The following is a 55,627-nucleotide window of genomic DNA, read 5'->3' as shown; positions in this document are numbered from 1 at the left end:
CCGATGTTCACGGCCACGTCGTGCCGCATCTCCGTCATTGTGCCCTGCATCCAGCCCGTGTGCTCGACTAACGCAGCGCGTGTCTGGCCCTGGACCGCCTCCGATCGCTCCAGCCGTGCCCCAAGCTGGTCCGTGAGCGTGGTGATCTGGCTTCCGAGCCGGGCCAGCGCGGTCATGATGCCGTCCGCCTTGTCGTTCATCTTGTATGCGCCCTTCGGCACCTGTTGCGTTCTCCAGGCGATAATATCGGAACGATCGTGACGACAACCTTCAGGCATGGTAACTACATACTTCTTGGGGATGGCTTTTTCTTGAGCACGGCAGTTCTTGACCCTGCCCATGGGTTGCCGCAATGCTTTGGGCCACGGCACCGGACGATAGCGCGCCTCCTTCATGTATAACATCAACACGGGAGCTATCCGTCCGCCCGGCTCGGCCATGCCGGCCGACACCGAGTATGTCGCCGCACCCTATGCACATGCGCCGTATTCCGCGCCTCGCTATGCCGAGCGCGAGCCGGAGCCGCCGGCGCCGCCCCCGGCCATCGCTACGCGGCCGCGCCGCCGCCTTTCACCGGCCCTCATCCTCAGGGTGGCGAAGTGGACCCTGATGGTGACCGTCTGGGGCGGCCTTGCCGTCGCCCTGCTGATGCTGTGGTTCACCTGGGACATGCCGCGCCCATCCTCGGGCATTGCCACGCTCCGCCGCCCATCCCTCGTGCTGACCGATGAATACGGCCGCACCTTCACCCATTTCGGCGATCTCTCGGGCTCGATCCTGACGCTGCGAACCGTCCCGGCGACCCTTCCGGAGGCCGTCGTCGCGGTCGAGGACCGGCGCTTCTGGCAGCACGGCGGGCTCGACCTTCTCGGCATGGCGCGGGCGACCGTCGTCGACCTCGTATCGGGGCGGATCGTGCAGGGCGGCTCGACGCTGACCCAGCAGGTGGCGAAGACGCTTTTCCTGAGCAACGCCCGGACCTTCCGCCGCAAGGTGCAGGAGTTGCTGCTCACGCTGTGGCTCACCCACCACTTCACGCCCGCCGAAATCCTCGAAATCTACCTCAACCGCGTCTATCTCGGCGCCGGCGCCTGGGGCATGGACGCGGCCGCCCAAACTTATTTCGGCTTGCCCGCCCGCGACCTGAACCTCTGGCAAGCGGCGATGCTGGCCGGGCTGCCGCGCGCGCCGTCGCGGTTCAACCCGCTGGCCGACCCATCGGCCGCGACCGCCCGAACTAAGGAAGTGCTCGCCGCCATGGTGCGGTCGAACTACATCACCCAGGCGCAGTCGGATGCCGCCGTCGCCGCGATCAGCTTCTCGCCTCGGCCCGTTGGCGGCAACTACTGGTTCTCCTCCTGGGCGGCGCAGCAGGCCGGACCGCTGATCCCGGAGAACACAGACTCGCGACTGGCCACCACCTTCGACCCGCGGCTGCAGTCGGCGGCGCAGACCGATCTTGCCGAAATTCTCGCCGGACCAGGAGCCGCCGCGAATGCCCATCAAGGCGCGGTGGTGGTGATGGATGCCTACACCGGCGCCGTGCGGGCCCTCGTCGGCGGATCGCAGGCCGGACACAGCTTCTTCAACCGCGCCATTCTGGCGCAGCGACAGGCGGGCTCCTCCTTCAAGCCCTTCGTATGGCTTGGAGCGCTGATGCAGGGCATGACGCCGAATGACAGGGTGCTCGACGCGCCCATCGCCATCGGCGGCTGGCATCCCGAGGATGACGACCATCGTTTCCGCGGACCGGTGACGCTGTCGGAGGGGCTCGCGCTGTCGCTCAACACCGTGTCGGTTCGCCTGCTGATGCGGGCTGGCGGACCGCGCGTGGTCGCAGGCATCGCCCGGAAGCTCGGCGTGATGGCACCGATGCCGGACGACGACACGATAGCGCTGGGATCGGCCGATGTCAGGCTGCTGGAGATGACGGGCGCCTACGCCACCTTTTTCAATGGCGGACGACGCGTCACGCCGCATGGGATCACGGCGCTGATGGCGGACGGGCGCGACCTCATCGCGCCGCCGCTTCGCGCGGAGCCAGTCATTAGCCCTGCCCTCGCCGCCGAGATGCGGCAAATGATGGGCGCCGTGGTGTCCTACGGCACCGGCACCGCCGCCGCCATCCCCGGCTATTTCGTCGCAGGCAAGACGGGAACGACCCAGAACAGCCGCGACGCCTGGTTCATCGGCGGCGTCGACGGCCGCATCATCGGGGTGTGGATCGGCAACGACGACGACAGCCCGATGTCCAAGGCCACATCCGGCGGAACGCTGCCGGCGGCACTGTTTCACCGCATCGCCCTCGCGGTCGTCCGCGAATGATGGGCGATAGCGCGATCGGCCGGCGGCTCCTGCTGGGAGGCCCGCTGCTCGGCAGCCTGGCCGCGCTTGCCGCTCAACCGGCAAGGGCGGACGAGAGTGCGGGTTTCATCGCAAGCAGCCACTACTTCACCACCAGTGACGGCGTTCATCTTCACTACATCGATGCACAGCCTGCCCGGGGCGGCGCGCCCGGACATGTGCTGGTCCTCATCCCCGGCTGGACGATGCCCGCCTGGATCTTCGGACCGCAGATCACCGTCTTCTCCCGCTTCTGCCGTGTTATCGCCTTCGACCCCCGCGGCCAGGGAGATTCCGAAGTTCCCGCCTCCGGCTACACGGCCGAGCGTCGCGGGCAGGACATCGCCGAGCTGCTGGACGCCATCCGCGCCCCCAAGGTGGTGCTGCTCGGCTGGTCGCTTGGCGTGCTCGACAGCCTCGCCTTCATCGAGTCGCACGGCGCCGAACGATTGTCCGCGCTCGTGCTCATCGACAACTCGATCGGCGAGAATCCGCCTCCCAATCCGGAGAAGCCGCCCCGCTTCAACCGCCTGCCCCGGCGGCCGAGCTATCCCGCGACCATGGCCGCTTTCGTGCGCGGCATGTTCCGCACGCCGCAGCCGCAAGCCTACCTCAACCGCCTGACAGCGACCTGCCTGATAACGCCGGAACTCGCCGCGCGCGCCCTGCTCGACTATCGGGTGCCACGCACGGTCTGGCGGGATGCGGTGTATTCGGCCGCCGTCCCGATCCTCTACTGCGTGCGCCCGCATCTCGCAGGACAGGCCGCGAATTTGGCGCGCAACGACACCCAGGCCGAGATCGTCATATTCCGGAATGCCGGCCACGCGCTGTTCGTGGACGACGCGCAGGAGTTCAACGCCGTGCTTGCCAACTTCCTCCGCGAGAGGGTGTGGATGTGACCAGCCTGCTGCCCCTGCTTCTCGTCTCGCTCGCCTCTACGGGCATCGAGATCGCGCTGACGCGGTACTTCGCCGTCTCGTCGTGGTCCGAATACGGCTACTGGGTCATCTCGATCGTCATGGCCGGCTTCGCGCTGAGCGGCGTGTTCGTGGCCCTCGCCCGCGACTGGCTGGAACGGCATAGCGCGCGGCTGTTCGCCTTCCTGCCGGCGGCACTCATCCTTACTGCCGCGGGCGGCTATGCGCTCGCCATCCGCAACCCCTTCAATCCGCTGCAATTGCAGAACCCGGTGACGATCGCGCCGCAGATCGCCTTCATCGGGCTCTACTATATCGAGCTGTTGCCCTTCTTCTTCCTCACCGGCGTCTTCATCAGCCTCTGCTTCGTGACCCGCCCGGCGATCACTACACGCGTCTATGCCTACGATCTCGGCGGCGCGGGTCTCGGCGCCCTGCTTGTCCTGGCGCTGATGGTGGTGCTGCATCCCTTCCGGCTACTACCCGCCTTGCTGCTGCCGCTGGCCGCCATCGCGCTGTTCGTGCCGCGCGGGCGCAGCCGGTTGCCCGCAATGGCCGCCGCCGCGCTCTGCCTGCTCGCCAGCGAGGCCCTTCTCATCGGCGGCGATGTCGCGGCGTTCAACCAGTTCAAGCCGATCTACGCACCCCTCCATACACCCGGCGCGGTAGTGGAGCGGCAGACGCTCTCGCCGCGCGGCGTCTTCACCCTGCTCGACGACTTCACCGAGCGTGTGGATACCGATCTCTCCAATGACAGCGCGATGATGAATTTGACTGGGCCGCCGCGCACGCTCGGCCTCTATCGGGATGGATCGCGCATCGCCGCCATTCCGCGGCCAGGCGCTTTGGATGCCCGCTACGCACCGGGGACGCTGGGAGCCGCGCCTTACCTGCTGCTGACCAAGCCGCGCGTGCTGCTCATCGGCGATGCGGGCGGATGGGCCGCCGCCCAGGCGCGCACGTTGGGCGCCGGACCAATTACCGCCGACGAACCGGAGCCTGAACTTCGCGAGGCGCTCGCGGCGCAACCGGGTGTCCGCGTGGTGGGCGAAAGCCCGCTCGCTTTGACGGAGACCGGAGCGCCCGGGCGCTTCGACCTCATCGAACTGTCCGACGGCTTTCTGGCCGCCGACCCCGCCAACGCCACCGCCTTCACCACCGGCGCCATCGCCGCCTACATGCGTGCGGTAAGCGCTGACGGCATCATCTCGATTCCGGTCTCGATCCGCGACTTTCCTGTCTATGCCCTCCGCATGATGGCGACCATCCGGGCCGGGCTGCTGCGCGCCGGCGTCGCCGACCCCGCCCTCCACGTCCTCGCCTACCGCTCGGCCTGGAACGTGCGACTGCTGATCTCGCCGCAGCCCTGGAGCGCGGCGCGCATCAGGGCCGTGCGCAAGTTCTGCGACGACCGCTCCTTCGATGTGTCCTACTACCCCGGCATCGACGTGGCCGCTCTGAAAGCCGACATCTACAATGACCTGCCGGCCATATCCTTCTCGAAGGGCGAGGTGGAGTCCAGCGGCGACGCCGACGACTCGATCGCGGACGAGGCGGTCGCCGTGATGAACGGCCAGCCGACCGACTCGGGGCGCGAATTCGATCTGCGGCCGGCGACGCTGGACCGTCCGATGTTCTTCGACATCCTCCGGCTCGATCATCTCGGCACGATCCTGGCGCGGCTTGAGATCCTGCCGCAGCAGGAACTGGGGCCGCTCATCAATCTTGCCGTGCTGGCTCAGGCGTTGCTCATCGCAATTGTCGTGCTGCTGTTGCCGCTGGTCGCCCCCCGGCGGATCGGCACGAAGGGCGCGCCCGTAGGCCGTGCCGTGCTCTACTTTCCGGCGCTCGGGCTGGGCTATCTCTTCATCGAGATCGCGCTGATCGGCGAGGCGAGCCTTTACCTGGACGACGTGACCACAGCCTTCGCACTGGTCCTGAGCGGGATGCTCATTTTCTCCGGCCTCGGCAGCATGGCGGCGAACCGGCTCCGGCTGAGGATTGCCTGGCCGGTGATCCTTAGCGTTCTTGGCCTTTGCCTGGTGCTCCTTCCGGTCACCATCCTGGCGACGATCGGATGGCCCCTGCCGGTCCGGCTGGCTTTGCTGGTGGTCCTGCTCGCGCCGTTGTCGTTCGCGCTCGGGATGCCCTTCTCGATGGGTCTCGCCGAAGCCAGCAAGAAGGGGCATGGCTTCCTGCCGTGGGCCTGGGCGCTCAATGGCGCCTTCTCCGTCATCGCGACGCCGATGGCGAACCTCATCGCGACGGAACTCGGCGTCCGTTTCCTGCTTGGAATGGCCGCTTGTCTTTACGGGCTCGCCTGGATCACCTTCCCGGCGATGGCGCCTGTCCGTCAGCGGTTGAAAGTCTTCCGATCCCTCTCAACCAAAAAAGAACCGGTGCCTTTCTAGTCCCCGGGCAGCGGCTTGCCCTTGGTCTCGGGCATCAGCGCCATCGCGATCACGCCCAGCACTCCCGACACGATCATGTACCAGGCGGGAGCCAGCGGATCGTGACTGACATGGATCAGCCAGGTGAGCACGAACTGCGTCGTGCCGCCGAACACCGTGACCGCGAAGGCGTAGGCGGTCGAGAGACCCGAGGCACGCACGCTTTCGGGGAGCGACTCCGGCACCGCGACGATGACGGCGGCGGCGCTGAGCGACCCCAACGCCGACATCAGCCCGGTCGTCATGAGCAGGGTCACCAGCGAGGCGTGCCCGTTCAGGAAGAGAAACGCCGGGTAGATGGCGAGCACGAGGACGATGCGCGGCAGCAGCATCACCACGCGGCGGCCATAGCGATCGGCGAGCCATCCGCCCGCGAGTGCAAAGACGATCGTGGTGAGCCCGCCGATGAGCGGGGCCGTGATGGCCGTGGGCGTATGCAGGTGCAGCGCCGTCTCGGCGTAGGTCGTCATGTAGAGTCCGACATAGGTCGAGATCGTGCTGGCCATGATCGCGACCAGCGCCAGGAGCAACGGCATCGGATGTCCGGTCAGCAGCCGGCCTAGCACGCGCAAGGCGCTCTGCCGCTGGCGCTCGTGGGTAATGTGCGCCGTCTCGGGCAGACGCTGCCGGATGTAGATGCCGCCCGGGACGATGGTGAGGCCCAGCAGGAGGGCGATCCGCCATCCCCACAGCGTCATCGCGTGGGGCTGCAGAAGATGCGCGAGCGTGAAGCCGACGATGCCGGCCGTCAGCAGCGCCGCGCCCTGGCTCGCAATCTGCCAACTGGCGAGCCTGCCGCGACGGTCGTCGGGCGCGATCTCGACAAGGTAGGAGGTTGCGGGTCCGACCTCGCCGCCCAATGCGAAGCCTTGCAGCAAGCGCGCGCCCACGACGATGACCGGCGCGGCATAACCGATGGAGGCGAAGGGCGGGGTCAGCGCGAGCAGCAGCATGCCGAGGGCCATGAGGGCGATCGTCAGCATCATCGCGGGCTTTCGCCCGGCATGGTCGGCGAAGGCGCCGATGACCAACCCGCCGAGCGGACGCGTGAAGAAGCCGACGCCGAAGGTCGCGACCGAAATCAGCAGACTGACCACCGGATCATGATTGGGAAAGAAAGTCTTCCCGATCTCCACGGCGAAAAATGTATAGGTCGTGAAGTCGTAAAACTCGAGCGCGTTACCCAGCACGCAGGCGAACACGATGCCGATTTCAGGCGCGCGCGCGTTCGGATCGGCCGGGCGTTCTTGATCGGGGTTCCGCGCGAGGAATGCCGTCATCAATGCGGTCTCCAGGGCAGCTCGCGGAGCTCACCTCGAGTCCCACACGGCCTCGTCACGTGGCGTGCTGGATGCCATCGGCAAGAGCGACCGCGGAATCGCGGGAGCCCGCCCAAGATATGGTCGGGCTGATGTTGAATGTGCCCATCATCTGGTAGGAATTCTGAAAAATCGTTGACCTTTCCCTGGCTGGGCAGTAGCCGTCGAGTGTGACAACCGTTTCTCGCGCCCGTCCAAATCTTCGTGTCCGCGGCCGGTCCTTCATGGCCTTCGTGCTGTCGCCCGACGCGCCCCTGCGCGACTGGCTTGCGGAACTCGACGCGCAAATCGAGCGTTCGGCGAGCTTCTTCGCCGGCCGTCCGATCGTTGTTGATCTGTCCTCGGTGCCGAAGAGCGACCCCGATCTCGGCACGCTGTTCGACGACCTCCAGGCCCGCGGCATACGCGTGATCGGCGCCGAGGGCACGGACGGGCTGACACCCGCGATCCAGGATGTCGGCGGCCCGCTGATCGGCGGCAAACCGCTAGGCCTCTACGAAGTTCCCGAGGATCTCCCGGAGGAACCGCCGCCACCGGAACCGACATCGATGGTGCTCGATGCGCCGGTGCGATCCGGCCAGACCATCCTGTTCCCGCCAGGCGACCTCACGATCAACGGCTCGGTGGCGTCGGGCGCGGAGATCATGGCCGGCGGCTCGATCCATGTTTACGGCGTGCTGCGCGGACGGGCGATCGCCGGGGTCACCGGCAACCAGCATGCCCGGATCTTCTGCACGAAATTAGACGCCGAGCTTATCTCGATCGATGGGCTCTATATGACCGCCGAGGATATGGACAAGTTTCGCGGCAAGGCGATCCATGCACGGCTCGAGGGTTCGTCGATCATCATCACAGAGATCAAGTAAGAGCGGCGACGCATGAACGACGCTGATAGGGGTTGAGAATGGCCAAGGTTCTGGTGGTGACTTCCGGCAAAGGCGGCGTCGGGAAGACGACCTCCACCGCGGCGCTGGGCGCGGCGCTGGCAAAGGCCGGCAAAAATGTCGTCGTCGTCGATTTCGACGTTGGGCTGCGCAACCTCGACATCGTCATGGGCGCGGAACGCCGTGTCGTCTTCGACATGATCAACGTGATCCAGGGCGACGCCAAGCTCTCCCAGGCGCTGATCCGGGACAAGCGTATCGAAACGCTGTCGATCCTGCCGGCGTCGCAGACGCGGGACAAGGATGCGCTCACCAGCGAGGGCGTTGCCAAGGTCATCGCGGAACTCCGGGAGAAGTTCGACTGGGTGATCTGCGACAGTCCGGCCGGCATCGAACGGGGCGCCTCGCTCGCGATGCATCATGCCGATGTGGCGGTGATCGTCACCAACCCTGAAGTCTCGTCGGTGCGCGACAGCGACCGCATCATCGGGCTGCTCGACAGCAAGACGGAGATGGCGGCGCGGGGCGAACGGATCGAAAAGCACCTGCTGCTGACGCGCTACGACCCGGTGCGGGCGGCACGCGGCGATATGCTCAAGACCGAGGACGTGCTGGAAATCCTGTCCATCCCGCTGCTCGGCATCATTCCTGAAAGCTCGGAGGTACTTCGTGCCTCGAACATCGGCACCCCGGTGGTGTTGAGCAATCCGGACGCCGCACCAGCGCGCGCCTACATGGACGCGGCGCGGCGGCTGTTGGGCGAAAAACTGCCTATGGTGATTCCCGGCGAAAAGAGGAGCTTCATCACCAAGCTCTTCGGACGGAGGGTTGCATGAGCTTTCTGAACTTCTTCAGCCGCAAACCGACGGCGCCGGTGGCGCGCGATCGGCTGCAGATCCTGCTGGCGCATGAACGGGCCTCCTTCGGCAGCAACGCTGATCTGATCAAGGTGTTGCAGGAGGAAATCCTCGCCGTGATCGCGAAGCATGTATCGGTGGATCGCGACAAGGTGCAGGTGAAGCTGGACCGGGGCGATAGCTTCTCGACGCTCGAAATCGGGGTCGAGATCCCCCCCGCCGCGATCGAAAAGCAGGCTGCGCTGAACAGAGCCGCCGCGCTTCGCGCATCCTGAGAGAGGTTTGCCCGAATGAGCGTCCTGCACGAAACCGATGCAGGAGCGCCGCCGCCGATCACGACGTTCGGGCCTGATTTTCCGTTCGCCTACGACAACTGGATTTCGCACCCGTCGGGCCTCGGTCGCCTGCCCGCCGAGGCTTTCGGCCGGGAGGTCGCCGTCATCGGGGCCGGGCTCTCAGGCATCATCGCGGCGCATGAGCTGATGAAGCTCGGACTCCGTCCGGTGGTCTACGAGGCCGACCGGATGGGTGGCCGTTTGCGCTCGGAGCCGTTTCAGGGCGCGGAGGGCGTCTTCGCCGAACTCGGCGGGATGCGGTTCCCGGTGTCCTCGACCGCCCTCTACCATTACATCGCGCAGGTCGGCATCGAGACGCGGCCCTTCCCCAATCCGCTGGACGAAGCGACGCTCTCGACGATCGTCGATCTGGAAGGCGAGCAGGTCTATGTCGAGGGCGCGGGCCACGGCACCTTGCCGCCGCTGCTTCAGGAGGTGGCCGACGCATGGAAGGCGGCGCTCGAAAGTGGGGCGGAGTTCTCCGCGCTGCAATCCGCCGTCCGCCGGCGGGACGTGCAGGCGCTCAAGGAGATCTGGAACCGGCTGGTGCCGTTCTGGGACGAGCGGACCTTCTATGACTTCATCGCCTCCTCGCCCGCCTTCTCCGCGAAATCCTTCCGCCACCGGGAGGTGTTCGGCCAGGTCGGCTTCGGCACGGGAGGCTGGGACAGCGACTTCCCGAACTCGATGCTGGAGATCCTGCGCGTCGTCGTGACCGCCCAGGACGACCACCAACGCATGATGGTAGACGGGGCCGAACAGCTGCCGCGCCGGCTTTGGCGCCTCGCGCCGACGACCCTCGCGCACTGGCCGGCCGGCACCTCGCTCGCCTCGCTGCATGGCGGGGCGCCGCGTGCGGGTGTCGCCCGCATCGCCCGTGGTGAGGATGGACGCCTCGCGATCACCGACCGCTGGGGCGACCTCCGCCGCTATGACGCCGCGATCGTCACCTGCCACTCCTGGCTGCTGACGACGCAGATCGACTGCGACGAGCGGCTGTTCTCGCAGAAGCTTTGGATGGCGCTGGACCGCACCCGCTACATGCAGTCCTCGAAGACCTTCGTGATGGTGGACCGCCCGTTCTGGACCGAGCGCGATCCGGCGACGGGCCGCTACCGGATGAGCATGACGCTCACCGACCGCATCACGCGCGGCACCTATCTGTTCGACAACGGGCCGGACAAGCCGGCGGTGATCTGCCTGTCCTATTCCTGGATGACGGACGCCATGAAGGTGCTGCCGATGGATGCGGAGAAACGCGTCCGGCTGATGCTCAGGGCCTTGCGGGAGATCTATCCCGGCCTCGACATCGCGAGCCATATCATCGGCGACCCGATCACCGTCTCCTGGGAAAACGACCCCAATTTCCTCGGCGCCTTCAAGGGCGCCCTGCCCGGGCATTACCGCTACAACCGGCGCATGTTCTGCCAGTTCATGCAGGCCGACATGCCGCCCGACCAGCGTGGCCTGTTCCTCGCGGGCGATGGGATTTCCTTCACCCCGGCCTGGGCGGAGGGCGCGGTGCAGACGGCGCTCAATGCGGTTTGGGGCGTGCTGCGCCAGCTGGGCGGGGAAACGCCGCCCGATAACCCGGGCCCTGGCGATCTGTTCGACACGATCGCGCCCATCGAGCTGCCCGACTAGTTTCGCGCGCTCCTGAGAGACCGGTGGACGAGGCGACAATAAGACCTTAGCCACTCGGTGAAGTTCGGGTAAGATCGATCCGCATTCGGAAAGCTAATGAAATGGATCAAGGCTTCCTGCCGCCCGGCGAACACCAGCCCTCCTCCCCGCTCGGCCCCATGGAGGGCCGCGATCTGCGGCGGGTCGGCGCCCATCCCAACCATTGGTATCCGCTCGCCTGGTCGCGCGAAGTCAAAGCGGGGAAGATGTTCGCGGCGCGCTTCGCCGGAGAGCCGATCGTGCTCGTCCGCCCGAAGGACCCCGCCGCGCCTGTGTTCGCGCTGGCGGATCGCTGCGCGCATCGCCAGGTGCCGCTGAGCAACGGCATGGTCGAGGGTTGCGCCATCCGCTGCGGCTACCACGGCTGGGCCTACAACGCCGCCGGCAACTGCACCGACGTTCCCTACCTGGGCAAGGACAAGCTGCCCAACGGCGTGCGCTCCTATCCCTGCCGCGAAGTCAGCGGGCTGATCCTGGTCTTCCCGGGCGATCCGGCGCTGGCCGACGTCGTGCCCTTGCCTGCCCTCGGCTCGGTCGAGAACCCGGCCTACAAGACCCGGCGTTTCGGGCGGATGGTCGGCTGCCACTACAGCTTCATGCATGAGAACCTGATGGACATGAACCATCAGTTCCTGCACCGGAAGCAGATGGGGCAGATGCGGCCCCGGTTCCTGGGTCAGGCGCGCGGAGAGGATTGGGTGGAGGCGCGCTACAGCTTCGCGCGCACAGGCGGCAAGCAGCCCTGGGGCGAGGCAGCGATTTTCGGCCAGATGCGTGGCACGGAGCGGGAGAACGCCGACCAGGACGTGATGACGATCCGGACCGAGTATCCGTACCAGACGCTGCGCATCCGCACCAAGGACGCGACGCCGGTGATGGACCTCTGGATCGTTTACGTGCCGCAGGATCGCGAGCAGCGGACCATTCGCACCTTCGGCCTGCTCTCGATCCAGAGGCCCAAGCTGCCGGGCATTCTGGAAGCGGCATGGCCGCTGCTCGTTCTGTTCACCGAGCGCATCTTCAAGGAAGACCGCGAGATCGTGGAGATGGAACAGGCAGCGCATGACGCGCAAGGGGAGGACTGGAACCAGGAGGTCTTTCCCGTCATCCGCAACCTGCGCTCTCTGCTGATGGAGCGCGGCACGCCCGAGGATGTGCCACGCGCCGTGGCTCGATCAGCCGAACGGGTTGTCGAATAGCGCGTAGGTGCCGCCGCCGTCGTGCTGGGCGCGGTTTGGCATGTCGCTCCGGTGGTTGACGCCCGAGTAGTGGGTGATGAGCGACCGGCGCGGCATGTTCGGCACCGCGGGCTTCGATCCGCAATGCATCAACCGGCCGTGCCAAATGAGAACGTCGCCCTTCCGGCCAAGGAACTTGCGCGAGGGCAGCCCCGACTCGGCGATCTGGCGTTCGACCGCCGGCGTGACAAAGCGCTCGGCGTGCTTCTCCCACTGATTGTGACCGGTCATCGGTTCCACCCGGGTCAGCTCGTCATCGGTCAGGAAGGTCTGCACGCGGTCCCGCCGCAGCAGGCCCCAGCGGTGTGAGCCAGGAAGATACTCGAACGGCCCGCTGTCGGGGTGGATGTCGTCCAGCGCGATCCAGACGGCGGCGTACCAACTCGCGACGAAAGGCGGGTTGAGGTAGTCGTCCTGGTGCCAGGCGCGCTCCGAACTCACCCAGCCGGTCAGCGCCAGATGCAGCATCATCGGCTCGCTGAGGAGGCTCTCCATGACCGCCATCAGCGGCGGGTAGAGCGCGAGGTCGGCCAGCGTCGGCTCTCGCAAATAGGGCGTCGGGTCGAGCCAGCCGAGCGGCCCGATCTCGGAGCGCCGGGCGATATAGGCGTCGCAGAGGGCATCGGGCAGGAAGCCCCGCAGCTCCACCACGCCGTCCCGCCGCCAGCTGAGTTGTTCGGGGGTCAGCCGCGTCTCGTCGATGTCAGGGCGGTCGAGCGGCGGAAGGAGGTTCGGGTCGAGTTGCTCGGACAGGTCGTCGAAGGTGATCGGCTGGCCATCGGGGCGCGGGGCGGCGCGCGGCACGCGGCGAACAGGCGTCGGGTCTGGCGGCGGCGGCACCGGGCGCAGGCCCGAGATATTCAGCAGGTGGCGGACACCGGACCGCAATGCGGACATGGTGAGGTTTCCTCTCCAATCTTTGGGCCACCTATAGGCCGTTCCAACGCGGCATCAACGGGGGAGAGCCGCTGCACCGCCCAGTGGGCGGCCTCGGCGAGAACCGGATCGGGCTCATCCGCCAGCCGGCGGACCTCCGGCAGCAGAGTTGGGTCGGTGCTGTTGCCGATGGCGATGGCGACGTTGCGAAGGAAGCGGTTGCGGCCAATCCGCTTGACGGGCGAGCCTGCAAAAAGCGCCCGGAAACCCGCATCGTCGAGGCGCGACAATGCCGCCAAAGCGGGGGCTTCCAGATCAGCGCGCGCGGCAAGCTTGGCCTCGCGCCCGGCTTGCGCGAACCGGTTCCAGGGACATACGGCGAGGCAATCGTCGCAGCCGTAGATGCGGTTGCCCATCGGCGCGCGGAGTTCCTCCGGGATCGGACCGGCATGCTCGATGGTGAGGTAGCTGATGCAGCGCGTGGCCTCCAGCCGGTACGGCGTCGGGATAGCAGCCGTTGGGCAGGCCGCCATGCAGCGCGTGCAGCTGCCGCAGCGGTCGGCATGCGGAGGGTCCGGCGGTAGTTCAAGTGTTGTGAATATTTCGCCAAGGAAGAGCCACGAGCCATGCGTGCGGGAAACGAGGTTGGTGTGTTTCCCCTGCCAGCCGAGCCCGGCGCTTTGCGCCAGAGGCTTCTCCATGACCGGCGCCGTGTCGACGAAAACCTTCACCTCGGTCTGAGCCCGCGAGACGATGAACTGCGCCAGATGCTTGAGGCGGCCCTTGATGACATCGTGGTAGTCGCGATTGCGGGCATAGACGGAGATGTTGCCGCGATCCGGGAGCCCGACTGTCGCCAGCGCGTCCCCCTCGGGAGCGTAGCTCATGCCGAGCGCGATGACGCTGCGAACCTCTGGCCAGAGCTTATGGGGATCGGCACGCTGATCGGCCCGCGCCTCGAGCCAGCCCATCTCGCCATGATGTCCGGCGTCGAGGAACTCCTGCAGCCGCGCGCCCGTCTCGGGCCCGAGTTCAGCGCGGGCGAAACCAACCGCATCGAAGCCAAGGGCCTCCGCGCGGGTTCGGATCTCGGCGGCAGTGTTCATCCCCGGCCGCGATACGTCGGCACACCCTGGTCGGGCAGGAAGACGCCGGCCGGCGGCGCGCCGGTCTGCCAGAACACGTCGATCGGGATGCCACCACGCGGATACCAATAGGCGCCGATGCGGAGCCAGCGTGGGCCGAGCAGGTCGATCAGCCGCTGCGCGATCATCATGGTGCAGCCCTCGTGGAAGGCGCCGTGGTTGCGGAAGCTGGTAAGGAACAGCTTCAGCGACTTGCTCTCCACCAGCCATTCACCGGGGATGTAGTCGATCACGATATGAGCGAAATCCGGCTGGCCCGTCATCGGGCAGAGCGAAGTGAATTCCGGCGCCGTAAAGCGCACCACGTAATCCTGGCCCTGTGCGGGGGCGGGCACACGCTCCAGCACCGCATCCTCGGGCCTATCGGCAGGACGCGCTTCATGACCGAGCTGCGTCAAGCCCGCGTAGGATGTATCGCTCATCGAAGGTCTCCTTCAGCCCAGGCCGCGCGGACCGCCGCGCTGTAGGCCGCGAGCCGGCCCTCCAGGATCGCGGTGCGGGCACCCGCCACCACCGACTGGTAATAGGTGAGATTGTGCCAGGTCAGCAGCATCGGCCCGAGCATCTCTTCCGCGCGAAAAAGATGATGCAGGTAGCCGCGCACGTGGCGGCGACAGCCGAGGCAAGTGCAGCCCGGATCGAGCGGCCCGTCCTCGTTCGCGAAGCGGGCGTTGCGCAGGTTGAGCACGCCGCGGGAGGTGTAGGCGCGGCCGGTGCGCCCGGCGCGCGTCGGCATGACGCAGTCGAACATGTCGATGCCGCGCGCGATGGAGCCGAGCAGATCGTCCGGCGTGCCGACGCCCATGAGGTAGCGGGGCTTGTCGGCGGGCATGAGGTCGCCCGTCGCCTCGATCATGGCATACATCGTCGCCTGTCCCTCGCCGACGGCGAGGCCGCCGAGTGCGTAACCCTCGAAGCCGATCGCCATCAGCGCTTCGATCGAGCGGCGGCGGAGGTCCGGGAAGACGCTGCCCTGCACGATGCCGAAGAGGCCGTAACCCTCGCGGGGGACGAAGGCTTCGCGGGAGAGCGCCGCCCAGCGCATCGACATCTCCATCGACGCCAGCGCCTGCTCCTCCGTCACCGGGAACGGCGGGCATTCGTCGAGCACCATCGTGATGGTGGCGTCGAGCTTGTGCTGGATGCCGACCGAGATCGCGGGCGTCAGCCGGTGGCGGCTGCCGTCGAGATGGGACTGGAAGGTGACGCCATCGGCATCGAGCTTCCGCAGGCCCGCCAGCGACATGACCTGAAAGCCGCCGCTGTCGGTGAGAATAGGCCCCGGCCAGTCCATCAGCCGGTGCAGCCCGCCGAAGGCCGCGACGCGGTCGGCACCCGGCCTCAGCATGAGATGGTAGGTATTGCCGAGCACGATGCCCGCGCCCGTTGCCCGGACAGCCTCCGCCGTCATGGCCTTGACCGTGGCGGCCGTGCCGACCGGCATGAAGGTCGGCGTCGGCACTGAACCATGCGCGGTGTGCAGCTTGCCGGCTCGGGCCGCGCCGTCGGTCGCCGCGAGCGTCCAGCCGAGGCTCACTCCGCGCGCTCCAGCAGGGAGGCGTCGCCGTAGGAGAAGAAGCGGTAGCCGGTGGCGATGGCGTGAGCGTAGGCCTCCCGCATGCGGTCGAGCCCGGCGAAGGCCGCGACCAGCATGAACAGCGTGGAGCGCGGGAGGTGGAAATTGGTCATCAGGCGGTCGACGATCCGGAAGCGATGGCCGGGCAGGATGAAGATGTTCGTGTCGCCCGCGAACGCATGCAGCACGCCGGAGGCATCGGCCGCCGTTTCCAGCAGGCGCAGGCTGGTCGTGCCGACCGCGACCACTCGCCCACCGGCGGCGCGGGCGCGGTTGATGGCGGCCGCCGCTTCCGGGGAGATGATACCGCGTTCGGCATGCATGCGATGCTCGGCAACGTCGTCTACCCGCACGGGCAGGAAGGTGCCGACGCCGACATGCAGGGTTACCGTGGCCCGCGCGACACCGCGGGCATCGAGCGCCGCCAGCAGTTCGGGCGTGAAATGGAGCCCCGCCGTGGGAGCCGCGACCGCGCCCTCGGCCTCCGCGAAGATCGTCTGATAATCAGCTGCATCCTCGGTCGTGGGACCCTCCGGCCGTTCAATATAGGGCGGCAGGGCAAGTGCGCCGGCCTGCTCGAGAGCCGCCGCGAAGGCCGCACCATCGCGGTTGAAGCGCAGGGCGACGCTGCCGTCGGGCCGGCGATGCTCGACAGTCGCCGAAAGCTCCGCGCCCTCGAAGGCCAGCACGTCGCCGGGATGAAGCCGCTTCGCGTTCCGTGCGAGCGCCTGCCACGAGCCGTCGGCCAGAGGGCGGTCGAGCGTGATGCCGATCCGGGCCTCCCCACGCCGGGCCTGGAGTTGAGCCGGGATCACGCGGGTGTCGTTGGAGACGAGGATATCGCCGGGCGCGAGCAGATCGGGAAGGTCGCGGACAACGCGGTCATCGAGCCGGTCGGCGGCCACGTGCAGGAGCCGGGCAGCGTCCCGCGGGCGGGCAGGATGCTGCGCGATGGCCTCGGGCGGGAGGTCGAAGTCGAAGTCGGCGAGACGCAACGTCGCGGTCAGTCTTCGAGGTAGGAGGACAACTCGATGAGGTTGCCATCCGGATCGCGGCAGTAGACCGAACTCATCGGACCAAGGGCGCCGAGCCGGCTGACCGGGCCTTTCTCGACCGAGACGCCGCAGGTTGTGAGGTGTGTCACAATGTCCTGCGTGCCGACCGCGGTGACGAAGCAGATGGTGGCCGTGCCGGGGCCAGCCGAGGCGCCGGTCAGCGTGAGGTCCTCGTCCGCCGTGTATAGGTTTATTTTCTGGCCGCCGAACTTCAGCGCCGTCCGCCCGTCGACGCCGAACTCCTCCCGATCCATGCCGAGCACGCGCTGAAACCACGATGCGGTAGTTTCGATGTCGCCGCAGGTGAGGGAGATGTGATCGATCCGGTCGACGGTGAAGCGCATAGCTCAGCCCTTTGATGGCGATGCAGGCGAGGCGTCAAAGGGTTGGCAATACCTTAGTTGTGACTGTTGGGGAAATAGCGCCGGAACGTGCGGCTATTCCTTGGGCGGCGTGCGGCGGCGGAATGCATCCAGACTGACCACCTGCGGCGCCTCCGGCGTCTCGGCAGCTTCGGACGCCGGAGGGCTTTCGAGCACCGCCGCTTCCTCGGGCGCATCCTCGTCCAGCGCCGACGGCTGCATGCGTAATCCGAAGCGCGCATGCGGATCGGCGAAGCCGATGATGGCGCCTATGGGGATCACCAGCGTCGAGGGAATGCCGGAGAACGACAGGCCGACGGTGAGCACGTGGTCCTCATCGACTTTCAGGTCCCAGAACTGGTGCTGAAGCACGATGGTCATCTCTTCCGGATACTGGGCCAGAAGCCGCGCAGGAATATGCACGCCGGCATAATCCGTGCGGAAGGTCAGATAGAAGTGGTGGCCGCCGGGCAGCCCCTGTTCTCCCGCAAAGGTGAGGGCGCGCACCACGACCTGCCGCTGCGCCTCTTCGAGCCAGCCCTCGTAGGGTATCAGGCTTGGGGGAGGGTCGCTCGGCTCTTCTGTCACTGACGCTTCTCCATCTCGACCGTCCGAATGACCGGCGCGGGCGCCGGCTGAAGGTCATAACCTGGGCATAAAGAGCCTCCCGCGTAAGGCAAGAGCTTTCCGACGACCAGATCCGGCCCGTTTGTGGATCAAATAGTAGGGGGCTTCTGTTGCCCGGTGCCCCCCGAACCGCGCTTGTCACTGCTTACGCAGCGACAGCGAATGCCTCATGATTGTCATTGGCATTTGTAAAACGACCCGATAACGGCGGAATCATGCCGGGCAAAAGGTGTACCTTTACCACGCGTGTCGAGCCTGTGTCGCCCCCGTAAGCCCCTCGGCAAAATCCGCCGAGATATCTGGTGGAGGCGCCGGGTACTGCCCCCGGGTCCACTACGTTTATTCCGAACACCGTTTATCGCCATAGCCGGCAAGCCAGCGAATGCCATATAGCCCCCATGGACGTTGAAGAGAAGAGGCATGGCGTGAGCCTGAGCGAAGACCAGACCATCACTATCCCCGCGGCTCCCGAAACGGTCTACAAAACCCTCCGGGCGACGGTACCGGCACTCGAGGCGAAACTCTATGAAGCGGTGCCGCTGCTGGACCACGGCTTCGTCCGCGTCATCGACTACATGGGCGACGATCATGCCATCGTGCAGGCGGCGCGCGTCTCCTATGGCCGCGGCACCCGCAAGGTCAGCGAGGATGCCGGCCTCATCCGCTACCTCATGCGCCACCGGCACACGACGCCGTTCGAGATGTGCGAGATCAAGTTCCACGTGAAGCTGCCGATCTTCATCGCCCGGCAGTGGATCCGGCATCGGATGGCAAGCGTGAACGAGTATTCCGCGCGCTACTCGGTCATGGACCGGGAGTTCTACATCCCCGACCCTGCCCAGCTCGCCGCGCAATCGACCGTCAACAGGCAGGGTCGGGAGGCGGTGCTGGAAGGCGATGAAGCGGCTCGCGTGCTGGCGCTGCTGCGCACCGATGCAGAACGCTCCTACGACCACTACGCCTGGCTGCTGAACGAGGAGAGCGCGGAGAAGCCCGCAGACCCGGACCGGCAGGGGCTGGCGCGCGAACTGGCGCGGATGAACCTCACGCTCAATACCTACACGCAGTGGTACTGGAAGACCGACCTACACAACCTCTTCCACTTCCTGTCACTGCGCGCCGACAGCCACGCCCAGTACGAGATCCGCGTCTATGCCGAGGCGATGCTGGAGATCGTCGAGGCCTGGGTGCCGATTGCGGCACAGGCGTACCGCGATTACCGGCTCGGCGCCCACAGCTTCTCGGCGCCGATGCTCTCCGTGCTCCGCCGCATGCTGGCGGGCGAAAAGGTCGAGCAGCCGGAGAGCGGACTGTCGGCGCGGGAGTGGCGCGAGATGATGGCGACGCTGGAACAGCCCGCCTGACGAACCCGCTGTACTCCCTGCGGCATCGTTGACCCGGAACGAGCTTTGCATCATGCACCGCTCGAACCGCGACGGAGGCCACCTTGGCCAGCAGAGATGAAATGACGGGCTTTGCCCAAGGTGAAGATCAAGCGACGGGGCTTGCCCTGGGACGCCGCCAATGGCTCGCGGCGGCCGGCATGGCGCTGGCGCTGCCCGCTTTGCCCGCGTACGCGACCGAAACCGAGGGCCAGCCCTGGACGCTCGCCCGCTACACGCAGGCCATGGCCTCCTCGGGACGCCCGACGACGATCTCGCAGGAAGAGTTCGACGCCATCCAGGCCCGCAAGCCGGCAGCCATCGCGCTGATCGACAGTTACCTCAAGGCGCATTTTGGAGCGGCCGACCCCGCCGTGCTTGGCGCCTTCGAGCAGGTGCCCCGCGAGTACTTCCATTACATGTATGAGGGCCACGTCGCCGCGCCGTCCGAAGCCTATGAAACCAAGCCGAAGCCCTGGGCGATCGGCTACGGCTCGGCCCTCTCCGACTATCTGGGCCAAGCCTACATGACCCAGCTGCTGCGCCCGAAGCCCGGCATGGTGTCGCTGGAAGTCGGCACCGGCAGCGGCTTTCAAAGCTCCCTGCTGTCGCGCATCGTCAAGCAGGCGTATTCGATCGAGATCATCGAGCCGCTCGGCCACGCCGTCTCCCACATCTTCCGTCCGCTCGGCTACGACAACATCGCGACCCGTGTCGGTGACGGTTATTACGGCTGGCCCGAGGTGACCGAGGGTTTCGACGTCATCATCGTGACCTGCGCCGCCGAGTTCGCGCCGCCGAACCTGTTCAAACAGCTGAAGCCGGGCGGCCGGATGATCATTCCCATCGGCCAGCCCTTCAAGCGCGGCCAGGTGCTCTACGTCTACACCAAGGATGCGAACGGCAAGATCCATTCCCGACGTGACGTCGGCGTTTTCTTCATTCCAATGACGGGCGCCATTCAGAAGCAGGCCAAACCGGCGTAGCCCGCGATCCTCGGCAGACTGCGCCGGCCTGCTATTATCGCTGCTGAAATCATTCCGACCATCGACCCGGATCGCGTTGTCAGGCAGGCTCCACGCCGGAAGCCAGCCTGACCAAGCCCGCCCGCTCGCGAGGAAGAGCCCGCCCCATGTCGATCCACGCCGCCCTGACCCATCGAACCAGCTACCGCTACGATCGCCCGGTCAGCCTCGGCCCGCAGACCATCCGGCTGCGCCCGGCGCCTCATGCACGCACGCCGATCCTCTCCTACTCGCTGAAGGTCACGCCCGAGCCGCACTTCCTCAACTGGCAGCAGGACCCGCAGGGCAACTTCCAGGCCCGCGTGGTCTTCCCCGAGAAGGTTTCGGAGTTCAACGTCACCGTCGATCTCGTTGCCGACATGGCGACCATCAACCCGTTCGACTTCTTCCTCGAGCCCGAGGCGGAATCGTTTCCGTTCACCTACGATCCGATCCTCGAGGAGGAGCTGGCGCCGTTCCGCCGCGCAACGGTGCCGGGACCGGAGCTTCTGAACCTGCTCGCGGCGATCCCGCCCAAGGCCGAAAAGACCGTCGATCTGCTGGTCGAGATCAACCGCATGCTGGCCGCGCGCATCGCCTATATCGTGCGGCTCGAGCCCGGCATCTGGTCGCCCGAGGAAACGCTGGCGAAGGCGACGGGCTCCTGCCGCGATAGCGCCTGGGTGCTGGTCAACCTGCTGCGCCACCTGGGCTTCGCCGCCCGTTTCGTCTCCGGCTACCTGATCCAGCTCGTCGCGGACCAGAAGCCGGTCGAAGGCCCGTCAGGCCCCACCAGCGACTTCACCGACCTGCACGCCTGGGCCGAGGTCTATCTGCCCGGCGCCGGCTGGATCGGCTTCGACGCGACATCCGGTCTCATGGCCGGCGAAGGCCATATCCCGCTCGCCGCGAGCCCCGATCCGATCTCTGCCGCGCCGATTTCGGGCCTTGTCGAGAAGTGCGAAACGACCTTCGACTTCGCGATGGGCGTGACCCGCATCAGCGAGACGCCGCGAACGACCAAGCCATATACCGACGCCGCCTGGCAGGACATTCTGCGCGCCGGCGCCCGCGTCGACCGGGCTTTGACGGCGGGCGACGTGCGCCTCTCGATGGGCGGCGAACCCACCTTCGTGTCGGCGTCCGACATGGAGGCCGGCGAATGGACGACCGAGGCGCTCGGCCCCTCCAAGCGCCGCATGGCCGGTCGTCTGCTGCGCCGGCTGGTGCCGCTGTGGTCGCCGGGGGCCGCGCTGCAGTACGGCGTCGGCAAGCATTATCCGGGCGAGCAGCTGCCGCGCTGGGCGCTGCATGCCCATTGGCGACGTGATGGCGAGCCGGTCTGGACCAACCCTGAGCTGCTCGCAACCGACGACGACCACGATACGGCGACGGTGGCCGACGCCGCCCGCTTCGCCGCCGTCCTCGCCGAGCGCCTGCAGATCGATCCGCAGCTGGTCATCCAGGCCTACGAGGACGTCCACTATTTCCTGTGGCGGGAAAGCCGTCTGCCGGCGAATGTCGTCACCGAGGATGCCAAGCTCCGCGACCCATTGGAGCGTGCGCGTATGGCCCGAGTGTTCGGCCATGGACTGGGCTCGACGGTCGGCAGCGTACTCCCGTTGCGGCGCGTCGAGGATGGCGATGGCCGTCGCTGGCAGAGCGGCAAGTGGTTCTTGCGCGAAGGGCCGATGTTCCTGGTGCCGGGCGACAGCCCCGTTGGGTTCCGCCTGCCGCTGGAGAGCCTGCCCTGGGCCGATCCGTCCCATATCCCCTATCAGACCGAGCGTGATCCGTTCTCGACGCGCCCGGCGCTGCCGCCGCATCTGAACGACGGCCGGCAGGACCGGCTGCGCGTCGGCCCAAGCCCGATATCACCCCGGGCGTGGGAGCGGCCGAAGCCCGGCCAGGAGGAGCCCGATCTCATCCGCACCGCCATGGCCGTCGAAGCCCGCAACGGCCACATCCATGTTTTCTTCCCGCCGCTCTACGAGGCCGAGGACTGGATCGACCTCGCCGCAGCCATCGAGGCGACGGCGCAGGAGATGGGCCGCAAGATTTTCCTCGAAGGCTATCCGCCGCCGTCCGACGAGCGTCTGCTGAGCTTCTCGGTCACTCCCGACCCCGGCGTCATCGAGGTCAACGTCCACCCGGCGACAAGCTGGGCACAGCAGGTCGAGCGCACCGAGCAGCTCTATGAGGTCGCCCGCGAGGAAGGCCTCGCCACCGAGAAGTTCATGCTCGACGGCCGCCACATCGGCACCGGCGGCGGCAACCATGTGGTGATGGGCGGGATCGAGGTCCCGGACAGCCCGTTCCTGCGCCGCCCCGACCTGCTCAAGTCGCTGCTGGGCTTCTGGCAGAACCACCCGAGCCTCTCCTACCTCTTCAGCGGCTTGTTCATCGGCCCGTCCTCGCAGCATCCGCGCATCGACGAGGCGCGCCAGGACAGTCTCAACGAACTCGACATCGCGTTCAGCCAGATCAGCCCGTTCAAGGAGACGCCGCCCTGGCTGACCGACCGGCTGTTCCGCAACATCCTCGCCGACATGACGGGCAACACGCACCGCACCGAATTCTCGATCGACAAGATGTATGCGCCCGACGCCATCGGCGGGCGGCGGGGCCTCGTCGAGTTCCGCGCCTTCGAGATGCCGCCGCATGCGCAGATGTCGCTCGCGCAGACGCTGCTGATGCGATCCGCCGTCGCCGCCTTCTGGCAGAAGCCTTACGAGCGCCGGCTCGTGCGCTGGGGCGCGCGCCTGCACGACGAATTCATGCTGCGACATTACGTCGAGCGGGACCTTGAGGACGCGCTTGCCACGCTTGCGGAGTTCGGCTTTCCGGTGCCGGCCGAGTGGTTCGCGCCGCATCTGGAGTTCCGCTTCCCCGCCATCGGCTCCGTCGCCGCGCATGGCGCGCAACTGGAGCTGACCCATGCGCTTGAGCCTTGGCACGTGCTTGGGGAGGATCCGGCCGCAGGCGGCACCGTCCGCTATGTCGATAGCTCGGTCGAGCGCCTGCAGGCGAAGGTCCAAGGCTGGGTGGAGGAGCGCTTCATCCTCGCCTGCAACGGCGTTGCCGTGCCGCTGCAACCGACGGACAACCTCGGCGAGTATGTCGGCGGCATCCGCTACAAGGCATGGAACCCACCCAGCGCCCTGCACCCGACGATCAAAGCGCAATCGCCCCTCGTCTTCGACATCTATGACCGCTGGAGTGGTCGCTCCCTGGGCGGCATCAGCTACCACGTCTCGCATCCGGGCGGCCTCAGCTATGACCGTTTCCCGGTCAATGCCAATGAGGCCGAGGCCCGGCGGAGGTCGCGCTTCTCGATCAACCGCCACACGGCGGGGGCCATGCAGGAGCCGCGCGGATCGGCGGGTCCGGAACACCCGCGCAGTCTCGATTTGCGCCGCTTCGCATGATCGGACCATGATGCGCGCCGTATCATGACACGAATGAAATGACTTTGCTGGCCGGTGAGGGCGTCGATGAGATGGTGGATGGCACGCGCCATATCCGCCCTCATTGGCGTGGCGTGCTCGGTGGGCTCTCCATGCTCACGGACAGTCTCGCCAGCCGGCAAAGGCGCCTTGACCAGGCCTTCGAGGATGAAGGCGTCCGCAGCATCCTGCCCCATGCTTTAAGTTTAGGGGCACAGGTCGAGTCGGATACCGATGGCCTCTGGCGCTGCGACCCGATCCCGCTGCCGATCGCGGCCTCCGAGTTCGCCGATCTGGAGGCGGGGCTCGCCCAGCGCGCGGCCCTCATGGGGGCGTTGCTCGACGATCTCTACGGCCGGCAGGATGTGCTCGCTCAAGGCCTGCTGCCGCCTGCCCTCGTCTTCAACAATCCTGCGTTCCTGCGCGCCTGCCACACGACAGCGCCCTCCTTCCACCCCCGCCTGAGCTTTTACGCCGCCGACCTCATCCGCGGGCCGGACGGCCGCTGGCGGGTGCTCAGCGACCGGACCTCAGGCGCGGCCGGCGCAGGCCATGCCCGCGAGAACCGGCGCATCCTCTCCCGCGTGGTGCCGGAGATGTTCCGCTCGGTGCAGATCCGACCGCTCCGGCCCTTCTTCGACCTCTGGCAGGATGCCCTGACCCAGGCGGCAGCGCCCGACCGCCCACATCCCAACATCGCACTGCTGACCCCGGGCCCCGGCAGCCCGCAATGGCTGGAGCACATGTTCCTGGCGCGGGAACTCTCATGCAGCCTCGTGGAAGGCGGCGACCTCACCATCCGCGGCGGCATCGTCTATCTCAAGATGCTGAACGGCCTGCACCGGATCGACGTGATCCTGCGCCGCCTGGAAGGCCGCATGGTCGACCCGCTGGAGCTAAGTTCCGGCAGCCTGCTCGGTGTGCCGGGCCTCATGGATGCCGTCCGCAGCGGCACCGTCCGCGTCGTCAACGACCCCGGCACCGGTCTTGCCGAAGCGCCCGCACTCGCGGCTTTCCTGCCCGCGCTCTGTGACAATCTTCTCGGCGAGCGGTTGCGTCTGCCGAGCGTCGAAACCGTCTGGCTCGGCGACGCGCGGTCGCGGGCGCTGGTCATGGAAGATAGCGCACGCTGGCTGATCCGCTCCGCCACCGACGGCAACGGCCAGCCGCAGGCGACAGCGGACCTCGACCCCGTGGCACGCGCAAGGCTCTTCGAGCAGATCGCCGCCCGGCCAAGTGAGTTCTCGGCGACCGTCGGCGTCGCCCCATCGGTCGCGCCCTGCGCCCGCGGTGCCGAACTGGTGCCGCAGGCGATCGTGCTGCGGATGTTCCTGGTGCGAAACGCCGGTGCATGGCATGCGATGCCGGGCGGCCTCGCGCGGCATCTGGAGCCCGGGCAGTTGACCGGTCAGCTGCCCCCGCGTGGCATGTCCAAGGATGTCTGGATCATCGCCGAGGGCAGTGAGCATATCGTGGGGCCTGCCGCACTGGCGCAGGCGCCGCTGCCGGTCCGCCGCACCTTCGGCGAACTCCCCAGCCGCACTGCCGACAACATGTTCTGGCTCGGCCGCTACATCGAACGGCTGGAGGCGACGGCTCGGTTGACCCGCGCCATTATCCTCCGCCTCGGCCGCAGCACGCCTATGCCGCGCGAGCATCTGGAACTGCAGCTTCTGGACGGGTGTCTGGCGGCGTCGCACCTCAACGACCCCGAGACCCGGGCCAACGGCACGCCGATGATCGCCGCTATCGCCGCCTCGACCCGCGAGGGCGGCACCATCACGCGCCTTCTCGGCCATGTCGGGAGGCTGACCGAACTGGTCCGCGACCGGCTGACCGGGGAGATGTATGCCTCCTTTACCCACATGCTCCGCGCCGCTTCCGACGAGGCCGTCGCCAGCCATTCCAATCTTGACGCGCTCGCCCATACGATGGCGAGCATCCAGCGCTTTTCGACCGTGGTCGCGGGGCTCGCCGCCGAAAACATGGTGCGCGGCGGCAGCTGGCTCTTTCTCGATATGGGCCGGAGGGTGGAGCGCGCCGCGCTGACCCTCGACCATCTGGCCGTCGTGCTCGACCAGCCCGAGCCGAGATGGGAACTGGGATTGCGGCTCGCCCTCGAGATATGCGACTCCTCGATCACCTATCGCAGCCGCTATTTCACGACGCTCCAGGCAGGGCCAGTGCTCGACCTCGTCATCGCCGACGACAGCAACCCGCGCGCGGTTGCCTTCCAACTGATGACGCTGAGGGGGCTGCTCAGCAACATCGGCGGCGGCGGAGACGATCGGCTGACGGCTGAGGCGGATCAGCTGTTGAACACGGCGCTATCGATCGTGAGCAACCTCCTGGCTCAGCATGAAGCAGCCGCGGCGCTCGAGGCGGTGCCGCCGCGCCTGGTGGCCCTGGCGGAAGGCGTGCGTGCCCTGTCGGACCTGCTGTTCCGGCGCTACTTCGCCCTTCTGCCGATGCCTCGTGCCGTCGGTGTGGAGCAGGAAGACGAGCCGCCGGCGCTGCGCGGCGCGGCCTGACGAAGGCGGCCCATGCGCTTCAAGCTCCGGCACATCACCTCCTACGACTATGCCGACCAAGTCGATCTGGCGAGCCATATGCTGCACCTCGCTCCGCGGCCGCTGCCCTGGCAAAGCGTCCGCGGCGTGCGCATCCTGTGCGACCCGGAACCGGCCCGCGTCAGCCACGCGATCGACCATTTCGGCAACCCGGTGAACTGGCTGTTCATCGACCAGCCGCATTCCCACCTGCGCGTGACCGCTGAATCGGAGATAGAGGTCGCGTTCCCGTCCACGCCGGACCCGGAGGAGACGCCGCCCTGGGAGGCGGTCGCCGCCCAGGCGCGAGCCGCCGGTCCCCTGGCCTGGGAGGCGTCGGAGTTCATCTTCGCGGGCCCGATGGTGCCGAACGACCAAGGCGCCGGGCCTTACGTGGCCGAGTCTTTTCCGCCCGGACGTCCGATCCTGGCCGGACTGATCGACGTCAATGCGCGCATAAAACGGGACTTCGCCTTCCGGCCGCTGAGCACCACCATCACCACGTCGGTCGCGCGTGTGCTCGCCCAGAGGGCCGGGGTGTGTCAGGATTTCGCTCATCTGATGATCGCCGGACTGCGCAGCCTCGGCATACCGGCCCGCTACACCTCGGGCTATATCCGCACATACTCTGCGCCGGGCAGGCCGCGCAGGGTCGGCGCGGACGTCTCCCACGCCTGGATCGGCGCCTGGATCGGCGAAGCTCATGGATGGGTGGATCTCGACCCGACCAACAACCTCGTCGTCCGCGAGGAACATGTGGTGCTCGGCTGGGGGCGGGAGTTCGGCGATGTTTCGCCCCTGCGCGGCATCATCCTCGGCGGTGGCGATCATAGCCTCGCGGTTTCGGTCGATCTCGAGCCGCTCGGCGACTGATGGCTACGGCGCATGAGCTTTCACTATGCGAGGCTGGCGCCAGCCGCGCCGGCACGGCATTCTGCCTCATGGCTCCTGCACGACCCTCGTCTTGCGTCGACGTCCTGGACTGCGGGGGAGACCGCCTGGTCTATCGCGTCACGTTGCCGCCTGAGGCGATGCCCCCTGTCCCCACGCGCGACCTCGAGCGCGCCTGGGACGCCGCCCGCGCCGCTGCGTTGTCATCCTCCCGCGCCGCGCACCGGCAGTTCAGCTTTCGCGGCGCCGATGGCCGGATCGCCACCTTCGATCTTGAGGACCGTGACGCACGGTTGTGGGCCGGGGCCGTGGACCATGTTTCCGGCCTCGCCACCCTCGGCGGGATCTCGCTCTGCCTGCGGCTGCTGGCCCTCATCGATCTTATGGCCAGGTCGCCTTGGGCCTTTGGCTTTATGACCAATAAGCGGGACGGCGCGCGACTTGACCGCGCTCTTCTCAAAGCGGCGGCGCGGGCCGATTTAACCGAGGAGGCCCGCTTCGATGAGGCCTCTCTGCGTCGCAATTTGCCTGAACGACCAGCCAACCGGGCTGGCGGGCGGCCTTTCACCGGAGTCTCCGCATGAGCGTCCCGCCCCCACTGCGTCGCCACATGGCGCTGGTTCTACCGAAGGCGCTGCGGTCGATGACGCCGCGTCTGGCGGCGCTGACCCTGCCGCTGGTTCTGCTCGCCGCCTGCGCCGAGGCGCCGCAACAATCCCGCAGCGAACAATCCTCATATGACGCATGCCATCGCCAGGCGGATCAGATCGTCGAGCACGAAAACGTAAATGCTTTAACGGAGACTCAGGCGGACCCGATCAGCTCGCCCTATTCGACGACCTCGATCCTCACCAACTCCACCGACAACCTCTCGGTCGAGCATGAGCGCGAGGATGTCATGAACGATTGCCTGCGGCACTACGATTCGTCGGCGCCCAATACGGGGAGCGTGACAGCGACCCCGGCGGCAGCCGTGCCCGAGGCGCCGGTTGCACCGCCCCCGCCCAACCTGGCGGGCCCGACGGGCAGCGACTTGACCAAGCCGCCGATCCTGCCTGCCGGGCAGTAAAACCGGCTCGCCTGCTGAAGGCTCGTTACCGGGCGGCCGGCAGCGGCTGGCTCTGGATGGGTGCATCCAGGGGCACCGGCGCCGCACCCGGCGAAGGTTGAACAGGCGGTGGTGGTGGGGCGTAGCTTGAGGCACTCTCGAGCGGACGCGGCGGCGGCATCCCGTCGTCCGCTGCCGAGGGCAGTACCGAGCCACCGCCAGGAGGGGCTGCCACGCCTGGCGAATGGGCCCAGACCGGATCACCGAGATTGACCGTTGAAGAGGTGGTGTTGGTGGCCGTGAGGGCACCCGCTCCCGCACCGACTGCTGCGCCGACGACAACGCCGATCGGGCCGCCAATGAGACCGATGACCGCACCCGTGCCGGCGCCGGTCGCCATGCCGCCGGAGGTGCGGCCGGGCTCGCTACTTCCGCAGCCTGCGAGCATCATGGCCAAAGCGCCTGAAACAATCACATGCTTGCGAATCGTCACCTCCTGTGTGTGGCGTTGCATACTCCCATCGGAGATTGCGACCCCATTGTCCAGGACCGCCATCTGGAACAGGCTGCGGGTGTTTGGCGCTGACGCCCACAGGAGAAATAAGAATGGTCCAGTTGAACCTCACGAAGCTGCCGCCGCGCCCCACCTGGCTTCAAGAATTCCAATCGTTCATCATGCGCGGCAATGTCATCGACCTCGCCGTCGGCATCATTATCGGCGCTGCCTTCACAACGATTGTCAGTAGTCTCGTCAAGGACATCATCACCCCGATCCTCGGGCTGATCGTCGGCGGCATCGACTTCAGCAATATTTTCCTGACCCTCAAGGGGCCGCATGCGGCGACCCTCGCCGACGCGCAGAAAGCCGGGGCCGTCACGGTCAACGTCGGCGTCTTCCTCAACGCCGTCATCAACTTCCTGATCGTAAGCTTTGCGATCTTCTGGCTCGTGAAGGGGGTGACCAAGATCTACCGCAAGCCGGACCCGGCTCCGCTCGCACCGTCGCCGACCGAAACACTGCTGGCGGAAATCCGTGACCTTCTGCGCGAGCGCCAGGACGCGCTAGCGGGGCCGGCAGAGATGCCCGCGCCGCCCATCGCCCGCGAGTAAAGACGCGGCGGTTTACTGGCTCGAAGAGCCGAAGCCGACGAAACCAGCGGAAGGCACCGGCGTCCCTGTCGTCTCCACGGCGCTTGGTGCCGCTACGGGCGCTGCCGTGCTGCTTTCCGCGGCGCTCGCGTAATAGCGCGTCTTGTGACGCGGCGTGCCGCGCGGCGCCGTGGTGCCCGGCTTCTCCGGCCCAAAGAAGGAGACGGGCGTCGAAACAGCGCGCTCATCCTTGTTGCTCAACCCGAGCGTATTCGGCGGCGGCATCGCCATCGGCCCCTGCGCGTCCGTGATGTTGCTGCCGCCCGCATGAAGCAGGGTGACGAGGAGGAAGGTGATTGCGTTGCGCCCGAGCGACACGGATTCGTCGATGGGCGTCTGACCGACCGCGTTGGTGGCGTCGAGTTCAGCGCCGCGGGCGATGGCGTCACGCGCGGCGCTGGTGTCGCCGCGGTCGATCGCATCGAAGAGCTGATCATTGGGCGAAAGAAGGTCGGAGTTGATGATGCCCTTGTTGACGACGTTGGATGGGCGGGCGCCAGGCAGGCCCGGGGCCGACGGCTGAGCCGGGCCGATGCCGCTGCCGCCTTTCACGACCGGTCCCATGGATGTCGGGCTCGGCAACGCGGCCTGAGCCTCTGCCTTGTGGGCAGGCCAGGCGAAAGCCACGACCAGCCCGGCAAGCAACCCCACGGTGGGGTTCACCATCATCCGCGTCTTCATCTTCTGTGCTCCGTCTGCTGCAGGCGCATTACTGCCGTGGCCTGTCGTTCTTGTTGTATCCGCCGGGGCTTCGGCTAGCCGACCCCCGGGTTCAACCACCAAAACCCAAGATTGAGGTAGGCTGCATAGCAGAGCCAGGCCATCGAGGGGAGTAATAATGCACCCGCGACGCGGTTACGCCGGCAAAACGCGACGAGTGTGGCAGTAGAGATTACAAAAAGGACCACCATTACGCCCAAGGCGGCGGCTGGAGCTTTGCATCCAAAGAATATCGGCGCCCAAGAAGCTATCAAGCCGATCTGCCAGCCCCAGAGGCGCAAGGCAGGACGCGCGCTCGGCCGCCAAGGATCAACCCGGCGCCACAGCAACCATGCGGACACGCCAAGGAGACCGTCCGCCAACGTCCAGACCGCGATGAAGCGGCTGGCCGGAAGGGTCAGCGGCGGACGGTGCAACGAGAGATACCAGTGGACGACGCCGTTTCCGGCCAGGCCGGCGGCGGCAAACTGCACCAACAAGCTCAGCCCCAAAAAACCGATCAGAGCGAAAACCTGCGCACCACGCTCGTGACCGCCTCCTGGATCGCGTAAGTCCTGGAAGACACGCCCCCTTCCTCACCTGCGCCCTGTGGCGCGGGGAAAGACTAGGCCGAGAAAGCCGCTGTTGGAAGTCCGCGGGGCAGCGGGCGGCAGCGATCAGCGGATGGAACGATCCGGGACGCTTGTTGCGATGGCTGGGCCTTCAAAGGATGGAGCCGAGGCGAACTCAATCGTCTGGCGGAACACTGTCCGGTCCTCGGAGCGTTCAGCCACCGTCCGCAGATCGGCCGGCGGACGATCCGTCAGGATTTGCGGGGCAGGCAGTTCGGCATCCGCCATCAGAGTGGTGGGCGTTCCATGTCCGTAGATGAACCCATAGGTCGGATACACCGAGCCGTAGTTCGGTGAATGCCCGAGCGCCACCCGGACCGCGCTCCAGTCGTTGTCCGGCGAAACATCGATGACGGAGATGCCGGTCGAGATGTCGCCGCGGGCGAAGCCGGCGCCGCCCCAATTCGCCTGAGTGACGAGAACCTCGCGCTGATTGACCACCTCCGTCACGACGGCGACGTGGCCGAGCCGCATCCGGCTATTGCTGCGGAAGCTCAGCACGCTTCCCGGCGCAGGCATGTCGCCACGCTCATACCGGCCAGCGGCCTCACCCCACCACAGATAGGCATCGCCCTTGAGATCAATCCCGGAGACACGCCGGGCGTAGGGCACGCACTCCATCCAGCTATTGTAGACGCCGCTGCCGTAGAGGCTGTCGGAGCCTGCCTCCAGGCCGTTGCCGCGCGGGCGCCAGACGGTGTGCATGTAGGTTCGGCCGTGGCGATGAACGGTATAGGTCACACGTTCCATGTCCGCGTGACCGAGCGCCGCCGTTACGGAGCCGTGGCGACCATGGACGCGAAAGGCGAGCTGTTTGTTCTTCGAGACGTGCGCGAGTCTCATGCCCCCTGTGTGGTGTCCGGCAGGCGCGTGAAAATGATGATCAATTATTCGCGAGTGAGCGTGGGCCGTGGCAACCGCAAGGGACGATCCTGCAATCAGAAATGATGCAAAAACAAAAGCTTTTCGCACTAACATCCGCATCGGCATCCGCTTCATCCCAAACAGCATAGTCAGCAGTTCGTGACAGCCGGGGTAACGGAGCCGTGTGCCTTACACAACCATCTAGCGCCGGAAATGCATGTCAAGGCGCGATTTTGTCGAATTTCGCTACAGAACGTGAGCTGTTTCTAGGACCACAGTCCTAGAAGTGAGCTAGTTCGGAGAGGCTGGAGAGACCTTGTACTTTGTTTCAATTACGGAATATTTGGCGGCTCGAGCGGTGGGCCGGTCCGCCGGTGGGATCGACCACCTGCGCGGGTGAGGCGGCGGCCGGCAGTGAGCGATGGGCGGTGCCGGCCGCTTCAGATCACTTGCAGGCGGTGATCATGATCTCGACCAGATGCTTGTCGTCGGCCATGTTCGCCTCGACGCAGGCACGGGCCGGCGACATGCCCTCGGGGAGCCAGGCAGACCAGACCTCGTTCATGGCCGGCCGGTCGGTGATGTGCTTGACCCAGATCTGGGCCTGCAGAAGCCGGGTCTTGTCGGTGCCGTGCTGCTCGAGCAGGTCGTCGATCTGAGCCAGCACTTCCTCGGTCTGCCCGGTGATGTCCTTGGTCAGGTCCTGGGCCGTGCAGCCCTGCAGGTAGACGAAGCCGTGATACTCGACGGCCTGCGCCAGGACAGGGCCGGGATTGGTGCGGATGATCTTGCTCATGGGAGTTCCTTCCACGTGAAAACTGCGCCGTAGCGAAGCCTCGGCGTCATATAGCAGCCGCTCCCGGTTAGACAGGGACCCCGCTTTTCACCCGGAGCGGGACTAGACGGGGATCGGCACGAGAACCCTGCTCGGCGCCACAAGCTCCTCCTGGGCGGCGATCAGGGCGATCTCGCGCTGCCCCAGCTCCGCCGTCCGGCGCAGGATGCCGAAAACCGAGGAACCGGCGGCGCCCAGCGCGGCCGCCGCCGAGCCGGTCTTCAGACAATGAACAAGAAAAAGAGCCGCGACGGCGTCACCCGCGCCGTTGACCGCGAGCGGCAGCAGCGGCGTCCGCAGCAGGTGGAACCGCCCATCCTCGGCCGCGAGCATATCAAGGTGGTCGGCGGGCGTGTCATGCGTCCGCAGGCTGGTCACCAGCACGCGGCGCGGCCCCCGCGCCTGCAGGGACGTGACCGCCGCCTTCACCTCATCGAGCGAGCCGCAGGGCGACCCGGTGAGGTATCTGAGCTCGAACAGGTTCGGGGTGAGGATGTCGGCGGCCGGCACGATCCGGTCCCTGATCAACTCGGCGACGCCGGGCCGGACGTAGATGCCGGTGTTGTCGTCTCCGATGACCGGATCGGCGCAGTAGAGCGCTCCTGGATGTGCAAGTAGAACACGCGCGCGAGCGTCCAGCACCGCCTCGGCCACCTCCGGGTCGCCGAGGTAGCCCGAGAGCAAGGCGTCACATCCCGGCAGAGCACCACGCTCCTCAATGCCGGCCACCAGTTCGCGGATGTGCGCGGGCGGCAGCACCATGCCGCGCCAGGCACCGTAACCGGTGTGGTTCGAGAACTGGACGGTGTTCACGGCCCAGACCTCGGCGCCGAGGCGCTGCATCGGGAAGATGGCGGCGGCGTTGCCGACGTGGCCATAGGAGACCCAGGATTGGATGGAGAGAATGTTCATCGGGCGTCCTTGGCAGTCATCTGGATCAAAGGTGAATGTTGCGTGGCGCGGCGCCATCTGGCGAACCTGCGCCGGGAGTGGCAAGCCGTGACCACCCGCCTATATCACCCGATGCCATCCCGCCGCTGAGATACCGCGAACCCACCCGAGGATCACCATGGCGCACACCCCGCTTTTGTTCGAGCCGATATCCTTCCGCTCGGTGACCGCCCGCAACCGGCTGGCCGTCGCGCCAATGTGCCAGTACTCGGCGACCGACGGTCTGCCAGGGGATTGGCACCTTCAGCATCTCGGAGCCCGCGCCGTAGGCGGCGCCGGGATCGTGTTCACCGAGGCGAGCTCGGTGTCACCGATCGGGCGTATCACTCCCGGCGATCTCGGGCTCTACAACGACGAGCAACAGGCGGCCTACGCGCGGCTTGCCGCCATGATAACGATGGGCGGCGCGGTGCCCGGCATTCAGATCGCCCACGCGGGCCGCAAGGCGAGCTGCACCTCGCCATGGGAAGGCGATAGCTACATCCCCATCGATCAAGGCGGCTGGCGCACTGTGGCGCCGTCGAGCATCCCTTTTCCGAGGAAGGACCCGGAGCCGCACGCCCTGACGACCAGCGAGATCGGCGAGATCATCCGGTCCTTCGCCGAGACCGCACGGCGGGCGCTGGCGGCCGGCTTCAAGATCGCCGAGATCCATGGCGCCCACGGCTACCTGATCCACTCGTTCCTGTCGCCCATCTCGAACACGCGGAATGACGGCTACGGTGGGGACGTTGCCGGCCGGGCGCGATTCCTGCTGGAGGTGCTGGATGCGGTCCGTGCCGTCTGGCCGGAGGACTTGCCGGTTTTCGTGCGCCTCTCCTGCTCAGACTTCATGCCGGGCGGACTGACGCCGGATGGCGACATCCTGACCGTAGCCCGGATGCTTGCCGCGCGCGGCGATGTCGACCTCATCGACTGTTCCGCGGGCGGCATTTCGCCGGAGCAGAAAATCCCGTCGCTCCACCCTGGCTACCAAGTGCCCTTTGCCGATCTGTTGCGGCGCGAGGCGGGGATCGCCACCGGCGCCGTAGGGTTGATCGACCAGCCGGCGCTCGCCGCCGAGATCGTGGCCAACGGCCGGGCCGACATCGTGTTGCTGGCGAGGGCTGTATTGGCCGATCCCAGCTGGCCTCTGCGGGCAGCGCGGCGGCTGGGCGTCGAGCCTAAGCTGCCCGACCAGTATGGCCGTGCAATTCTGCACGAATGACCGGCCGGCGCGTCGTTCATGCTCCAAGCTGAACCGCGGTTGTCGAAGCTCAGATCGAAGTGACTTTTCGTTTGAATTATGCAATGAATGTTTCAGGCCGCCATTCCTGCTTTCACTGAGGGTAACGCCGATGACAATTCGTCCTAAAACTTTGCCGGGACTCGCTCTCCTGCTCGGCATCGGCGCTGCGTCCACCCTGGGATTGACCGGCTGGAGCCCAGGAGCCCAGGCGCAGAGCGCGACCGCCCCCGCGACGACCGTCCCGCCCGCGGCGACGCCCGCCGTTCCATCCGCCGCCACCACGACAGCGCCCGCCGAAGTCCCGGCTTCGGGAAGCACCTCCGGGACACCCGCAGGAGCCGCGGGAGCCGCGGGAGCCGCAGGCACGGACGCCGGCTCCAAACCGCACAAGATCCCCGATCATGCCAGCCGCGGCATGAGCGGCTACCTGGCCGCCCTGCATGAAGAGCTGGCCATCACCCAGACGGAGGAGCCACTGTGGGAGGACTTCGCCGCCTCGATGAAGGACAGCGCAGCTCAACTTGGGCAGGCCTACCGCCAGCGCCGGGAACAGTTGCCGACGATGAACGCCCTCGCGGACCTGAATTCCTTCATCAGCCTGGAGCAGCTGCGCCTCGAAGGGTTGAAGAAGAGCGCTGCCGCCTTCACGGCGCTTTATCAGACCATGCCGCCGGCGCAGCAGAAGGTGGCGGACACCGTGTTCCTCAGCGACATGCCGGGCGCCCCGCACCATGGCAAGAAGGCGAAGGCGGGCTAGTCCCGATAGCGCAGTAGGAGCCGACGAGATTACCGAGCAACTCCACGCGGGCTCGACGCGCGCGCGCCCGTGTTGCGCTGGGCGTCCGCGCCGTTTATAGGCCCCGCTTTCCCCGCTGCCGGTCGTATCGGTGGCGCCGACAGGAACGGAATGAGATGAAGTCCAATATTCACCCCGATTACCACGAGATCAACATCGTCATGACCGACGGGACGGAGTTCAAAACTCGGTCCTGTATGGGTAAGGCGGGCGACACGTTGCGGCTCGACATCGACCCGAAGTCTCATCCGGCCTGGACCGGTCAGCAGCGCATCATCGATACCGGCGGCCAGATCGCGAAGTTCAACAAGAAGTTCGCGGGCATCGGCGTCCGCAAGGGCTGACGGTTTCCACCGCATCCACAAGATTTTTGAGGGGCTGCTTCTTGAACCGGGAAGCAGCCCTTTCTATTTTACAGCTACCGAGGTGCCCAGCCGGGGCCTTGGGGACTGCGGAGCCGGCCCATCGGGCGGTTCCATGACTTAAATAACCTTGCTTTAACAGGAGGTTTCATATGACTCGCGATTTCGCGCCCCTATTCCGTACAGCCATCGGTTTCGACCGTCTCGCTCAAGTCGTCGATGGACTACAGGAAGCCGCTTCCACAACCTTCCCTCCCTACAATATCGAGAAGACCGGCGAGGACAGCTACCGTGTCTCGATCGCAGTCGCTGGGTTCTCGCCCGACGATCTCGACGTGACGGTCCGGGACAACACGCTGATCGTGACCGGCCGGGTTCGCCCCACTGCGAGCGACAAGGTCGCCACCCTCTACCGGGGCATCGCCGGACGGTCTTTCGAACGCCGTTTCGCCCTCGCCGATCATATCGTCGTCGAGGACGCGGGCCTCACGAATGGGCTGCTGCATGTGGGCCTGAAGCGCGTCGTCCCGGAGGCTCTCAAGCCGCGCCGGATTGCGATCGCGGTCGCCCAGGACACGCAGAAGGTCATTACCACCGAGGCCGAGCCCGCCGCTCAGGCGGCGTAACACGCGCTCGTCCGATGTGGCAGCACATAGCGTGCTGCTTGGCATCTGAGCTGGAAGGGCCGGGAAACCGGCCCTTCTTGCTGTACCCGACCTTCGCCGGACAGCAAGATCACGCGAGCGTGATCTAGCGAATGCAGTTACCTTGCGGCCTGACACGAACTGGCCATCTAGCCATTGTACGCGGCAAGGGTGAGCATAGTCCGCGGGTGAGTGGGAGGATGGTAATCTGCCGCCAGATTTACGCGCGCTCCGGCGCCGATGGACGGGGCACGCGGTTCGGACGGCGACTGCCGCTGCGGCGCTAGTTTGCGCGACCCCGAGCCGTGCCGCCGATCCGCAGCCCTATGCCGTCACCTTCGTCAAGACAGGCGATAAGGCGCTCGACACGCTGGCGGCGGCGACATCGGATCTTGCTTCCCTGCGGCTGAAGGCGCCAGCCGGTCCTTTCGCCCTCGTCCTCCGGGCGCGCGCCGACCAGAACCGGCTGCAAACGGTGCTGGACAGCGCCGGCTACTATGACGGCAGCGTCGGCATTACCATCGACGGCCGCCCGATCGATGATCCTAGCCTTCCGGCGCGCCTCGCGGCGTATTCCGCCGCCACGCCCGTGCCTGTGGTCGTGACGCTCACGCGCGGGCCGCTGTTCCATCTGGGTCGCGTGGCCTTGAAAGGCGCGGTGCCGGCCGAGGCTCGCGAAGCTTTCAAGCTCGAGAGCGGGCAGCCTGCCCGGGCAGAGGATGTTCTGGCCGCCGGTGCCCGGCTGCAGACGGCCCTGCTCGACGAGGGCTACCCTTTCTCCAAGGTCGCGGTGCCCAGCGCGTTCGAAAACCCCGCACAGCACACGATCGACGTGACCTACAACGTGACCACGGGGCCGCGCGTCGATATCGGCGCCATAACAATCGCCGGGCTGCGAACCGTGCACGAACCGTTTGTCCGGCGGGAACTGACGCTCCATTCGGGGCAGCAGTTCAATCCGAACAAGATCGAGAACGCCCGGCAAAATCTGGCGGCCCTCGGCGTCTTCTCCTCTGTCCAAGCCGTGCCCGCTGACAAGCTTTCGCCCGACGGACGGCTGCCGATCACGCTCGTCGTCAAGGAGGGCCCGCCGCGGACGGTCAGTTTCACCGCGGGCTACGCGACGGATACCGGCGGCCTCCTCGGCGCGAGCTGGACCCACCACAACCTGTTCGGCAATGGCGAGACGCTGACCCTCAGCGCCGCCGCAACCGGGCTCGGCGGCTCCAGCTCGACGGGCCTCGGCTACAACGTCGGCGCGACCTACACGCTGCCGGCGTTCTTCGAGCGGAACCAGAGCCTGAGCTTCAACGTCGGCGCGGTGAAACAGGATTTCACCGCTTACCGGCAAACGGCGGAATTCGCGGGCACCACGCTCACACGCAAGATCGGCACACATTGGAGCGTGAACATCGGCGTCCTGGGAACCGTGGAACAGGATGAGCAGGAGGGCGTTACCCGGGACTACGACCTCATACAGCTGCCGCTCGGCCTGAAATACGACAGCACCAATTCGCTCTTCGACGCCACGCGCGGCATCCGGGCCCAGGCGACAGTAACGCCGACCGAGTCTCTGCTCGCTCCCAGCGCCACCTTCACCATCCTGCAGCTGTCGGGTTCGACATACATCGACCTCACCGGCCGCGGCCGCAGCGTCATCGCGCTCCGCGCGCTCGTCGGATCGGTGCAGGGTGCCTCCACCTTCCAGCTGCCGCCGGATCAACGATTCTATGCCGGCGGCAGTGCCACGATCCGGGGCTATGCCTATCAGTCGGTCGGACCGCAATTCGCCGACGGCAACCCGGAGGGCGGCACAGCGATCGATGCCGGCACGATCGAATATCGGCAGCGCTTTGGCGGCAGCTTTGGGACCGCTCTGTTCGTCGATGCGGGGCAGGTCAACGCATCCGCATCACCCTTCCAAGGCTCGCTGAAGATCGGGGCCGGTGTCGGGCTGCGCTACTACACACCGATCGGGCCGATCCGGGTCGATTTCGCGGTGCCGGTGGTCAAGCAACCGAATAGCGGCAACTTCCAAATCTATATCGGCATCGGACAGGCCTTCTGATGCGCGTCCTGGGGACGATCACGAAGTGGCTCGGCATCGCGATCGGCGTGCTGCTGCTTCTTGTCATCGTGCTGGTAGGCGGAGTGATCGCCGCCATCAACACGGCTGCCGGACAGCGTGAGGTCGTGTCGCTCGCCAACGCACATAGCGGTGGCGCTTTCCGGATCGAGGGGCTCTCCGGCACGGTGCCGACCGACCTGCACGTCGCGCGATTCGAATTGCTGGGTCCGGACGGCGCGTGGCTGACGCTCACGGGGCTCGAGCTGCAGCTATCGCTGATGCCGCTGCTCCACCGGAGCGTGGTGATCGATCGCCTGCACGCCGACACGCTCACGATGGCGCGGCTGCCGCCGTCCTCGCCCACGGCGAAGCCTGCACCGCCCTCGGGACCGATCAGCGCGTCGATCCCGCCGCTGCCTGTGAAAGTGTTTCTCCGGCAGCTGACGGTGGATCGCATCAAAGTCGCCAAGGCCGTGACCAGTACCGCCGCAATCGAGGTCGGGCTGACGGGCGCTGCGCAGGTCACCGGCCGTGATGAAGGGCAAGCGCATCTGGCGCTCCGGGATCTCGACGGCAGCGGCGTCTACACGGCCCAGGCTTCTCTCGCCGGGCAGGACCTCGCTGCAAAAGTCAATCTGCAAGAACCCGCCCGCGGCATGCTGTCCCGCCTCGCCAAGCTGCCTGACCTCGGCGCGCTGCACCTCGCGATCACGCTCGACGGGCCCCAGGACAAGGCGGCGGTCAACCTAGCCCTCTCCGCGGGCGCGCTGAAGGCCGGCGCGAAAGGGACCGTCGACGTTCCCGGCGAGGCGGCGGATCTTGCCATCGACGCCCACGCGCCGGCGATGAAGCCCGCGCCGGGCATCGGCTGGCAGAGCGTCGATGTGGCGCTGCATACCAGCGGGCCGTTCACCAAGCCCGATGCGAACGGCCATATCGTGCTGACGGGTCTCGCCGCGCAGGGCGTGGCGCTCCAGCGGCTGACCGCCGATATCCAGGGCACGCTCGGCGCGGTTTCCCTCAAGGCGAGCCTCGCGGGCCTCGCGGCGCCCGGCCTGCCGCAGGGACTGCTGGGGGATACCCCTGTCTCCGTCACCGCAAATGCAGTGCTGGACGCGCCGAACCGCCCCGTCCATGTCACGGTTACTCATCCGCTGCTGACGCTGCATGTCGATGGCACGACCAAGCCCGATCTTGCGGCGGCTGTCGTGCTTGACCTGCCGGACCTCGCGCCGCTTGCCGCCATCGGCCACCAGACGATCGCGGGCAGCGCCCATATCACCGCGCAGGCAACGAGAGCCGCCGACGGCTCTGCGACGGCAGCCAAACTCCAGGCGGACATCCACCTTACCAAGGCGATGCCTCAGGCGATGGCGCTGACCGGCGGGGACGCCCATCTGACCGCCGACGCAACCATGACGCCGAGCGCCATCACCCTCTCAAGCCTCACGCTGCACGGTGCCGACATCGACCTCACAGCGCAGGGCAGCCGCCAGACGGCGACGCAGCAGCTGGCACTTGCATGGACCCTGGCGCTCCGCCGTCTCGCCGATGTCGCGCCGCAGGCGACCGGCGCCATCGCCATGACCGGGCACGCTCAGGGCACGCAGAAGAACATAGCGCTGACGACCGAAGTGACGGGCACAGTCGGCACCGCCCAGGGGGGCAGCAAGGTCGCCAGCCTCAGCGGACCAATCGATCTGCGGGTGGAGGCCAGCGGTCTGCCGGGCGCGCCGCACGCGCAGATCACGTTGACGGGTAATCCGGCAGGCTCGCCTGCCGACATAGCCGTGGATGCGTCGCGCGATGCGGATGGCGCCATCTCCGCCACCATAAAGCGGCTGACCTGGAAGAGCATGAGCGGCCAAGGCCAGGTGGCGCTCGCTTCAGGCGCCAAGCTGCCCACCGGCACCGTGTCGGTCGTGATCAAGCGCCTTGCCGACTTCCGCTTCCTCATCGGTCAGCCGCTTTCGGGCAGCATCGCGCTCAATCTCAAGGCGCCCCCGAACGAGGCGGCGCAGGTAGCGCTGCAGGGCCGCGACCTCGCCTTCGCTGCCAATCGGCTGGCGGCAGTGGACGTGACCGGAGATGTCCGCGACCCGACGACGAACCCGGCTGTCGCGGCCCGGATCGTGCTGAGCGGGATCGACGCCGGCGGCATCAAGGGCGGCGCGACCATAACTGCCGACGGGCCGTTGACGGCGCTCGCGCTGGGGCTGGACGCCCGGCTCCCGGATCTCAAGGGCGCGCCGGCCAGCGCCAACATGCGCGCGACTCTCGACGCCAAGGCGAAGCAGGTGGTCCTCGCGGCACTGGCAGCCTCCTGGCATGGCGAGGCGCTGCGGCTTCTTGCACCTGCCCGAATCGACTTCGGCAGCCGGATGGCGGTGGATCGCTTGCGGCTGGCGCTCGGCACGGCCACCATCGACGCCGCCGGACAGGTCAGCCCTCGGCTCAACCTCCACGTTGGCCTCTCCAACGTGACGCCGGCGCTGATCGCCCCCTTTGCACCTTCGCTGCATCTGGCAGGGCGGATCGATGCCGAGGCCGCACTCACCGGCACGACGGCGGCCCCCGGCGGCACCGTGACGCTGAACGGCAACGGGCTTCGGGAGACGTCGGGCCCCGCGTCCGCCCTGCCTGCGGCGACCCTCATGGCCCGCGCGGCGCTGCATGGCCAAGCCGCCGCCCTGAACGTGACGCTCGACGCCGGCAGCGCCAGCCACGTGACCTTGACCGGCATGGCGCCCATCTCGGCGGCGGCCGCGATGAACCTTCGCATCGGCGGCAAGCTTAATCTTGCCCTCATCGACCCGATCATGGAGGCAGCCGGACGCCGCGTCGCGGGCGTGGTCACGCTCGATCTCAGCGCCCTCGGCACGATGACGGCACCGCGCATCGGCGGCAGCGTCGCGCTCAACGGCGGCAGCTTCCAGGATTTCGCGCAGGGGGTCGATCTGTCGAGGATCACCGCGTTGATCCGTGCCGACGGTCAGGACCTGGTGATCGAACATTTCAATGCCACGGCCGGAACAGGAAGCATTGATGTTGCCGGTCGGATCGGTGCGCTGGCACCGACCATCCCGCTCGATCTGACGGTCACTGCACACAATGCCGAACCGATCCAGAGCGATCTTCTGACCGCCCGTTTCGACACCGACATCCACGTGTCAGGAGCCGTCACCAACGGCATGAAGGCGAGCGGCACCGTCCATATCCTTCGCGCGTCGATCAACGTGCCGAACAGCCTTCCGCCGAGCGTCGCGGTGCTGAATGTCCGCAAGGCAGGCCAGAAGCCGCCGCCGCCGCCGGCGCCTCCACCGCCCATCGGGCTCGACCTCACGCTGGAGGCGCCGCGTGCCATCTTCGTGCGCGGTCATGGCCTCAATGCCGAACTTGGCGGCCATCTGCACATCGGCGGCACGCTTGCGGCGTTGAAGCCGAGCGGGCATTTCGACATGATCCGCGGCAGCTTTTCATTGGTGACGACGACCCTCACCTTCACAACCGGGCAGGTCGGGTTCGACGGCGGCGACATCACCGACCCTTCCATCGACTTTGTGGCCGAGAGCGAATCGAGCGCAGTCACCGCGACCCTCGCCGTCACCGGCTACGCCAGCGCGCCGAAGATCACCCTGAGCTCAAGCCCGCCTCTGCCGCAGGACGAGGTTCTGGCGCAGCTCCTGTTCCAGAGCAGCACCTCGCAGCTCAGTCCGTTCCAGCTCGCCTCCATCGCGACGGCCTTGGCGTCGATTGCGGGCGTGGACACCGGCGGTGGCGTAGGCGGCATGTTGGGGAGCGTGCGACAAGGCCTCGGGCTCGACCAACTGTCGATCGGCAACGGGATCGGCAACCCGACGGGCGCGACGCCCAGTGCCGGTTCCGCTGCAAGCAAGAACGAAAATGCGCCGACCTTGCAGGCCGGACGCTATGTGGCGCCTGGAATTTATGTGGGAGCGGCTCAAGGGACGACAGGCACCGGCACGGCCGCGCAGGTCCAGATCGATATCGCCAAAGGCTTGAAGCTGCAAACTCAGGTGGGCGGCGACAGCAACGGCGTCGGCGTGACCTACCAGTTCAATTACTGACCGGCCTTCTTCAGGTGCAAAAGGCAGGCAGGCCGCGCCGATTGCGCACGGCCCCCGGCTCTCGACCTTACGGCGCGGGAATGACGCCCGTCTTGTGGTGCTTCAGACGGCTCTTGTCGGCACCGCCCTCTTTCATGCCGCTGGCGGTGGCCATGCCGCCGCCGCCCGTCCCGCTCGTGGGAGACAGCGAAGTTCCGGTGCTCGTTCCCATCGCGCCGTTGCTGGTGGCGCCCGGGAAGGCCGCGCGGGCCGTCGCCGGCGGAACATCAGAACCGCCGCCCGAACTCTGTGCCATGCTGGCGGTGATGAGCGGCGGAGCGAAGAGGAGCGCCGAGGCGATGGCAAGACTGCGAAGGTGATGCATGATTAATCCCTGATTGGTGCTGAGCCGGGATGACCCGCGGCACAAATCAAGTGGTGGCAACGACGCGCCCTGCCACAGTCACATTCTGGTCAAGTTTCCGTAGGGCTTTCACTAAAACACCCCACAAGGAGATCCTTGAGGGGTGCTTTTATCAACCACTGAACGGCGGAGTGAAAACGATCACTCGGTGCCAGTCTCTTTGAGATGAGGGGCGGTTGGCCCCTTCGCAGGCGAGCTTTTGGTGTAGTCGTGGTGCCTGCCATAAAACTTGTGGTGGGCGCGCTTGTGATACTTTTTGTGCGCGTAGTCGTTAACGCCCGGGCCGCCCACGGGCTTGGTGTTGTTCGCGCCAGAGCCGACCTGCGTGGGGTAGGACGGGCTGGTGACAGAGGCTTTCGGGTTGGGCGGGGGCACCGAGACGTTCGCAGCCTGGGCCATCGCAGCCGCGGGAGCCAAGGCTAGACCCAGAACGAGGGCGAGTGAGGGAGTGAGGATACGCATCAAAAACATTCCTGTGTGTTGTGTGACAGGCGATCTGGTTTGGCTCGACCGGGGTTAACGCTCCCAGGTGCGCGCATAAGGCCTTCAAACGCGCAACAACTCAAGGGATTTCCAACCCGGTTGTCGTAATAAATCATGATCTTACAGGAGACAAAGCTCTGCCAGCGCGAGGCGCAGCGCCGGAGGCAGCTGAACGTCCGAACTGCAGCCGTCGGCAACATCCGGAGGGGCCGCATCCTCGTTAAGATACCTCCAGCCCTGGAAGGCCCGCGCCGGTCGCGGTTGGACCAGAACGACCGCCGGATCCAGCACGAAGGCGACGCACGGCGTACCGTCGAGCCGTCGATCGGGCGCGATATCGAGAATGCGCTGCCGACACTGGATCATGCCGGCGATCACCCAGAAAATCGATCCGCCGTCGATGATGTCCGCAGCGCGCTTCGGCATGTGACGGGTCCGATGGCGGAGCGGCGCATCGGTCGCCGCCCGTTGACGTTGCAGATCGGAAAGCTGCGCCACGTCGCGCATGCCGACAGAAAGTTTGATGAGGTGAACCATCCCGGACACAGCTTAGCGGAACCGCGAGCGATTCGGCAGAGCGGCCGCAGAACATCGCCGCGACAAACTTCAGCTTGTCATCAGGGGACGCTTGACATCCCACCCCCGCCACCTGCGAAGGTGCATAGGAGACATAGGAGTTGATCGGCGTCATTGCGCTTGACCCGTAAAGATCGGAACGCGATTGGTCCGAGGCCCAGGGCACCTGCTCAGGGCTGGACAGGACCTTGCGAACTATGACCGTCTCCGACTTCCGCCTGCACGACACGACCCCCGCGCCCGCAATTGCTAATCCTGCCAGACCTCTGCGCCGTCTCCATGTCATCACCTGGGGTTGCCAGATGAATGTCTACGACAGCGGCAAGATGGCGGATGTTCTGGCACCATTGGGCTATCGCCCGGCGGATGGTCCCGCTGACGCCGACATGGTCATCCTCAATACGTGCCATATCCGGGAGCGCGCGACCGAGAAGGTCTTTTCCGAACTCGGCCGCCTGCGGGTGATCAAGGAACAACGTGCCGCCGAGGGACGGTCGACGATCCTGGCAGTCGCCGGCTGCGTCGCCCAGGCCGAGGGCGCAGAGATAACCGCGCGCGCGCCCTATGTGGACATCGTGCTCGGGCCCCAGACCTATCACCGGCTGCCGGAGATGGTTGCCCGCGCCCATCGCGCGGCGGGGCCGGTGATCGAAACCGACTTTCCCGTCGAGCAGAAGTTCGACTTCCTGCCCGATGCGCCGGCCGCGCAGGAACAGGCGGTCACCGCCTTCCTCACGGTGCAGGAGGGCTGCGACAAGTTCTGCTCATTCTGCGTCGTGCCCTATACGCGCGGCGCGGAGGCGAGCCGGCCGGCAGCCGCGGTTTTAGAGGAAGCGCGTCGTCTGGCCGCCCGCGGTGCGCGCGAGATCACGCTGCTCGGCCAGAACGTGAACGCCTACCACGGCGTGGGGCCGGATGGGCGGGATTGGGGCCTTGCCCGTCTGATCCGTGCGTTGGCCGATCTGCCGGGCGTCTTGCGCATCCGCTACATGACCTCCCACCCGCGCGACATGGACGATGACCTCATCGCCGCCCATGCCGACGTGCCGGCCTTGATGCCCTTCCTGCACTTGCCTGTGCAGTCGGGGTCGGACCGGATACTCGACGCGATGAACCGCCGTCATACTGCGGACGACTACCGCCGTCTGATCGACCGGTTGCGCGCGGCCCGGCCGGATCTCGCCCTCTCCTCCGACTTCATCGCCGGGCATCCGGGAGAGACTTCGGCGGACTTCGCGGCGACGATGCAGCTGATCCGCGATATCGGCTTCGCCCAGGCGTACAGCTTCAAATATTCCTCGCGGCCTGGAACGCCTGCCGCCCGTGCCCCGGGCATGGTGCCCGAAGCCGAGAAGGACAGCCGCCTGGCCGAGCTTCAGGCGCTCATCCGTGCGCAGCAGGATGATTTCAACAATCGCAGCGTCGGCCTGGAGATGCCGGTGCTGGTGACCGGAGCTGGCCGCCGTCCTGGCCAGATTGCCGGCCGAACTCCCTATCTCCAGGCGGTCCACATGGATGGGGACGCGTCTCTGGCCGGCCAGATTGTCCCGGTGAAAATCCGGCAGTCCCTGACCAATTCCCTGTCCGCCACCCTCGGTTTGTCTGCTACCCTCATCGTCCCGGCTTTTAAACAGGAGCGAGCCAGCGCTTGAACCAGACCTCGGCTGCCGACCGGTCGAACACCGTATCCCTGGATAACACGGGGCAGAACCCCGGCGCAGGACGAGCGGTGACCTTGCAGTTTGGGAACAATGCCTTGTTATCGCAGTTGCTCGGCGATCATGACCGGCACCTGATACGGCTGGAACAGGCTCTTGGGGTCAGACTCGCCTGCCGTGGCAACCGCATCGCGATCACCGGCGACCCGGCCCAGATCGAAACGGCGCAGTTGACGCTCAACGGGCTCTACCATCGCCTCGAACGGGGTCAACAACTCTCCAGCGGCGATGTCGATGCCGCGATCAAACTCAACGCGCGCGGCGCGGACCCGCGCCTGCCGCTCGCCGATCTTCCCGCCATCCGCACCCGTCGCGGCGCCATCCAGCCGCGCAGCCCCGGCCAGACCGGCTATATGGAGATGCTCGCCCGCCACGAGATGGTATTCGGCGTCGGCCCGGCCGGCACCGGCAAGACCTATCTCGCCGTGGCCCAGGCTGTGGCGATGCTGCAGACCGGTCAGGTCGACCGGATCATCCTCTCCCGCCCCGCGGTGGAAGCAGGGGAGAGGCTCGGCTTCCTTCCCGGAGATATGAAGGAGAAGGTCGACCCCTACCTCCGTCCGCTCTATGACGCGCTACACGACATGATGCCGGGAGATCAGGTGGTACGCCGGATGAGCGCGGGCGAAATCGAAGTGGCGCCGCTCGCCTTCATGCGCGGCCGTACGCTGAGCCACGCCTTCGCCATCCTCGACGAGGCGCAGAACACCACCCCCATGCAGATGAAGATGTTCCTGACCCGTATGGGCGAGGGCACCCGCATGGTGATCACCGGCGATCTCAGTCAGGTCGATCTGCCATCCGGCGTCACCTCTGGCCTCGCCGACGCGCTGGCGACGGTCGAGGGCGTGCAGGGCATCGGCGTTACCCGCTTCGGGCGGCAGGACGTAGTGCGGCATCCTCTGGTAGGCCGCATCGTCGAAGCCTACGACCAGCGTGCAACGGCTGAGAGGGATGTCGCGCGGGATGCGCGGCGCCACCGGCCCCGCGAGAGTGATAGTGGAACCTCCAAGTAGTCTCTCGTTCGCCGCCCCGGCTCCTGCCATCATCATCGAGGACAGGAGCTGGCGGCGGCTCGTGCCGCGGCTGGAGACATGGGTTTTGCGGTCGATCCAGGCCGCACAGCAGGCGGCGCCCGATGCGCTCGTCGAGACCGTCGTTCTGGCTGACGACCGCACGGTTCGTGCCCTGAATGCGCGCCACCGGGGACGCAACAAGCCGACGAATGTGCTGACCTTCGAGCCCATCGTCCCGGGAGCCGGCGGGGAGATCGTGCTTGCCCTCGGCGTTGTGCGGCGGGAGGCGGCGGCCGAGGGAAAGACCCTGCCCCATCACCTCGCGCATCTTCTCGTCCATGGCGTGCTGCATCTGGACGGCGCGGACCATCACCATCCGGGAGACGCCCGGGCCATGGAGATGGCGGAGACCCGAATTCTCGGCAGGCTAGGGGTTCCCAACCCCTGGAAGGGACGATGAGTAGCCACGAACCCACCTTCTTCTCGCGCATTCTCCATGTTCTGGGGCGGCGTGGAACGGAACAGACCCTACGGCAATCGATCGCCGAACTTGTCGAGGAAGCCGGCGCGGCTCCGCAGAATCCGGGCGAGGAACTGCCCGAACTCGACCGGCAGGAACGCGCGCTCATCGCCAACATCCTGCGGCTTCGCGGCACCATGGCGAACGACGTGATGATCCCGCGCGCGGACATCGTGGCGCTTCGGGCCGATCTGACGCTCGACGAGACGTTGCAGCGCCTGCGGGAGGAGCAGCACTCGCGGCTGCCAATCTACCGCGACCAGCTCGACGACATTCTCGGCATGGTCCACATCAAGGATGTCTTTGCCTATATCGGCCGGCCGGAGGAGTTCTCGCTCGAGAAGATGCTCCGCCGCCCGCTGATGGTGGCGCCTCAAGCCCCGGTGCTCGACCTGCTGGTTCAGATGCGGCAGGCGCGGGTGCATCTCGCGCTGGTCATCGATGAATACGGCGGGGTCGACGGGCTCATCACCATTGAGGATCTGGTCGAGACGATCGTGGGCGACATCGCCGACGAGCACGACGACGAAGTGCCGCTCGTGACTGAAAGGCCCGACGGGACAATGGATATCGCGGCCCGGCTCTCCATCGAGGATTTCGAGGAAAAGATGGGGCCGGTGCTCACGCCCGAGGAGCGAGCGTCCTCCATCGACACGGTGGGTGGCCTGATCTTCACGCTGGCCGGCCGCGTGCCGGCGCAGAACGAGATCATCACCCATCCGAGTTCGGGCGCGGAGTTTCAGGTGCTGGATGCCGATCCACGGCACATCCTGAAGGTTCGGGTGCGACGCCCGACGCCGAAAGACGAGACCGAAGGAACCGCCGCCGCGGCTTGATGCCCCATATGCGCCTCCCCTCGGGCCAGACGGCTGCCATTGGCCTCGTGCTGCTGTCGTCGCTCCTCTATTCGCTCGGCTATGCGCTCTCCAAGCGGCTCATCGAGACGTGGCACTTCGACGCCATGCAGCTTTTTGTGCTGCGCTCCCTGCTCGTGGTGGCTGGCCTGTTCGCGCTGCACCTAACCGGCCTCAAGCGTCTGTCGCCGCTGCGCTTGCTCTCACCGCCGCACCCGTGGATACAGCGGCTCGCGGCGACAGCCCTTGTGCTGTCAGCGGTGCTGGCGATGATCGGCTACGGCTATCTGCCGGTGACCACCGCCACCGCCTTCAGCTACTTGACCCCTCTTCTCGTGACGGTGCTGGCGGCGATCCTGCTTCGCGAACGCGTCCCGGTCCAGAGATGGCTGGCGGTGGCGCTCGGCTTCGCCGGCGTGCTGGTCATCGTCCATCCCGGCGCTTCCGCGCCGGCCGGCGCGGGTCATCTGATCGGCGTTGGGGCGGCGCTTGGCTCCGCCATCCTCTACGCCATTCAGCAGATGCTGATCCGTCACTCGCGCGACACCATGACGACGACCGATGTCGTGGCCCAGGCGGCGATCGTCGGGCTCGTGCTGCTCGGCGGCGCCATGCCCTTCGTGTGGCGCTCCGTGCCGGTCCAGGCCATGTTGCTGGTCGTGGCGGCGACGGCGGCGCAGACCGGCGGTCTGCTGACCATTGCGGCCGCGATCCGTCAGGGACAGATTTCCCGGCTCGCGCCTTGGCAGTATGGCGGAATGATCTGGGCGATGGGGCTCGATCTCGCGATGTTCGGCCATACGCCGGGCACGGTGGCGTTGTCGGGTGCCGTGATGATCGTGATGGGGGGCCTGCTGTCGCAGATCCGGCTACCGTCACGGCTGAAGCCATTGGAGGCGAGGCGATGAATTCGATTTTCGTGCAGATCAAATGCGATCTCGGCCGCGCCTACACGGTGGCAGCCCAGTTGGCAGACGAGTTCGACAACGCGTCGCAAATCTATTCCACTTCGGGTCACTACGATCTTCTGGTGCAGTTCCGGCTTCAGGACGGCCAGGATCCGGGTCTTTTCGTCAATGACCGCCTGCACAAGGTTCCCGGCATCAAGGACACCTACACGATCATGGTTTTCGACGCCTTCACGCCCGGTGCCGGCTAAGCCGCCTCAGGAGGCGATGCCGTAGCGGATCGGCCGGGCCGGCGCCAAACCCTGGGCCGCTGCCACGATGGCATCCGCGTCGATCCCCGCCTCGCGGTATAGATCGTCGATGGTGCCGGTCTGGCCAAATTGCGTCACGCCGAGCGACCGCGTGCGATGCCCGAGCACCGATCCGAGCCAGCCCAGCGTCGCGGGATGCCCGTCCACCACGGTTACGAGCCCGCAGTGGCTGGGCACCGCCCCCAGCAGTCGCTCGATATGGCTGCGCGCGCCGGGGATGCCGTCCTCGCGCGCCCGTTGCGCCCCGGTCCAGCCCGCATAGAGCCGGTCTGCCGAGGTGATCGCGAGCAACCCCACATCACGCCGGTCCTCGGCCATCAGCCCGACCGCCTCCATCGCCTCCGGCGCCACGGCGCCCGTATAGGCCACGACGATCTCCGCATTCGGCCCCGGCCGCCTTAGCCAATAAGCGCCACTGATTACGTCCTCGGCGAGGTCGGCGACCATCTGCCGCTGCGGCTGCTGGATGCTGCGCGTCGAGAGCCGGAGATAGATCGCGCCGCCCAACGCGTCCCGCAGCCACGTCCTGCGGTCGGGCTCTGGCTCGCCTTCGCGCTGCATGTGCTCGAAGGACCAGCGCAGGATGACCGCCAGCTCATCGACGAAAGCCGGCTCGAAGCTCGCCAGCCGGTCCTGCGCCATGCCGATCAGCGGTGTCGCGATCGACTGATGCGCGCCGCCCTCGCCGGCCAGGGTAATGCCCGAGGGCGTTGCCACGACAATGAAGCGGGCGTCCTGGTAGCAGGCGTAGTTGAGCGCATCGAGCCCGCGCTCGATGAAGGGGTCGTAGAGCGTGCCGACCGGCAGCAGGCGCTCGCCATTGATCGCGTGGCTCAGCCCCAGCGCCGAGAGCATGATGAAAAGATTCATCTCGGCAATGCCGAGTTCCATGTGCTGGCCCTGCGGCGAGAAACTCCAGTTGAAGGTCGACGGAATGCGTTCCTTGCGGAACAGGTCGACCAGTTCCTCCCGCGCAAACAACCCGCGCCGGTTCACCCAGGCGCCGAGATTGGTCGAGACGGTCACATCCGGCGACGTGGTGACGATCCGCCGCGCCAGCTCGCTGTCGGTCTTGGCGATCTCGTGCATCAGCAGGCCGAAGCCGTGCTGTGTCGACATCGCCGTCGGCGGGGGCGCGGTGAGCGCCTCCGGCACCGGAATGGTTGGCGCGCTCAGACGCCGCATCCCCTGCTGGATGAACGGCGCCTCGGCGAGAAAGCCTCGGAGCACGTCCTCGGGCAGGGAAGTGCCCTCGAACTTCTCCCATTCATGACCTTCGCGAACGCCGAGCGCCTTCCGCATGATGGCGATCTGATCGGGCGTCATCAGCCCGGCGTGGTTGTCCTTGTGGCCCGCCAGCGGCAGGCCGAAGCCCTTGATCGTATAGGCAATGAAACAGACCGGCCGGTCATGGGTGCGCGCGTGCTCGAAGGCCTCCAGCAGCGACGGCAGGTCATGGCCGCCGAGGTTGCCCATGAGCGTCGCCAGCGCGTCATCCGAGCGCCGCTCGATCAACGCCGAGACCGGCCCCTGGTCGCCCAGATCGTTCAACAGACGTTTGCGCCAGGCCGCACCGCCCTGGAATGTCAGCGCCGAGTAAAGTTGGTTCGGGCACGCCTCTATCCAGTTTCGCAAGCGCTCGCCGCCGGGCTCGGCGAAGGCCGCCTCCTGCAACCGGCCGTGGCGCAACACCACCACATCCCAGCCGAAGTTGCGGAACATCGTCTCGAACTTCGCCCACAGCCCTTCGCGCACCACCGCGTCCAGGCTCTGACGGTTGTAGTCCACCACCCACCACGTCCGGCGGAGACCGTGCTTCCAGCCCTCGGCCAGCGCCTCGAAGATGTTGCCCTCATCCATTTCGGCGTCGCCGATGAGTGCCACCATGTGGCCCTCAGGCCGGTCCGTCCCCCAGCCATGGGCGCGCACGTAGTCCTGCACCAGGGACGAGAACAGCGTCTGCGCGACGCCGAGTCCCACCGAGCCCGTGGAGAAATCGACATCGTCGATGTCCTTGGTCCTCGACGGATAGGATTGGGCGCCCTTGAAGCCGCGGAAGTTCTGCAGCTTCTCCAGCGTCTGCTGGCCGAACAGATACTGGATGGCGTGGAAGATCGGGCTCGCATGCGGCTTGACTGCGACACGATCCTCCGGCCGCAGGACAGCGAAATAAAGCGCTGTCATGACTGTCGCGAGGGAAGCGGAGGAGGCCTGATGGCCGCCGACCTTCAGCCCGCTCGGGTTCGGGCGGATATGATTCGCGTTGTGGATGGTCCAGGTCGCGAGCCACAGGACCTTCCGCTGCAACTCATCCAGTATCTCGAGCCGGGAGTTCTCCATCGGGCACCTCCTCGTTTGGCCCAACTATACGAAGCTCAGCGCCCTTGGCGCATGCCAAATCGAGATCGCGTTATGACCCGACGCACTCTTGACTGCGGCCGGCCAGTGCCGAAATCCGCATAGGATAGCAGGGGATATGCGATGCGCGCTCTATGGGTTTCGACGCTTCTTCTGGCTCTCGCAACGCCTCTGGCGGCTCATGCCCAAAGCGGCGCATCCATCCTAGGGGGTCAGGCGACAACCGTGCAGATGACACGCGATCAGGCGCTGCGGGCCATCGAGCACGCGGGCTATGGCCCGGTCACGAAGCTCACGCTGGGGCCGGCTGGCACCTGGACCGCCATGACGCCCAAGGGCGCCGTCAAAATCAATATCGCGGGTCAGGTGACTCGCTCTCCCTGAGCGCTCCCGGGTGCGTCAATTCTGCAGATGCTCCCGCAGCGTCGTGCCGACGTATTCCTTCCGGAAAACGCCCCGCTCCTGCAGGATCGGCACCACCATCCGGCAGAACTCCTCGTACATGCCGGGGAAGGTCGTGGGTGTCAGCACAAAGCCGTCACAGGCATAGTCCTGGAACAAATCGGTCAGGTGGTCGGCGATCATCTCCGGCGTGCCGACCAGCTGCGGGCATAGCTCGCTGGTAGCAAAGCGGCGCGCCGCCTCGCCCAACGTCAGGCCCTCGGCCTCCGTTCCTTGGAGCATGACATCGAAGGAGCCGCGCGAGCCCTCCTCGACCGCGATATCCTTCAGCGGCTTGTCGGGATCGAGCTGGGACATGTCGTAACCGAGTTGGCCGGAAACGGCGGCCAATCCTAGCTGGGTGTCGACGAGCCCGTTCACATACTCCGCCCGTTCACGCGCGATCGATACCGTCTCACCGATGACCACGTCGATGGAGGGGAGGATGACGCAACTCTCCGCAGCCCGTCCTCGCCGCGCCATGCGTCCCTTGAAGTCGTTGTAGAACGTCTGCATGTCGCTTTTGCGGTGCTGCAGGGTGAAGATGATCTCGCCCCATCGCGCGCCGAACTCCCGCCCCCGGTCGGAGCTGCCGGCCTGCATGATGACAGGATGCCCCTGCGGGCTGCGCGGCACGGTCAACGGCCCCCGCGTCTTGATCCACTTGCCGGCATAGTTCGCGTAGTGGATCTTCGAAGGATCGGCGAAGGCCCCGGCCTTCTTGTCCAGCAACAGGGCGCCCTCCTCCCAGCTGTCCCAGAGCGCGAAGCACGCCTCCATCACCTCGTCGGCCCGCTCATAGCGCTGGGCGCGCCCGGGCATCTCGTCCAGGCCGAAGTTCTGCGCTTCCAGCTTCGATGTTGAGGCCACCACGTTCCAGGCGACCCGCCCCGCGCTGAGGTGGTCCAGCGTGCCGAGCATGCGCGCGAGTTGATACGGATGGTTGAACGTCGATGAACACGTGAGTCCGAGGCCGAGGCGGCTCGTCACCCGCGCCATCATCGGCAGGATGACCGCGGGGTCCAGCAGGCAAACCTGACCGCCGCGCCCGACCATGGTGTCGAACTTGCTGTCATAGATGTCGTAGATGCCCAGAATGTCGGCGAAGAAGAGTGCATCGAATTTGCCTGCCTCCAGCACGCGGGCGATGTGCTCGTAGCGCTCGGGATGGAGGATACCCTCGACATCGGTCTCCGGATGCCGCCAGGCACCGTGGTGGTGGCACGTCGGGCCTGTCATCAGAAAGGCCACCAAGTGCATCTGCCGTGCCATCTTCGCTCATCCATCCGCTGCCGACCGAAGACATCAGGCTCGGTCGGGGCGAAGCACGAGCAAGATCGGTGCCGCAGCCGGCGGCGGCCGTTCGCTCCAATGTGGGCGCTGAAGCCCAGGCTGCGAGAAGTGCCCCGAACCCTCTGCCTAAGCCTGCTTTGGCTCAGGCAGCGCCATTGTCCGCAGGTGCGGCGTAAACCGGCACGACGTAGGGCCCCTCGGGAACGAAGGCCACATGAGGGTCTCCGTGTCGCGCGATGCTGGCACGAATGGCGTCCTCCATGTCCGGCGCGATCGTCACGCAGGTGATGCGCCGCTCCTCACGGGTCAGGCCCGTGGTGTACATCTCGACCTCGCCAAGGCGGGTCGCCTTAAGCTGCATCTCGGTCTGCCATTCGTCGATCTCAGCGAGAGACTTCGCCGTCAGCGTTGCCAGGAACCGCTTCGGTCCGAGCTCCGTCAGCCGCTCCTGCGCCTCCCGAAATTCCGGTGACCCAAACCCTTCGGAGCATTCGGAGGCAATGATGAGCGTGCCGCCGGGCTCGAGGATGTCCAGCGGCGTGACCATGCCCTTGATGGTCTGGTAGTAGGTCTTGTCGAGCGGGTAGCCGGCCGAGGATGTCACGACTGTCTTGAAGCGGCGCGGCACCTCGATCCGCGTCGCGCCGGTGATGAAGTCCACCGCCGCCAGATGGCTCGCGATGATCTCTCCAAAGGTGACGTGAACGAGGTCGCGGTCCTCGTCGATGACGGTGTTGAGGGCATAAATGTCGCCGAGCCGGCGGATGATCTCCAACTGCTCCTCGTGCAGTGGATTGCCGACGAGGTTGCACTGCACCGCCAGGGGATCTTCCATGAAGCGCGCAGAATGGAACGTGCGGATAGTTTCGTGGTGGGCGACGCCGGGCGCCACGACCTTGCGGCCTCCTGACCACCCCGCCATGAAATGCGGCTCCACGAGGCCAGTGGCGATCCGGAGATCGGCGTCTGCGAACCGGCGGTCGATGCCGATTGGCGTGCCGCGCGTAGCCGTGACCCCGAGATCGACATGAGCGGCGTCATCCCGCGCGAAGTGGTTCTCGACGCGGACGTTCGCCAGAACCCAGGCGTCCCCCACCAGCTCCGCGAGTTCCGCGCCTTCGTTCGGGCGGTGGAGGCCGGTTGCCACAAGGACCGTGATCGCGTCCAACGGGATGCCCGCTGTCACCATCGTCTCGATCATTGGGCGGAGGAACAGATGGTTCGGCACCGGGCGGGTGATGTCGCATATCAGGATGCAAGCGCTGCGACGCCCTTGGGCCAGAAGGCGCAGCGGCGGCGAGCCAATGGGTGCCTCGAAGGCTTGGCCAATGGCGGCCGCACCGTCCGTCAGCTTGGTCAGCGCGCCCTTGCGGATGACGGTAGCGATCGACCCTTCCGGCGGCGTCACCGTCAGATGGCCGCGCCCGAAGGACAGGTTGATGGCGTCAAGCGGCATGATCCACTCCTCGGAAGCTTCGTTGGCAAGCCGCTGCGTGATGAACGCCAACGTCATAGGGCTACGACATGCTATGAAGCATGTTGCGCTTCGAACAGCGTCAAGAACGGCGACCCGCCCTGCAGCACCGGTGGATCGGCGCGGACCCGCGGCTATCTGCTGAGATGACTGCCGAGATCGATAAACTCGGCGACGCTGACCTCCCTCAGCATGTCGGCACTTTCACCTCCAATGAGCCTAATCAGGAACATTGCGAGCCTCTGCCCTGTGTCGAAGTGAGGGAAAATAAAGGCGCTCAGAGGGGGGCTCATGAAACTGTGCATCCTGGTGCCGCCGTAGGTAATGATACCGAAATCCTGGGGCACTCTGCGGCCGCTCTGCCAAAGGCCAGAAAGGAAGCCCATTGCGGCGTCGTCGTTAGCTATGAATGCTGCGGACGTCACCGGCGACGTTTCAAGAATTTTCACAGCGACCTCGCGCCCACTGTTGGCCGTGTTGGCCGCACAAATGATGGAGTGGTCGCTCGGAGAGCGGCCTCGGGCAGCGTGGGCCTGCTGCCACCCTCTCTGGAACTGCTTGCTGTAGGTCAGCTCGGCAGGGGGAGCCACGAGCACTGGCGCCGCATGCCCGCTGTCGAGCAGCATCCCGCCGGCTGTCGCGCCTATCAACTCGTGATCGACATCGACATAGGCATGCGCGCTGAAAAGCTCCGTACGCCCAAACGTCACAAAGGGTGTGCCCGATTGCAGCAGGAACTTGACCCGCTCGTCCTGAGGCGTCGTGTTGGTCAGTATGATCCCGTCGACGGACTGCTCTTCGACGAGATCTTTCAGTGCGGAGATCGGATCATCGCCTCGTAGCAGGGGAACTACCGCAGTCCGGTAGCCGACGGTCTTGGCGAATGCGGAGACACCCTCGATCAAAGAGGCCACGAACTTGTTGACATCGCCTTCTCCGCCCAATGGCAGGATAATGCCTATGGCA

At 66.4% G+C, this 55,627-nt stretch carries 52 protein-coding genes and 1 other RNA gene (2 of these 53 only partly in view); 30 read left to right on the top strand and 23 right to left on the bottom strand.

Annotated features, from left to right (window positions below; all coding sequences use genetic code 11):
* Positions 1-200, bottom strand: the 5' portion of a protein-coding gene (locus ACOEQ1_RS17405) for a hypothetical protein (protein ID WP_419760486.1). The gene continues 163 nt to the left of window position 1, outside the view; only the first 200 of its 363 coding nucleotides appear in the window; it begins with the start codon at positions 198-200; the stop codon falls past the left edge of the window.
* Between the two features lie 193 nt (positions 201-393).
* Here ACOEQ1_RS17405 and ACOEQ1_RS17400 point away from each other — a divergent pair, with 193 nt between their 5' ends.
* The 3 genes from ACOEQ1_RS17400 to ACOEQ1_RS17390 are packed head-to-tail and all read left to right on the top strand — an operon-like array spanning position 394 to position 5,674.
* Positions 394-2,325 (top strand): transglycosylase domain-containing protein, encoded by a 1,932-nt coding sequence (locus ACOEQ1_RS17400; protein WP_419760485.1) that lies wholly within the window; start codon positions 394-396, stop codon positions 2,323-2,325.
* Positions 2,322-3,245, top strand: a complete 924-nt coding sequence (locus tag ACOEQ1_RS17395; protein ID WP_419760484.1) for an alpha/beta fold hydrolase — start codon at positions 2,322-2,324, stop codon at positions 3,243-3,245. The genes ACOEQ1_RS17400 and ACOEQ1_RS17395 overlap by 4 nt, the downstream gene beginning before the upstream one ends.
* The gene (locus ACOEQ1_RS17390) at positions 3,242-5,674 is read left to right on the top strand and encodes a hypothetical protein (RefSeq protein WP_419760483.1); all 2,433 of its coding nucleotides are present in this window, start codon (positions 3,242-3,244) and stop codon (positions 5,672-5,674) included. Before ACOEQ1_RS17395 ends, ACOEQ1_RS17390 begins: the two co-directional genes overlap by 4 nt.
* On the opposite strand, the gene ACOEQ1_RS17385 is transcribed toward ACOEQ1_RS17390, so the two are convergent.
* Positions 5,671-6,993 carry an MFS transporter gene (locus ACOEQ1_RS17385; protein ID WP_419760482.1) on the bottom strand — a complete coding sequence of 441 codons (1,323 nt, stop codon included), beginning with the start codon at positions 6,991-6,993 and terminating at the stop codon, positions 5,671-5,673. The two genes, ACOEQ1_RS17390 and ACOEQ1_RS17385, sit on opposite strands and share 4 nt — an antisense overlap.
* Positions 6,994-7,202: 209 nt before the next feature.
* Here ACOEQ1_RS17385 and minC point away from each other — a divergent pair, with 209 nt between their 5' ends.
* The 5 genes from minC to ACOEQ1_RS17360 all read left to right on the top strand — a co-directional run bounded on the left by minC (position 7,203) and on the right by ACOEQ1_RS17360 (position 11,990).
* Complete coding sequence (gene minC / locus ACOEQ1_RS17380; protein WP_419760481.1) at positions 7,203-7,898, top strand: septum site-determining protein MinC; 696 nt, start codon at positions 7,203-7,205, stop codon at positions 7,896-7,898.
* Positions 7,899-7,936: 38 nt separating this feature from the next.
* Positions 7,937-8,752, top strand: a complete 816-nt coding sequence (minD, locus tag ACOEQ1_RS17375; protein ID WP_419760480.1) for a septum site-determining protein MinD — start codon at positions 7,937-7,939, stop codon at positions 8,750-8,752.
* Positions 8,749-9,048 carry a cell division topological specificity factor MinE gene (gene minE / locus ACOEQ1_RS17370; protein WP_419760479.1) on the top strand — a complete coding sequence of 100 codons (300 nt, stop codon included), beginning with the start codon at positions 8,749-8,751 and terminating at the stop codon, positions 9,046-9,048. The genes minD and minE overlap by 4 nt, the downstream gene beginning before the upstream one ends.
* 15 nt (positions 9,049-9,063) lie before the next feature.
* Complete coding sequence (locus ACOEQ1_RS17365; RefSeq protein WP_419760478.1) at positions 9,064-10,752, top strand: flavin monoamine oxidase family protein; 1,689 nt, start codon at positions 9,064-9,066, stop codon at positions 10,750-10,752.
* 101 nt (positions 10,753-10,853) lie between these two features.
* Positions 10,854-11,990, top strand: a complete 1,137-nt coding sequence (locus ACOEQ1_RS17360) for a Rieske 2Fe-2S domain-containing protein (protein WP_419760477.1) — start codon at positions 10,854-10,856, stop codon at positions 11,988-11,990.
* Here the strand turns inward: ACOEQ1_RS17360 and ACOEQ1_RS17355 are convergent.
* The 8 genes from ACOEQ1_RS17355 to ssrA all read right to left on the bottom strand — a co-directional run bounded on the left by ACOEQ1_RS17355 (position 11,967) and on the right by ssrA (position 18,089).
* Positions 11,967-12,926 (bottom strand): phytanoyl-CoA dioxygenase family protein, encoded by a 960-nt coding sequence (locus tag ACOEQ1_RS17355; RefSeq protein WP_419760476.1) that lies wholly within the window; start codon positions 12,924-12,926, stop codon positions 11,967-11,969. The genes ACOEQ1_RS17360 and ACOEQ1_RS17355 overlap by 24 nt on opposite strands.
* Positions 12,890-14,011 carry a tRNA epoxyqueuosine(34) reductase QueG gene (gene queG / locus ACOEQ1_RS17350; protein ID WP_419760475.1) on the bottom strand — a complete coding sequence of 374 codons (1,122 nt, stop codon included), beginning with the start codon at positions 14,009-14,011 and terminating at the stop codon, positions 12,890-12,892. Before queG ends, ACOEQ1_RS17355 begins: the two co-directional genes overlap by 37 nt.
* Entirely contained in the window at positions 14,008-14,472 is a 465-nt protein-coding gene (queF, locus tag ACOEQ1_RS17345) for a preQ(1) synthase (protein WP_419760474.1), read from the bottom strand. The genes queG and queF overlap by 4 nt, the downstream gene beginning before the upstream one ends.
* Positions 14,469-15,587 carry a tRNA guanosine(34) transglycosylase Tgt gene (gene tgt, locus ACOEQ1_RS17340; RefSeq protein ID WP_419760473.1) on the bottom strand — a complete coding sequence of 373 codons (1,119 nt, stop codon included), beginning with the start codon at positions 15,585-15,587 and terminating at the stop codon, positions 14,469-14,471. The genes queF and tgt overlap by 4 nt, the downstream gene beginning before the upstream one ends.
* Complete coding sequence (queA, locus tag ACOEQ1_RS17335) at positions 15,584-16,621, bottom strand: tRNA preQ1(34) S-adenosylmethionine ribosyltransferase-isomerase QueA (RefSeq protein WP_419760472.1); 1,038 nt, start codon at positions 16,619-16,621, stop codon at positions 15,584-15,586. Before queA ends, tgt begins: the two co-directional genes overlap by 4 nt.
* 8 nt (positions 16,622-16,629) lie before the next feature.
* Positions 16,630-17,025, bottom strand: a complete 396-nt coding sequence (locus ACOEQ1_RS17330; RefSeq protein ID WP_419760471.1) for a VOC family protein — start codon at positions 17,023-17,025, stop codon at positions 16,630-16,632.
* 93 nt (positions 17,026-17,118) lie between these two features.
* A complete protein-coding gene (locus tag ACOEQ1_RS17325; protein WP_419760470.1) occupies positions 17,119-17,631 on the bottom strand; it encodes an SspB family protein in 513 nt (170 codons plus the stop codon).
* Positions 17,632-17,765: 134 nt separating this feature from the next.
* Positions 17,766-18,089, bottom strand: a transfer-messenger RNA (tmRNA) gene (gene ssrA, locus ACOEQ1_RS17320).
* 6 nt (positions 18,090-18,095) lie between these two features.
* Here ssrA and thyX point away from each other — a divergent pair.
* The 7 genes from thyX to ACOEQ1_RS17285 all read left to right on the top strand — a co-directional run bounded on the left by thyX (position 18,096) and on the right by ACOEQ1_RS17285 (position 28,011).
* The gene (thyX, locus tag ACOEQ1_RS17315; protein ID WP_419760469.1) at positions 18,096-19,034 is read left to right on the top strand and encodes an FAD-dependent thymidylate synthase; all 939 of its coding nucleotides are present in this window, start codon (positions 18,096-18,098) and stop codon (positions 19,032-19,034) included.
* Between the two features lie 83 nt (positions 19,035-19,117).
* The gene (locus ACOEQ1_RS17310) at positions 19,118-20,038 is read left to right on the top strand and encodes a protein-L-isoaspartate O-methyltransferase family protein (RefSeq protein ID WP_419760468.1); all 921 of its coding nucleotides are present in this window, start codon (positions 19,118-19,120) and stop codon (positions 20,036-20,038) included.
* 146 nt (positions 20,039-20,184) lie between these two features.
* A complete protein-coding gene (locus tag ACOEQ1_RS17305) occupies positions 20,185-23,484 on the top strand; it encodes a DUF2126 domain-containing protein (RefSeq protein ID WP_419760467.1) in 3,300 nt (1,099 codons plus the stop codon).
* A 38-nt stretch (positions 23,485-23,522) separates the two neighbouring features.
* The gene (locus tag ACOEQ1_RS17300) at positions 23,523-26,033 is read left to right on the top strand and encodes a circularly permuted type 2 ATP-grasp protein (protein WP_419760466.1); all 2,511 of its coding nucleotides are present in this window, start codon (positions 23,523-23,525) and stop codon (positions 26,031-26,033) included.
* A gap of 12 nt (positions 26,034-26,045) precedes the next feature.
* Complete coding sequence (locus tag ACOEQ1_RS17295) at positions 26,046-26,924, top strand: transglutaminase family protein (protein ID WP_419760465.1); 879 nt, start codon at positions 26,046-26,048, stop codon at positions 26,922-26,924.
* 68 nt (positions 26,925-26,992) lie between these two features.
* Entirely contained in the window at positions 26,993-27,526 is a 534-nt protein-coding gene (locus ACOEQ1_RS17290; RefSeq protein ID WP_419760464.1) for a hypothetical protein, read from the top strand.
* Entirely contained in the window at positions 27,523-28,011 is a 489-nt protein-coding gene (locus ACOEQ1_RS17285; protein WP_419760463.1) for a hypothetical protein, read from the top strand. The genes ACOEQ1_RS17290 and ACOEQ1_RS17285 overlap by 4 nt, the downstream gene beginning before the upstream one ends.
* A 25-nt stretch (positions 28,012-28,036) precedes the next feature.
* Here the strand turns inward: ACOEQ1_RS17285 and ACOEQ1_RS17280 are convergent, their stop codons facing one another.
* Positions 28,037-28,441 carry a hypothetical protein gene (locus ACOEQ1_RS17280; RefSeq protein ID WP_419760462.1) on the bottom strand — a complete coding sequence of 135 codons (405 nt, stop codon included), beginning with the start codon at positions 28,439-28,441 and terminating at the stop codon, positions 28,037-28,039.
* 155 nt (positions 28,442-28,596) lie between these two features.
* On the opposite strand from ACOEQ1_RS17280, the gene mscL reads away from it, so the two are divergent.
* A complete protein-coding gene (gene mscL, locus ACOEQ1_RS17275) occupies positions 28,597-29,100 on the top strand; it encodes a large conductance mechanosensitive channel protein MscL (RefSeq protein ID WP_419760461.1) in 504 nt (167 codons plus the stop codon).
* A gap of 12 nt (positions 29,101-29,112) precedes the next feature.
* Here mscL and ACOEQ1_RS17270 read toward each other — a convergent pair whose 3' ends face one another.
* Together ACOEQ1_RS17270 and ACOEQ1_RS17265 are read right to left on the bottom strand one after the other, a co-directional pair.
* Complete coding sequence (locus ACOEQ1_RS17270) at positions 29,113-29,820, bottom strand: hypothetical protein (RefSeq protein WP_419760460.1); 708 nt, start codon at positions 29,818-29,820, stop codon at positions 29,113-29,115.
* Between the two features lie 74 nt (positions 29,821-29,894).
* Complete coding sequence (locus ACOEQ1_RS17265) at positions 29,895-30,332, bottom strand: TspO/MBR family protein (RefSeq protein ID WP_419760459.1); 438 nt, start codon at positions 30,330-30,332, stop codon at positions 29,895-29,897.
* On the opposite strand from ACOEQ1_RS17265, the gene ACOEQ1_RS17260 reads away from it, so the two are divergent.
* Positions 30,288-30,410 (top strand): hypothetical protein, encoded by a 123-nt coding sequence (locus ACOEQ1_RS17260; protein WP_419760745.1) that lies wholly within the window; start codon positions 30,288-30,290, stop codon positions 30,408-30,410. The two genes, ACOEQ1_RS17265 and ACOEQ1_RS17260, sit on opposite strands and share 45 nt — an antisense overlap.
* Positions 30,411-30,515: 105 nt before the next feature.
* On the opposite strand, the gene ACOEQ1_RS17255 is transcribed toward ACOEQ1_RS17260, so the two are convergent.
* From ACOEQ1_RS17255 to pdxY, 3 genes are all read right to left on the bottom strand, one after another.
* Positions 30,516-31,313 carry a CHAP domain-containing protein gene (locus tag ACOEQ1_RS17255; RefSeq protein ID WP_419760458.1) on the bottom strand — a complete coding sequence of 266 codons (798 nt, stop codon included), beginning with the start codon at positions 31,311-31,313 and terminating at the stop codon, positions 30,516-30,518.
* Between the two features lie 466 nt (positions 31,314-31,779).
* Positions 31,780-32,130, bottom strand: a complete 351-nt coding sequence (locus ACOEQ1_RS17250) for a RidA family protein (protein WP_419760457.1) — start codon at positions 32,128-32,130, stop codon at positions 31,780-31,782.
* 102 nt (positions 32,131-32,232) lie between these two features.
* On the bottom strand, positions 32,233-33,081 hold the full coding sequence (gene pdxY, locus ACOEQ1_RS17245) for a pyridoxal kinase PdxY (protein ID WP_419760456.1): 849 nt from the start codon (positions 33,079-33,081) through the stop codon (positions 32,233-32,235).
* Between the two features lie 157 nt (positions 33,082-33,238).
* Between pdxY and ACOEQ1_RS17240 the strand changes: the two genes are divergently transcribed.
* The 6 genes from ACOEQ1_RS17240 (at position 33,239) to ACOEQ1_RS17215 (ending at position 42,306) form a co-directional block, all read left to right on the top strand.
* On the top strand, positions 33,239-34,327 hold the full coding sequence (locus tag ACOEQ1_RS17240; RefSeq protein ID WP_419760455.1) for an NADH:flavin oxidoreductase/NADH oxidase: 1,089 nt from the start codon (positions 33,239-33,241) through the stop codon (positions 34,325-34,327).
* 130 nt (positions 34,328-34,457) lie between these two features.
* Positions 34,458-35,105, top strand: a complete 648-nt coding sequence (locus ACOEQ1_RS17235; protein WP_419760454.1) for a Spy/CpxP family protein refolding chaperone — start codon at positions 34,458-34,460, stop codon at positions 35,103-35,105.
* A gap of 155 nt (positions 35,106-35,260) precedes the next feature.
* A complete protein-coding gene (gene rpmE, locus ACOEQ1_RS17230; protein ID WP_419760453.1) occupies positions 35,261-35,488 on the top strand; it encodes a 50S ribosomal protein L31 in 228 nt (75 codons plus the stop codon).
* 170 nt (positions 35,489-35,658) lie between these two features.
* Positions 35,659-36,132: an Hsp20 family protein gene (locus ACOEQ1_RS17225; RefSeq protein WP_419760452.1), complete on the top strand. Its 474-nt coding sequence runs from the start codon at positions 35,659-35,661 to the stop codon at positions 36,130-36,132.
* A 493-nt stretch (positions 36,133-36,625) separates the two neighbouring features.
* Positions 36,626-38,218, top strand: coding sequence for an autotransporter assembly complex protein TamA (locus ACOEQ1_RS17220; protein ID WP_419760451.1), 1,593 nt, complete (start codon positions 36,626-36,628; stop codon positions 38,216-38,218).
* Positions 38,218-42,306: a translocation/assembly module TamB domain-containing protein gene (locus ACOEQ1_RS17215; protein WP_419760450.1), complete on the top strand. Its 4,089-nt coding sequence runs from the start codon at positions 38,218-38,220 to the stop codon at positions 42,304-42,306. Before ACOEQ1_RS17220 ends, ACOEQ1_RS17215 begins: the two co-directional genes overlap by 1 nt.
* 67 nt (positions 42,307-42,373) lie before the next feature.
* On the opposite strand, the gene ACOEQ1_RS17210 is transcribed toward ACOEQ1_RS17215, so the two are convergent.
* The 3 genes from ACOEQ1_RS17210 to ACOEQ1_RS17200 all read right to left on the bottom strand — a co-directional run bounded on the left by ACOEQ1_RS17210 (position 42,374) and on the right by ACOEQ1_RS17200 (position 43,729).
* Positions 42,374-42,670 (bottom strand): hypothetical protein, encoded by a 297-nt coding sequence (locus ACOEQ1_RS17210; RefSeq protein WP_419760449.1) that lies wholly within the window; start codon positions 42,668-42,670, stop codon positions 42,374-42,376.
* Between the two features lie 180 nt (positions 42,671-42,850).
* Entirely contained in the window at positions 42,851-43,171 is a 321-nt protein-coding gene (locus tag ACOEQ1_RS17205; protein WP_419760448.1) for a hypothetical protein, read from the bottom strand.
* Positions 43,172-43,312: 141 nt separating this feature from the next.
* Complete coding sequence (locus tag ACOEQ1_RS17200; protein ID WP_419760447.1) at positions 43,313-43,729, bottom strand: DUF1489 family protein; 417 nt, start codon at positions 43,727-43,729, stop codon at positions 43,313-43,315.
* A gap of 236 nt (positions 43,730-43,965) precedes the next feature.
* On the opposite strand from ACOEQ1_RS17200, the gene miaB reads away from it, so the two are divergent.
* The 6 genes from miaB to ACOEQ1_RS17170 all read left to right on the top strand — a co-directional run bounded on the left by miaB (position 43,966) and on the right by ACOEQ1_RS17170 (position 49,035).
* Positions 43,966-45,420, top strand: a complete 1,455-nt coding sequence (gene miaB / locus ACOEQ1_RS17195) for a tRNA (N6-isopentenyl adenosine(37)-C2)-methylthiotransferase MiaB (RefSeq protein ID WP_419760446.1) — start codon at positions 43,966-43,968, stop codon at positions 45,418-45,420.
* Positions 45,421-45,497: 77 nt separating this feature from the next.
* Positions 45,498-46,502 carry a PhoH family protein gene (locus ACOEQ1_RS17190; protein ID WP_419760733.1) on the top strand — a complete coding sequence of 335 codons (1,005 nt, stop codon included), beginning with the start codon at positions 45,498-45,500 and terminating at the stop codon, positions 46,500-46,502.
* Positions 46,483-46,962 (top strand): rRNA maturation RNase YbeY, encoded by a 480-nt coding sequence (gene ybeY, locus ACOEQ1_RS17185; protein WP_419760732.1) that lies wholly within the window; start codon positions 46,483-46,485, stop codon positions 46,960-46,962. The genes ACOEQ1_RS17190 and ybeY overlap by 20 nt, the downstream gene beginning before the upstream one ends.
* Positions 46,959-47,858, top strand: coding sequence for a hemolysin family protein (locus ACOEQ1_RS17180; protein ID WP_419760445.1), 900 nt, complete (start codon positions 46,959-46,961; stop codon positions 47,856-47,858). The genes ybeY and ACOEQ1_RS17180 overlap by 4 nt, the downstream gene beginning before the upstream one ends.
* A complete protein-coding gene (locus ACOEQ1_RS17175) occupies positions 47,858-48,784 on the top strand; it encodes a DMT family transporter (protein WP_419760731.1) in 927 nt (308 codons plus the stop codon). Before ACOEQ1_RS17180 ends, ACOEQ1_RS17175 begins: the two co-directional genes overlap by 1 nt.
* The gene (locus ACOEQ1_RS17170; protein ID WP_419760444.1) at positions 48,781-49,035 is read left to right on the top strand and encodes an Lrp/AsnC family transcriptional regulator; all 255 of its coding nucleotides are present in this window, start codon (positions 48,781-48,783) and stop codon (positions 49,033-49,035) included. The genes ACOEQ1_RS17175 and ACOEQ1_RS17170 overlap by 4 nt, the downstream gene beginning before the upstream one ends.
* Positions 49,036-49,041: 6 nt before the next feature.
* Here the strand turns inward: ACOEQ1_RS17170 and ACOEQ1_RS17165 are convergent, their stop codons facing one another.
* Positions 49,042-51,435 carry a transketolase gene (locus tag ACOEQ1_RS17165; RefSeq protein ID WP_419760443.1) on the bottom strand — a complete coding sequence of 798 codons (2,394 nt, stop codon included), beginning with the start codon at positions 51,433-51,435 and terminating at the stop codon, positions 49,042-49,044.
* Positions 51,436-51,576: 141 nt separating this feature from the next.
* On the opposite strand from ACOEQ1_RS17165, the gene ACOEQ1_RS17160 reads away from it, so the two are divergent.
* A complete protein-coding gene (locus tag ACOEQ1_RS17160) occupies positions 51,577-51,837 on the top strand; it encodes a hypothetical protein (RefSeq protein WP_419760442.1) in 261 nt (86 codons plus the stop codon).
* A gap of 15 nt (positions 51,838-51,852) precedes the next feature.
* Here the strand turns inward: ACOEQ1_RS17160 and ACOEQ1_RS17155 are convergent, their stop codons facing one another.
* The 3 genes from ACOEQ1_RS17155 to ACOEQ1_RS17145 all read right to left on the bottom strand — a co-directional run.
* The gene (locus ACOEQ1_RS17155) at positions 51,853-53,166 is read right to left on the bottom strand and encodes an LLM class flavin-dependent oxidoreductase (protein WP_419760441.1); all 1,314 of its coding nucleotides are present in this window, start codon (positions 53,164-53,166) and stop codon (positions 51,853-51,855) included.
* A 163-nt stretch (positions 53,167-53,329) separates the two neighbouring features.
* The gene (larA, locus tag ACOEQ1_RS17150; protein ID WP_419760440.1) at positions 53,330-54,643 is read right to left on the bottom strand and encodes a nickel-dependent lactate racemase; all 1,314 of its coding nucleotides are present in this window, start codon (positions 54,641-54,643) and stop codon (positions 53,330-53,332) included.
* A gap of 152 nt (positions 54,644-54,795) precedes the next feature.
* Positions 54,796-55,627, bottom strand: the 3' portion of a protein-coding gene (locus ACOEQ1_RS17145; protein ID WP_419760439.1) for a LacI family DNA-binding transcriptional regulator. It continues 176 nt past the right edge of the window; the window shows 832 of its 1,008 coding nt (coding positions 177-1,008); its start codon lies off the right edge, out of view — the gene reads right to left on this strand; the stop codon is at positions 54,796-54,798.

Origin of the sequence: Acidisoma sp. (assembly GCF_965199065.1) — a bacterium.
Lineage (GTDB): Bacteria > Pseudomonadota > Alphaproteobacteria > Acetobacterales > Acetobacteraceae > Acidisoma.
This window is presented reverse-complemented; position numbering and strand designations above follow the sequence as displayed.

What these genes read in the sequence shown, in the direction of transcription:
- ACOEQ1_RS17255 (WP_419760458.1), bottom strand. Translation starts at nt 31,313, where the DNA reads ATGAGACTCGCGCACGTCTCGAAGAACAAACAGCTCGCCTTTCGCGTC.
- minD (WP_419760480.1), top strand. Translation starts at nt 7,937, where the DNA reads ATGGCCAAGGTTCTGGTGGTGACTTCCGGCAAAGGCGGCGTCGGGAAG.
- ACOEQ1_RS17400 (WP_419760485.1), top strand. Translation starts at nt 394, where the DNA reads ATGTATAACATCAACACGGGAGCTATCCGTCCGCCCGGCTCGGCCATG.
- rpmE (WP_419760453.1), top strand. Translation starts at nt 35,261, where the DNA reads ATGAAGTCCAATATTCACCCCGATTACCACGAGATCAACATCGTCATG.
- ACOEQ1_RS17210 (WP_419760449.1), bottom strand. Translation starts at nt 42,670, where the DNA reads ATGCATCACCTTCGCAGTCTTGCCATCGCCTCGGCGCTCCTCTTCGCT.
- queF (WP_419760474.1), bottom strand. Translation starts at nt 14,472, where the DNA reads ATGAGCGATACATCCTACGCGGGCTTGACGCAGCTCGGTCATGAAGCG.
- ACOEQ1_RS17270 (WP_419760460.1), bottom strand. Translation starts at nt 29,820, where the DNA reads ATGAAGACGCGGATGATGGTGAACCCCACCGTGGGGTTGCTTGCCGGG.
- ACOEQ1_RS17365 (WP_419760478.1), top strand. Translation starts at nt 9,064, where the DNA reads ATGAGCGTCCTGCACGAAACCGATGCAGGAGCGCCGCCGCCGATCACG.
- ACOEQ1_RS17225 (WP_419760452.1), top strand. Translation starts at nt 35,659, where the DNA reads ATGACTCGCGATTTCGCGCCCCTATTCCGTACAGCCATCGGTTTCGAC.
- ACOEQ1_RS17290 (WP_419760464.1), top strand. Translation starts at nt 26,993, where the DNA reads ATGGCTCCTGCACGACCCTCGTCTTGCGTCGACGTCCTGGACTGCGGG.
- ACOEQ1_RS17355 (WP_419760476.1), bottom strand. Translation starts at nt 12,926, where the DNA reads ATGTCCGCATTGCGGTCCGGTGTCCGCCACCTGCTGAATATCTCGGGC.
- ACOEQ1_RS17385 (WP_419760482.1), bottom strand. Translation starts at nt 6,993, where the DNA reads ATGACGGCATTCCTCGCGCGGAACCCCGATCAAGAACGCCCGGCCGAT.
- ACOEQ1_RS17240 (WP_419760455.1), top strand. Translation starts at nt 33,239, where the DNA reads ATGGCGCACACCCCGCTTTTGTTCGAGCCGATATCCTTCCGCTCGGTG.
- ACOEQ1_RS17300 (WP_419760466.1), top strand. Translation starts at nt 23,523, where the DNA reads ATGACTTTGCTGGCCGGTGAGGGCGTCGATGAGATGGTGGATGGCACG.
- larA (WP_419760440.1), bottom strand. Translation starts at nt 54,643, where the DNA reads ATGCCGCTTGACGCCATCAACCTGTCCTTCGGGCGCGGCCATCTGACG.
- ACOEQ1_RS17360 (WP_419760477.1), top strand. Translation starts at nt 10,854, where the DNA reads ATGGATCAAGGCTTCCTGCCGCCCGGCGAACACCAGCCCTCCTCCCCG.
- ACOEQ1_RS17175 (WP_419760731.1), top strand. Translation starts at nt 47,858, where the DNA reads ATGCCCCATATGCGCCTCCCCTCGGGCCAGACGGCTGCCATTGGCCTC.
- ACOEQ1_RS17165 (WP_419760443.1), bottom strand. Translation starts at nt 51,435, where the DNA reads ATGGAGAACTCCCGGCTCGAGATACTGGATGAGTTGCAGCGGAAGGTC.
- ACOEQ1_RS17295 (WP_419760465.1), top strand. Translation starts at nt 26,046, where the DNA reads ATGCGCTTCAAGCTCCGGCACATCACCTCCTACGACTATGCCGACCAA.
- queG (WP_419760475.1), bottom strand. Translation starts at nt 14,011, where the DNA reads ATGAACACTGCCGCCGAGATCCGAACCCGCGCGGAGGCCCTTGGCTTC.
- ACOEQ1_RS17200 (WP_419760447.1), bottom strand. Translation starts at nt 43,729, where the DNA reads ATGGTTCACCTCATCAAACTTTCTGTCGGCATGCGCGACGTGGCGCAG.
- pdxY (WP_419760456.1), bottom strand. Translation starts at nt 33,081, where the DNA reads ATGAACATTCTCTCCATCCAATCCTGGGTCTCCTATGGCCACGTCGGC.
- ACOEQ1_RS17280 (WP_419760462.1), bottom strand. Translation starts at nt 28,441, where the DNA reads ATGATGCTCGCAGGCTGCGGAAGTAGCGAGCCCGGCCGCACCTCCGGC.
- ACOEQ1_RS17170 (WP_419760444.1), top strand. Translation starts at nt 48,781, where the DNA reads ATGAATTCGATTTTCGTGCAGATCAAATGCGATCTCGGCCGCGCCTAC.
- mscL (WP_419760461.1), top strand. Translation starts at nt 28,597, where the DNA reads ATGGTCCAGTTGAACCTCACGAAGCTGCCGCCGCGCCCCACCTGGCTT.
- ACOEQ1_RS17180 (WP_419760445.1), top strand. Translation starts at nt 46,959, where the DNA reads ATGAGTAGCCACGAACCCACCTTCTTCTCGCGCATTCTCCATGTTCTG.
- ACOEQ1_RS17250 (WP_419760457.1), bottom strand. Translation starts at nt 32,130, where the DNA reads ATGAGCAAGATCATCCGCACCAATCCCGGCCCTGTCCTGGCGCAGGCC.
- ACOEQ1_RS17330 (WP_419760471.1), bottom strand. Translation starts at nt 17,025, where the DNA reads ATGCGCTTCACCGTCGACCGGATCGATCACATCTCCCTCACCTGCGGC.
- ACOEQ1_RS17215 (WP_419760450.1), top strand. Translation starts at nt 38,218, where the DNA reads ATGCGCGTCCTGGGGACGATCACGAAGTGGCTCGGCATCGCGATCGGC.
- ACOEQ1_RS17235 (WP_419760454.1), top strand. Translation starts at nt 34,458, where the DNA reads ATGACAATTCGTCCTAAAACTTTGCCGGGACTCGCTCTCCTGCTCGGC.
- ACOEQ1_RS17155 (WP_419760441.1), bottom strand. Translation starts at nt 53,166, where the DNA reads ATGGCACGGCAGATGCACTTGGTGGCCTTTCTGATGACAGGCCCGACG.
- miaB (WP_419760446.1), top strand. Translation starts at nt 43,966, where the DNA reads ATGACCGTCTCCGACTTCCGCCTGCACGACACGACCCCCGCGCCCGCA.
- ACOEQ1_RS17395 (WP_419760484.1), top strand. Translation starts at nt 2,322, where the DNA reads ATGATGGGCGATAGCGCGATCGGCCGGCGGCTCCTGCTGGGAGGCCCG.
- ACOEQ1_RS17285 (WP_419760463.1), top strand. Translation starts at nt 27,523, where the DNA reads ATGAGCGTCCCGCCCCCACTGCGTCGCCACATGGCGCTGGTTCTACCG.
- minE (WP_419760479.1), top strand. Translation starts at nt 8,749, where the DNA reads ATGAGCTTTCTGAACTTCTTCAGCCGCAAACCGACGGCGCCGGTGGCG.
- ACOEQ1_RS17205 (WP_419760448.1), bottom strand. Translation starts at nt 43,171, where the DNA reads ATGCGTATCCTCACTCCCTCACTCGCCCTCGTTCTGGGTCTAGCCTTG.
- ACOEQ1_RS17305 (WP_419760467.1), top strand. Translation starts at nt 20,185, where the DNA reads ATGTCGATCCACGCCGCCCTGACCCATCGAACCAGCTACCGCTACGAT.
- ACOEQ1_RS17160 (WP_419760442.1), top strand. Translation starts at nt 51,577, where the DNA reads ATGCGCGCTCTATGGGTTTCGACGCTTCTTCTGGCTCTCGCAACGCCT.